General features: G+C 56.6%; 51 protein-coding genes and 1 pseudogene (2 of these 52 only partly in view). 20 read left to right on the plus strand and 32 right to left on the minus strand.

Translation table 11 applies throughout. The features are described from left to right. A protein-coding gene (locus tag QN399_RS08845; protein ID WP_330200840.1) for a DMT family transporter crosses the window boundary here: on the minus strand, positions 1-581 show its 5' portion. It extends 346 nt beyond the left edge of the window; 581 of the gene's 927 nt are visible here — the first part of the coding sequence; its start codon is at positions 579-581; its stop codon lies off the left edge, out of view. A 103-nt stretch (positions 582-684) separates the two neighbouring features. Here QN399_RS08845 and QN399_RS08850 point away from each other — a divergent pair, with 103 nt between their 5' ends. Together QN399_RS08850 and QN399_RS08855 are read left to right on the plus strand one after the other, a co-directional pair. After that, positions 685-1,248, plus strand: coding sequence for an XRE family transcriptional regulator (locus QN399_RS08850; protein WP_322178350.1), 564 nt, complete (start codon positions 685-687; stop codon positions 1,246-1,248). A 198-nt stretch (positions 1,249-1,446) separates the two neighbouring features. Further along, on the plus strand, positions 1,447-2,886 hold the full coding sequence (locus QN399_RS08855; protein WP_322178351.1) for an FAD/NAD(P)-binding protein: 1,440 nt from the start codon (positions 1,447-1,449) through the stop codon (positions 2,884-2,886). 82 nt (positions 2,887-2,968) lie between these two features. On the opposite strand, the gene QN399_RS08860 is transcribed toward QN399_RS08855, so the two are convergent. The 4 genes from QN399_RS08860 to ssuD all read right to left on the minus strand — a co-directional run bounded on the left by QN399_RS08860 (position 2,969) and on the right by ssuD (position 7,231). Further along, positions 2,969-3,412 (minus strand): hypothetical protein, encoded by a 444-nt coding sequence (locus QN399_RS08860; RefSeq protein ID WP_330200841.1) that lies wholly within the window; start codon positions 3,410-3,412, stop codon positions 2,969-2,971. A gap of 262 nt (positions 3,413-3,674) precedes the next feature. Continuing rightward, entirely contained in the window at positions 3,675-4,775 is a 1,101-nt protein-coding gene (locus tag QN399_RS08865) for a sigma-54 dependent transcriptional regulator (RefSeq protein ID WP_322178353.1), read from the minus strand. A 14-nt stretch (positions 4,776-4,789) separates the two neighbouring features. Then, entirely contained in the window at positions 4,790-5,977 is a 1,188-nt protein-coding gene (locus QN399_RS08870) for an acyl-CoA dehydrogenase family protein (RefSeq protein WP_330200857.1), read from the minus strand. A gap of 114 nt (positions 5,978-6,091) precedes the next feature. Beyond that, positions 6,092-7,231 carry an FMNH2-dependent alkanesulfonate monooxygenase gene (gene ssuD / locus QN399_RS08875; RefSeq protein WP_322178354.1) on the minus strand — a complete coding sequence of 380 codons (1,140 nt, stop codon included), beginning with the start codon at positions 7,229-7,231 and terminating at the stop codon, positions 6,092-6,094. A gap of 586 nt (positions 7,232-7,817) precedes the next feature. Here ssuD and ampC point away from each other — a divergent pair. The 8 genes and pseudogenes from ampC (at position 7,818) to QN399_RS08915 (ending at position 15,973) form a co-directional block, all read left to right on the plus strand. Then, positions 7,818-8,999, plus strand: coding sequence for a class C beta-lactamase (ampC, locus tag QN399_RS08880; RefSeq protein WP_330200842.1), 1,182 nt, complete (start codon positions 7,818-7,820; stop codon positions 8,997-8,999). A gap of 117 nt (positions 9,000-9,116) precedes the next feature. Next, on the plus strand, positions 9,117-10,037 hold the full coding sequence (locus tag QN399_RS08885; RefSeq protein ID WP_322178356.1) for a LysR family transcriptional regulator: 921 nt from the start codon (positions 9,117-9,119) through the stop codon (positions 10,035-10,037). A gap of 135 nt (positions 10,038-10,172) precedes the next feature. After that, positions 10,173-11,366: a CaiB/BaiF CoA-transferase family protein gene (locus QN399_RS08890; protein WP_330200843.1), complete on the plus strand. Its 1,194-nt coding sequence runs from the start codon at positions 10,173-10,175 to the stop codon at positions 11,364-11,366. Then, a complete protein-coding gene (locus QN399_RS08895) occupies positions 11,363-12,301 on the plus strand; it encodes a hydroxymethylglutaryl-CoA lyase (protein ID WP_322178358.1) in 939 nt (312 codons plus the stop codon). The genes QN399_RS08890 and QN399_RS08895 overlap by 4 nt, the downstream gene beginning before the upstream one ends. Positions 12,302-12,401: 100 nt before the next feature. After that, a complete protein-coding gene (locus QN399_RS08900) occupies positions 12,402-13,739 on the plus strand; it encodes an MFS transporter (RefSeq protein WP_322178359.1) in 1,338 nt (445 codons plus the stop codon). 123 nt (positions 13,740-13,862) lie between these two features. Further along, positions 13,863-14,249, plus strand: a complete 387-nt coding sequence (locus QN399_RS08905) for a hypothetical protein (RefSeq protein ID WP_322178360.1) — start codon at positions 13,863-13,865, stop codon at positions 14,247-14,249. 53 nt (positions 14,250-14,302) lie between these two features. Continuing rightward, positions 14,303-14,742: pseudogene (locus QN399_RS08910) on the plus strand (hypothetical protein); the annotation flags it as partial. 316 nt (positions 14,743-15,058) lie between these two features. Then, positions 15,059-15,973, plus strand: coding sequence for a hypothetical protein (locus QN399_RS08915; RefSeq protein WP_330200844.1), 915 nt, complete (start codon positions 15,059-15,061; stop codon positions 15,971-15,973). 41 nt (positions 15,974-16,014) lie between these two features. Here QN399_RS08915 and pssA read toward each other — a convergent pair whose 3' ends face one another. Next, positions 16,015-17,358: a CDP-diacylglycerol--serine O-phosphatidyltransferase gene (gene pssA / locus QN399_RS08920; RefSeq protein WP_330200845.1), complete on the minus strand. Its 1,344-nt coding sequence runs from the start codon at positions 17,356-17,358 to the stop codon at positions 16,015-16,017. Positions 17,359-17,939: 581 nt separating this feature from the next. Here pssA and QN399_RS08925 point away from each other — a divergent pair. Then, positions 17,940-19,013, plus strand: coding sequence for a diguanylate cyclase (locus QN399_RS08925; RefSeq protein ID WP_322178363.1), 1,074 nt, complete (start codon positions 17,940-17,942; stop codon positions 19,011-19,013). 97 nt (positions 19,014-19,110) lie between these two features. Here QN399_RS08925 and QN399_RS08930 read toward each other — a convergent pair whose 3' ends face one another. Continuing rightward, the gene (locus tag QN399_RS08930) at positions 19,111-20,181 is read right to left on the minus strand and encodes a glycerophosphodiester phosphodiesterase (protein WP_330200858.1); all 1,071 of its coding nucleotides are present in this window, start codon (positions 20,179-20,181) and stop codon (positions 19,111-19,113) included. A gap of 677 nt (positions 20,182-20,858) precedes the next feature. Beyond that, a complete protein-coding gene (locus QN399_RS08935) occupies positions 20,859-21,422 on the minus strand; it encodes a histidine phosphatase family protein (RefSeq protein WP_330200859.1) in 564 nt (187 codons plus the stop codon). Between the two features lie 168 nt (positions 21,423-21,590). On the opposite strand from QN399_RS08935, the gene QN399_RS08940 reads away from it, so the two are divergent. The 4 genes from QN399_RS08940 (at position 21,591) to QN399_RS08955 (ending at position 25,904) form a co-directional block, all read left to right on the plus strand. Continuing rightward, positions 21,591-22,526: a 2-hydroxyacid dehydrogenase gene (locus QN399_RS08940; RefSeq protein ID WP_330200846.1), complete on the plus strand. Its 936-nt coding sequence runs from the start codon at positions 21,591-21,593 to the stop codon at positions 22,524-22,526. Between the two features lie 56 nt (positions 22,527-22,582). Next, a complete protein-coding gene (locus tag QN399_RS08945) occupies positions 22,583-22,984 on the plus strand; it encodes a DUF488 domain-containing protein (RefSeq protein WP_330200847.1) in 402 nt (133 codons plus the stop codon). Positions 22,985-23,217: 233 nt separating this feature from the next. Next, complete coding sequence (gene ccoN / locus QN399_RS08950; protein ID WP_322178366.1) at positions 23,218-24,654, plus strand: cytochrome-c oxidase, cbb3-type subunit I; 1,437 nt, start codon at positions 23,218-23,220, stop codon at positions 24,652-24,654. 119 nt (positions 24,655-24,773) lie between these two features. Then, the gene (locus QN399_RS08955) at positions 24,774-25,904 is read left to right on the plus strand and encodes an HPP family protein (protein WP_322178367.1); all 1,131 of its coding nucleotides are present in this window, start codon (positions 24,774-24,776) and stop codon (positions 25,902-25,904) included. Here QN399_RS08955 and QN399_RS08960 read toward each other — a convergent pair whose 3' ends face one another. From QN399_RS08960 to QN399_RS08975, 4 genes are all read right to left on the minus strand, one after another. Further along, complete coding sequence (locus tag QN399_RS08960) at positions 25,905-26,768, minus strand: LysR family transcriptional regulator (RefSeq protein ID WP_322178368.1); 864 nt, start codon at positions 26,766-26,768, stop codon at positions 25,905-25,907. A gap of 180 nt (positions 26,769-26,948) precedes the next feature. Next, entirely contained in the window at positions 26,949-28,367 is a 1,419-nt protein-coding gene (locus QN399_RS08965; protein ID WP_322178369.1) for a TIGR00366 family protein, read from the minus strand. 177 nt (positions 28,368-28,544) lie between these two features. Beyond that, on the minus strand, positions 28,545-29,201 hold the full coding sequence (locus QN399_RS08970) for a CoA transferase subunit B (protein ID WP_322178370.1): 657 nt from the start codon (positions 29,199-29,201) through the stop codon (positions 28,545-28,547). Positions 29,202-29,276: 75 nt separating this feature from the next. Then, positions 29,277-29,978 (minus strand): CoA transferase subunit A, encoded by a 702-nt coding sequence (locus tag QN399_RS08975; RefSeq protein ID WP_322178371.1) that lies wholly within the window; start codon positions 29,976-29,978, stop codon positions 29,277-29,279. A gap of 126 nt (positions 29,979-30,104) precedes the next feature. On the opposite strand from QN399_RS08975, the gene QN399_RS08980 reads away from it, so the two are divergent. Together QN399_RS08980 and QN399_RS08985 are read left to right on the plus strand one after the other, a co-directional pair. Beyond that, on the plus strand, positions 30,105-31,016 hold the full coding sequence (locus QN399_RS08980; RefSeq protein WP_322217098.1) for a LysR family transcriptional regulator: 912 nt from the start codon (positions 30,105-30,107) through the stop codon (positions 31,014-31,016). Positions 31,017-31,160: 144 nt separating this feature from the next. Then, positions 31,161-31,427: a hypothetical protein gene (locus QN399_RS08985; RefSeq protein ID WP_322217096.1), complete on the plus strand. Its 267-nt coding sequence runs from the start codon at positions 31,161-31,163 to the stop codon at positions 31,425-31,427. A 7-nt stretch (positions 31,428-31,434) separates the two neighbouring features. Here QN399_RS08985 and ssuE read toward each other — a convergent pair whose 3' ends face one another. Both ssuE and QN399_RS08995 read right to left on the minus strand, forming a co-directional pair. Beyond that, positions 31,435-32,016, minus strand: coding sequence for an NADPH-dependent FMN reductase (gene ssuE / locus QN399_RS08990; RefSeq protein ID WP_219061349.1), 582 nt, complete (start codon positions 32,014-32,016; stop codon positions 31,435-31,437). A gap of 406 nt (positions 32,017-32,422) precedes the next feature. Then, complete coding sequence (locus tag QN399_RS08995) at positions 32,423-33,031, minus strand: NIPSNAP family protein (RefSeq protein ID WP_322178374.1); 609 nt, start codon at positions 33,029-33,031, stop codon at positions 32,423-32,425. 306 nt (positions 33,032-33,337) lie between these two features. Between QN399_RS08995 and QN399_RS09000 the strand changes: the two genes are divergently transcribed. Beyond that, on the plus strand, positions 33,338-34,237 hold the full coding sequence (locus QN399_RS09000; RefSeq protein WP_330200848.1) for a LysR family transcriptional regulator: 900 nt from the start codon (positions 33,338-33,340) through the stop codon (positions 34,235-34,237). A gap of 268 nt (positions 34,238-34,505) precedes the next feature. On the opposite strand, the gene QN399_RS09005 is transcribed toward QN399_RS09000, so the two are convergent. The 16 genes from QN399_RS09005 to QN399_RS09080 all read right to left on the minus strand — a co-directional run bounded on the left by QN399_RS09005 (position 34,506) and on the right by QN399_RS09080 (position 52,263). Continuing rightward, positions 34,506-34,703, minus strand: coding sequence for a transposase (locus QN399_RS09005; RefSeq protein ID WP_322183150.1), 198 nt, complete (start codon positions 34,701-34,703; stop codon positions 34,506-34,508). A 187-nt stretch (positions 34,704-34,890) separates the two neighbouring features. Beyond that, positions 34,891-35,967: a polysaccharide biosynthesis/export family protein gene (locus QN399_RS09010; protein WP_322178376.1), complete on the minus strand. Its 1,077-nt coding sequence runs from the start codon at positions 35,965-35,967 to the stop codon at positions 34,891-34,893. Positions 35,968-36,112: 145 nt separating this feature from the next. Beyond that, positions 36,113-37,522, minus strand: coding sequence for an undecaprenyl-phosphate glucose phosphotransferase (locus QN399_RS09015; protein ID WP_322178377.1), 1,410 nt, complete (start codon positions 37,520-37,522; stop codon positions 36,113-36,115). A 13-nt stretch (positions 37,523-37,535) separates the two neighbouring features. Further along, positions 37,536-38,753: a glycosyltransferase family 4 protein gene (locus QN399_RS09020; RefSeq protein WP_322178378.1), complete on the minus strand. Its 1,218-nt coding sequence runs from the start codon at positions 38,751-38,753 to the stop codon at positions 37,536-37,538. 183 nt (positions 38,754-38,936) lie between these two features. Continuing rightward, complete coding sequence (locus tag QN399_RS09025) at positions 38,937-40,082, minus strand: glycosyltransferase family 1 protein (RefSeq protein WP_322217094.1); 1,146 nt, start codon at positions 40,080-40,082, stop codon at positions 38,937-38,939. Continuing rightward, complete coding sequence (locus QN399_RS09030; protein ID WP_330200849.1) at positions 40,021-41,475, minus strand: hypothetical protein; 1,455 nt, start codon at positions 41,473-41,475, stop codon at positions 40,021-40,023. The genes QN399_RS09025 and QN399_RS09030 overlap by 62 nt, the downstream gene beginning before the upstream one ends. A gap of 46 nt (positions 41,476-41,521) precedes the next feature. Next, positions 41,522-42,778: a glycosyltransferase family 4 protein gene (locus tag QN399_RS09035; RefSeq protein ID WP_322178381.1), complete on the minus strand. Its 1,257-nt coding sequence runs from the start codon at positions 42,776-42,778 to the stop codon at positions 41,522-41,524. After that, the gene (locus tag QN399_RS09040; RefSeq protein WP_330200850.1) at positions 42,775-43,776 is read right to left on the minus strand and encodes a glycosyltransferase; all 1,002 of its coding nucleotides are present in this window, start codon (positions 43,774-43,776) and stop codon (positions 42,775-42,777) included. The genes QN399_RS09035 and QN399_RS09040 overlap by 4 nt, the downstream gene beginning before the upstream one ends. A 50-nt stretch (positions 43,777-43,826) precedes the next feature. Continuing rightward, positions 43,827-44,342, minus strand: coding sequence for a transcription/translation regulatory transformer protein RfaH (gene rfaH, locus QN399_RS09045; RefSeq protein ID WP_330200851.1), 516 nt, complete (start codon positions 44,340-44,342; stop codon positions 43,827-43,829). Positions 44,343-44,394: 52 nt separating this feature from the next. Then, positions 44,395-45,147: a WbqC family protein gene (locus tag QN399_RS09050; protein ID WP_330200852.1), complete on the minus strand. Its 753-nt coding sequence runs from the start codon at positions 45,145-45,147 to the stop codon at positions 44,395-44,397. A gap of 34 nt (positions 45,148-45,181) precedes the next feature. Continuing rightward, entirely contained in the window at positions 45,182-47,398 is a 2,217-nt protein-coding gene (locus QN399_RS09055) for a polysaccharide biosynthesis tyrosine autokinase (protein ID WP_322178385.1), read from the minus strand. Further along, complete coding sequence (locus QN399_RS09060; RefSeq protein WP_322178386.1) at positions 47,399-47,851, minus strand: low molecular weight protein-tyrosine-phosphatase; 453 nt, start codon at positions 47,849-47,851, stop codon at positions 47,399-47,401. It abuts the gene before it with no gap. After that, positions 47,841-48,779 (minus strand): glycosyltransferase family 2 protein, encoded by a 939-nt coding sequence (locus QN399_RS09065; protein ID WP_322178387.1) that lies wholly within the window; start codon positions 48,777-48,779, stop codon positions 47,841-47,843. Before QN399_RS09065 ends, QN399_RS09060 begins: the two co-directional genes overlap by 11 nt. A 3-nt stretch (positions 48,780-48,782) precedes the next feature. Then, complete coding sequence (locus QN399_RS09070) at positions 48,783-50,297, minus strand: oligosaccharide flippase family protein (protein WP_322178388.1); 1,515 nt, start codon at positions 50,295-50,297, stop codon at positions 48,783-48,785. 5 nt (positions 50,298-50,302) lie between these two features. Continuing rightward, on the minus strand, positions 50,303-51,424 hold the full coding sequence (locus QN399_RS09075; protein WP_322178389.1) for a DegT/DnrJ/EryC1/StrS family aminotransferase: 1,122 nt from the start codon (positions 51,422-51,424) through the stop codon (positions 50,303-50,305). A gap of 77 nt (positions 51,425-51,501) precedes the next feature. Continuing rightward, on the minus strand, positions 51,502-52,263 hold the full coding sequence (locus QN399_RS09080; RefSeq protein WP_322183077.1) for a hypothetical protein: 762 nt from the start codon (positions 52,261-52,263) through the stop codon (positions 51,502-51,504). A gap of 1,131 nt (positions 52,264-53,394) precedes the next feature. Between QN399_RS09080 and QN399_RS09085 the strand changes: the two genes are divergently transcribed. Continuing rightward, positions 53,395-54,561 (plus strand): aminotransferase class V-fold PLP-dependent enzyme, encoded by a 1,167-nt coding sequence (locus tag QN399_RS09085; RefSeq protein WP_330200853.1) that lies wholly within the window; start codon positions 53,395-53,397, stop codon positions 54,559-54,561. 57 nt (positions 54,562-54,618) lie between these two features. Beyond that, positions 54,619-56,427 (plus strand): aminopeptidase P family protein, encoded by a 1,809-nt coding sequence (locus QN399_RS09090; RefSeq protein WP_330200854.1) that lies wholly within the window; start codon positions 54,619-54,621, stop codon positions 56,425-56,427. A gap of 247 nt (positions 56,428-56,674) precedes the next feature. Here QN399_RS09090 and QN399_RS09095 read toward each other — a convergent pair whose 3' ends face one another. Both QN399_RS09095 and rhtA read right to left on the minus strand, forming a co-directional pair. Next, complete coding sequence (locus QN399_RS09095; RefSeq protein WP_322183079.1) at positions 56,675-56,953, minus strand: hypothetical protein; 279 nt, start codon at positions 56,951-56,953, stop codon at positions 56,675-56,677. A 186-nt stretch (positions 56,954-57,139) separates the two neighbouring features. Next, a protein-coding gene (gene rhtA, locus QN399_RS09100) for a threonine/homoserine exporter RhtA (protein ID WP_322178393.1) crosses the window boundary here: on the minus strand, positions 57,140-57,671 show its 3' portion. The gene runs 356 nt beyond the window's last position; only the last 532 of its 888 coding nucleotides appear in the window; its start codon lies beyond the right edge, outside the window — the gene reads right to left on this strand; it ends in the stop codon at positions 57,140-57,142.

Here is a 57,671-nt window from a genome sequence, read left to right on the forward strand (position 1 = left end):
ACCGAGGCGGTTGCCAGTTGCACTACCGTTACTCGACGCACGTCGACTTTGCCAGCGTAGGCGCCGATCAGAATAATTTCGCCGGCAATTGCCACAGCGCTGACCACGGTGGCTATTTCACCGGGGCTGAAATTCAGCGAGGCGCCATTGGGCCCGGACAGCAGCATCAACCCGGCGAAGGCCAGGCCAATGCCCAGGCTTGGCATAAGACCCGGACGACGTCCCAGCACCAGCCATTGCAACAACGGTACGAAAGGCACATACAACGCGGTGATAAAGGCAGACTGGCTACTGGGAATGGTTTGCAGGCCGATGGTTTGCAGGCCATAGCCGAGCATGATCGACACACCGATGAACACCCCGGCCTTGAACTCGAGCAGCGTCAGGTCGCGTAGAATTCGCAGGGAAAAGAGGGCAACGATGCTCGCGGCGGCAGCGAACCGCAGCCCGACGAAAAACAACGGTCCACTGGACGTCAGTGCATGCTGCACCAGCAGAAACGTCCCGCCCCAGATCACGGTGATCAGGATCAATACAGCTTCTGCTTTACTGATTCGTGGCGTCAGGCGGGTAGACTTCATGGTGTTCACCGGGCTATTGGGGCTTGCGTGTGACAAAGGTGAGACGCAGAATGCGTCGAAAGTGGGCAGTATACTGCGCAAATCGAATTAGGCGAGCAATATAGTGCACAAAGACATCGCTCAGAGAGCCCCGGTGCTACAACACGTCAGTCAGAATGTGCGCCGTTTGCGCAATGCCGCAGACCTTAGTCAGAGTGCCTTGGCAGAGAAATCCGGGGTGAGCCGCAGAATGCTGGTGGCAATCGAGGCGGGCGAGAAAAACGTTAGCCTGGCAACCCTTGATCGGGTCGCCGATGCGCTGGACGTGGCGTTCAGCGATTTGATCCAGGCCCCGGATGTGCGCGATCCCAGCCGCATCAACGAGGTCGCGTGGGCGGGACTGATCCCTGGCAGCAAAGCAGTGCTCCTGGCAAAGGCCGTGGCCAAGCGCGAAGTCGAGTTGTGGGAGTTTTGCCTGGAACCGGGTGAGGTTTATGCGTCGGAAGCCGACCCTGAAGGCTGGAGTGAGCAGGTCTATGTGTTCGAAGGTTGCTTGAACATCGGTCTGGTCGATACCGTCCACCGCGTTGAACGCGGCGAGTTCTACATGTTCGCCAGCAGTCAGGCCCATACCTATCGAAACGATGGGCCGGTGGCTGTTCGGTTTGTGCGCAACGTGGTGCTGTAAGCCGTTCACGGAAGAGGGGTGATGGCTCGCGAACTGTTTGCCCAACAACAGCGTTTGAACACTGTGTAGGTTTGCTGGACTTTTTCACTGTCAGATTGCAGGCAAGGCCAAGAAAAGCGATCATTTTTGATCAGGCATGCCCTGTGCAAGGTCGGTGGCAGACATTACTTTTTGCTGCGCTTTTTGAAGGATAGGGGAATGACCGAGTCGCATTCAGGGCAGGCGATTTCTGCCGTCCGTACAGCCGATATTTTAATTGTGGGTGGCGGCTTGAGCGGCAGCATGTTGGCTGCGCAATTATTGAGACTGCCGGGTAAACGACGGATTTTGATTATCGAGTCGCGCAGTGAGCTGGGGCGTGGCGAAGCCTACAGCGCGACTGAATTGGGCCACACCCTCAATGGAAATGCTGCACGCATGGGTGTCGATCCAGACAACCCCGATGACCTGACCCAATGGCTGGGCGACTACATTGCGGCTGGCGGCTGGCCGGAGTCTGCCGGGCAACACGTACCCGTGGCAGAGCTGTTCCCGCCACGGGGTATTTTTGGTCTGTATGTGCAGCAACGATTGGCGGATGCGCGGGTGCTCGGCGCTTCATACGGATCTAGCCTGGAACATGTGCGCGGCGAAGCAACTGATCTGGAAAGCAGTGATGCGGGTGTGCGGATCACCCTGAGTGATGGCCGCCAATTACAGGGCACGTTTGCGGTGCTGGCCACCGGCATGTTCCCTGCTGCGCGCACCTCACAACGCGAGTCCAGCGGGCTTAATGCGGCGTCTGTCGATCCGTGGGATGTCGACGCCATGCGCGAGCTCGACCCTTTGGCAAACGTACTGATCATCGGCTCGGGCCTGACCATGGTCGATGCATTGGTGTCCTTGGAGCAGGCCGGGCATCGCGGACCAATCGACGTGTTTTCCCGTCACGGTCTATTGCCCCACGTCCGCCGCCAGCCGCCGGTGTGGGTGGATTTTCTGGCCGAAGATCACAGTATTCGCAGCACGCGTCAGCTGCTGCGCAAGGTCCGCGAGGAATGCGAACACGCCATTGCTGACGGGATTGATTGGCAGGCGCCGCTGGATACGGTTCGTGCGCACATTGGCCGTCTGTGGTCCCAGGCCAGCGATGTGCAGCGTCGGCAATTCGTTCGCCATGTGCGGCCCTGGTGGGAAAGCCATCACCATCGTTCACCACCGCCAAGTGCAGCACTGCTGGCGCGACGTGTGGAAGAGGGACGGCTGACCATTCACGCCGCGTCATTGCAGGGGGTGGAAGTGCTGCCGACAGGGCAGGTACAGATTCGCATCCGTCGTCGCGGAGAGTCTGAGTCGTCGCACGTCATTGGCGATGCCTTGATTAACTCCACGGGCATCGAATACGACTGGCGTCGGGTGGACCGTGCATTGCCCAGGCAGCTTTTGGCGCGGGGCCTTATCCTCCCAGGTCCGCTGGCGCTAGGGATTGCCGCGCAGCCCGATGGTGCGTTGCTTGACGCGCAAGGGAACGTCTCACCGCGGCTGTTCGCCATGGGGCCGCCGTTGCGCGGAATGTGGTGGGAAAGTACTGCAGTAACCGACGTCGCCAGTCAGGCCAAAGCCCTGGCGGAGCGATTGGCTTCTCTGGATAAACACTGACTCATAAAAAACGCCGCTCAGCGGATATGCGCTGAGCGGCGTTCGTTCACGTCACTGGGATTCAATCCAGAGCGAGCAGTCCTTAGCGGATGCTGCTGATGCTGCTGATGCTGCCTTTGTTACCGGTAACCTTGACGTTGACCTTCTTGAACAGAAAGTAGTCTTCAACGCTGACTTCGTAGCGAGGTGCGACGATCAGGTCGGAACCGGAGCTTTTCACCGCTTTGAACGCGGCGGCAGCTTTCACTGCGGAGATCGGGTCAGGCAGGCCGATTGCGGAACCGCCCGCACCACCGTAAGTAACGCCATCGGCGAACTGGGTATCGCCACCCACGTTAAGCCAGCCGAACAGGATCGTGGTGGATGATTCGCCGCTGATTTGTTCCCCTACTTTCACATCGGCTTTCAAGTCAGCGGTGACCGAGCCAGCAATCGGCGCGGTTGGCTGGCTCATGTTATAGCTCACGCAGCCGCTGGTCGTTGCGATCAGGGTGGCGACAGCGGCAGCAAGGTATAACTTCTTCATGTGTGGTGACTCCTGGTGGTTTGTGCTCGGGCATAAATAAGCCGGCGCAACCATAACGGGAGTCGACCCCTGAATCTGTCAGACGCTTCCTGCATAGATGCAGGGTTCGTGACTAGGTTTAGTAGGGGATTTCGTACGGTATTAAATAGTTAATATTTCCCCCCGTAAATGCTGGGTTTGAGCAGTCGAAGATACTGTCGTTTCTGATCGAAGCGTTACGGTCCTACACCTTTTTACTTCGTGCCAGACACCTGATCGGCGTTCAGATTGATAGCTGAAGCACGCGATCTCCTGCCGTCTGTTCAGTGGGACGACGTTTGTTCACTGCCAGCTCGCCAATCTTGATCAGGCGGGTCCGCGTGACGTTGCGGCTCAAACCGAGCAAGTTGGCGGTGTGCACCTGGTTGTAATGGCTGAAGCGATAGGCCGCGCGCAACAGGGCGTCTTCGACTTTTTCGTGCAGGGCACCGGCCTGCTCTTCGAACAGGGTCTGGAACGCTCGCGTCAGCAGCGCCGCGGCGGAGTCGTCAACAGGCGCCGTATCATCCAGGCGCTCGATGCGCATGTTCGACAAGCGCAGATCGTTGTGCTGGATCAACCCGTTGCGGCAGATGAGCAGGGTATGGTGGATGACGTTTTCCAGCTCGCGGATATTACCCGGCCAGCTGTAGCTCCTGAGCTTGTGTTCGGCTTCTGCGCTGATGCTGATCGGGCCATAACCCAAGCGCTTGCTATAGACCTCGATGAAGTGCCGGGTCAATGGCAGGATATCGCCGGGACGCTCGCGCAGCGGGCTCAACTCCAGGCTTACCACGTCCAGCCGGTAATACAGATCCTCGCGAAAATGCCCTGCATTGATGGCTTTCTCCAGCTGCACGTTGGTGGCCGCCAGGACCCGCACATCAATGGGGATGCTTTTACGTGAGCCCAGACGCACCACTTCACGCTCCTGCAACACCCGGAGCAGTTTTACCTGGATGGGCATTGGCAGATCGCCGATCTCATCTAGGAACAGCGTGCCGCCATTGGCCTCTTCAAACCAGCCGGCTTTAGCGCTGAGGGCGCCGGTGAAGGCCCCTTTTTCGTGACCGAACAACTCGGCCTCGACCAGTGATTCGGAAAAGGCTCCGCAGTTGACCGCCACGAAGGGGCGATTGCGTCGGGCGCTGAGGTTATGGATATGGCGCGCGACCAGCTCCTTGCCGGTGCCGGTCTCGCCGATGATCAGCACACTGGCTTCGCTGGGCGCGACCTGCTGCACATGCGCCAACAGGGCTTGGGATTTTGGATCTTCGAAGACCTGAGCGGTGGCCCGGATCGACGTCGCCAAAGCTGGCGATGGGGGTAAGGTCAGAAGCTGCATGGGCATCTCTATCACTATGAGTAGAAGGTCGGAACAGGCAGAGATCGGTTCAATGCCCAGTCACCCAGTTCGTGGAGTTTGTAATCCACAGGATCGTGCAAGGTCTGAGTGCGCAGGTTGCGCCAATGCCGGTCGAGACGCAGGGACGCGTGGGTCGAGCGCGCCCCCGTCACCTCGAACAGCTTGCTACACAGCTCCAGGCCTTGGCGGCTGGCGGCGACTTTTGCGGTGGCGATCGCTGTTGCCAGATAACCACGCTCCTCGTTGCTTAGATCCGGGCCTTTGGCCCAAGCGGCATCGAGCAGTTCGGCGGCCCGTTCTACCAGCAACCGCACGCCTTCCAGCGCTATCCAGAACTCCCCGTAGTGTGCCAACACATAAGGGTCCTGGCGGATGTCCTCGGCCGTGGATTTGAACCAGGTGCGGGTTTCGGTGAGGGTGTATTGCCGCGCTTCATTGAAGGCCCCCTCGGCGATACCGAGAAACATGTGGGTGAACGTCAGTTGCGCGATCAGCGGACGCAAGCAGGCAAAGGGCGTACTCAAAGGACCGGGGTCAAGGAGCAACTCCGACTCGTCGACCCGCACCCGCTCAAAGCTGGCACTGCCGCTGTCGGTCTGACGCTGGCCCATGTTGTTCCAGTCTTTATGCAGGGTGATACCGCTGCGCCCGCTGGGGATGGCGGCGATCAGCAACTTGCCGCCCGCCGTTTCGTCCACGGCCGAAGCGATCAGCATCTGTGAATCGCTGGCCCCGGAGCAGAAGCTTTTTTTGCCGGAGAACTCCCGCCAGCCGTTGAATGTTTTGACGACAGTGCGTGTGTCCAGCGGGTTGAGGGCGTTGCCCCAGAACCAATTCTTGCGCGCGGTCTGCTCGAACCAGGGCTGCCATTGTTCCGGCTTGGCGAACAGGCGCACGGTGGCCAACATCAAATGATGGAAACCGAAGACATGAGCGATGGAACTGTCGACCTTGGCGAACTCGCGAACGATGTCTAAGGTTTCACTCCAGCGCCCACCTAGCCCGCCATATTGACGAGGAATGCTTAGCGCCAGCAGGCCGCTTTCGCGCAGTGCGTCGCGCTCGGCTTTGGGAGTGCCACCACGTTCATCACGCTCTGCGGCGGTTTCGGCAAATTGTGCAGCCAGTTTTTGGGCTGTCTGCAAGGGCGTGGACGGGGCGCTTGGCGGCTTGGCAGTCACACGGGTTTCCTCAAGGGTTAATGCAGGGTCGGACGGAAGTGTCACGCCCCCCCGATCCTGTTCAGGCTGTGTGAGCAGACTTGCCTGCGAAAACGGTATGTCAGGCGCAACCGATCACTTGGCCTGAGGCGGCAAGTCATTGGCGATCATTTCGCCAAATGGCCCGGTCAGGTTGGTGATCCCGCGACCGGCCAGGCTCGCGTAGGGCTCGGGCAGCAGCGGAAACACCAACTCGGCGAAGCGGTAGGCTTCTTCGAGGTGCGGGTAGCCGGAGAAGATGAAGCTCTCGATCCCCAGGTCCGCATATTCTTTGATCCGTGCCGCGACCTCTTGCGGGTTGCCCACCAGCGCGGTGCCAGCCCCCCCACGAACCAGGCCGACACCGGCCCACAGATTTGGTGCGATTTCCAGATTATCGCGACGCCCGTCGTGCAGCGCTGCCATGCGTCGCTGGCCCTCGGAGTCGAAGCGCGAGAACGACTTCTGCGCGGCCGCGATGGTTTCGTCGCTGATGTGCTCGATCAGGGTATCGGCGGCTTTCCAAGCCTCTTCGCTGGTTTCACGCACAATCACATGCAGACGAATACCGAAACGCACGGTGCGTCCTTTGCGTGCGGCACGTTCGCGAACGTCAGCGATCTTCTCGGCGACGGCGGCTGGCGGCTCACCCCAGGTCAGGTACACATCCACCTGCTCGGCGGCCAGTTCGTGAGCAGCCTCGGAAGATCCCCCGAAGTACAGCGGTGGATAGGGTTTCTGAATCGGTGGGTATAGCGCTTTGGCGTTCTGCACGCGCAAATGCTTGCCTTCAAAATCCACGGCTTCGCCTTGCAGCACGCGACGCCAGATGTGCAGAAACTCGTCGGTGACTTCGTAGCGCTCGCTGTGATCGAGATAGATACCGTCGCCACGGTTTTCATCCGGGTCGCCGCCGGTCACCACGTTAATCAACAGTCGGCCACCGGACAGTCGATCCAGGGTTGCCGCCATCCGCGCGGACACGGTCGGCGAGATAATGCCGGGACGGATGGCCACTAGATACTTCAGGCGCTCGGTCAATGGCACCAGCGCCGAGGCGATGACCCAGGAGTCTTCGCAAGAGCGGCCAGTGGGGATCAGCACCCCGTGATAACCCAAGTCATCCGCTGCCTGGGCCACTTGTTTGAGGTAATTCAAGGTGACGGGGCGGGCGCCTTTGGTGGTGCCCAGGTAATGGCCGTCGCCGTGAGTAGGGAGGAACCAGAAAACATCCATGACAAATCCTTCAAACAATGTGCAGCCAATTTTTTATGGACGCCGAACAGCAGTACGGCGCGTTATGCAGTAGGGCAAAAAAGCGGTGTCTCAGTCGGTAATGAAGTTCACGGGCTCAGAGCAAGAGCTGTATCAACGAGCCCCCCGTATTCACACCTTGGGCAGCGCTGGCTAGCGTCAGTCACCTGTTCACCGGCAACGCTTTTGTTGAATGACTGTTGCCGGGTAAACAGTTGCTGGGCCAACACTGCATTGAGTCAGTGCTAGTTATAAAGCTTATGAGTTATTCCTCAAAAGAACCTAATTCCATATTTTTATAACTTTAATATATATGTATGAGTCCTATGCTCGGGGCGCTGCAGGCTTGCAGTGCTACGCGAGGCTGCGAGGCCCGACACACTCAAGGCGCCATCATGGGCGCGCACGTAGACGCATCAATGGCGAGCAGTGATGGCATGGGGCATGGTTCGTGTTTAATCGCCGAAAAAGGTACTTCAGTACCGAGAGTCGCCAAGCAGCGGTTCTGGAAAAACTAAATCATGTGATAGTTTTCGCCGTCCAATAGAAACCCCCAAAGGACGACCGGATGCACTCGAATGGAAAATTCTGCGCACCGTTTCTCTTTCTTGTCTGTGCGGCTTTGTTCGGCACCTCCGCAGCTGCGGATACGGAAAAGTCGGATATTGACAACCTCGTGCAAGACGCCGCCCAGGCGATCATGCAGCAGTACAAGATTCCCGGCCTGGCTATTGCAGTTACCGCTAATGGTAAACAAAGCTTCTACAACTACGGGGTGGCCTCCAGGGAAACCGGGCGAAAGGTCACCCGCAATACGCTGTTCGAGATCGGATCGATCAGCAAAACGTTCACGGCGACCCTGGCCACTTACGCTCAGGTCAACGGTCGGCTTGCACTCAGTGACAACCCCGGCAAATATCTGCCGCAGCTCCAGGGCAGCCAGTTGGACAAGGTGACGCTGATCAACTTGGGGACTCATACGGCGGGAGGGTTTCCCCTTCAGATTCCTGATGACGTCCAGAACAACGAGCAGTTGATGGACTACTTCAGGTCTTGGCAGCCCCTTTTCGCCCCTGGCACCTACAGGACTTACGCCAATCCCAGTATCGGCTTGCTTGGGATGATCGCTGCCAAGAGCATGAACATTCCTTTCGATAAGGCTCTTGAGGCCCAGCTTTTCCCGAAACTCGGCATGCACGGCAGCTTCATCAATGTGCCTTCAAGCAATATGCCGCTCTATGCACAGGGCTATAACAAACAGGACGCTCCAGTCAGGCTTAGCCCAGGAGTGCTTGCAGCCGAAGCCTACGGAGTGAAAACCAGCGTCCAGGACTTGATTCGCTTCGTCGAGGTTAACCTGAACCTTACCCAGACAGATGCCACGCTTAAGCGCGCAATCGCCGATACCCATATAGGTTACTTCCAGCTTGGTCCGATGACCCAGGACCTTATATGGGAACAATATGGGTACCCGGTTAGCCTCGATACGCTACTGGAAGGCAACTCTGACAAGATGGCTTATGAGCGTCAGGCGGCCACCGAGCTGACCCCGCCCCAGCCCCCGCAACAGGCGGTCTGGGTGAACAAGACGGGCTCAACCCGCGGGTTTGGAGCCTACGCTGCCTTCATCCCTGAGAAGAAGCTCGGCATTGTGATCCTGGCCAACAAGAATTATCCCAACGAGCCTCGGGTTCGTTTGGCGTATCAAATCCTGAGCAAATTGGATTGCTGCTCGCGAGCAGAGCACTGAGGCATCTACCTGGGCCTACCACGAACGTTTTTCGTGCAGGCGAGTGTGGGGTTTTAAACCTCAGCAGCTGATTTACGGATATCCTCGGCCTCATCGCGAAGCCGAGAGCCGCACCCCATGCGCCACAAAAACCTCACCCGTCGTCTTGACTTGATTACCCTGCAATTGTTTGTCGCCGTGCACGAAGAAGGCACGTTGACTCGGGCGGCTGCGCGGGAGGCGATTGCGGTGTCGGCAGCCAGTAAGCGTTTGATGGAGTTGGAGAATGCACTGGGCATTGGCCTGTTCATGCGTAACGCTAAAGGCATGGCATTGACCGCAGCGGGGGAAACGCTGTTGCACCATGCGCGGCGGATGCTGTTCGATGTGGAAAAAATCGGCCTGGAACTAGGCGAACATATTCAGGGCGTACGCGGTTATGTGCGGATGCTGGCGAACCTGTCGGCGATCATCCAGTTTCTGCCGGAAGACCTGCACGACTTCGTCTCCAGCCATGAGCAAGTGAAAATCGACCTCGAAGAACGCCCCAGCAATGGCGTGGTGCAGGGCATCATTGATGGCGTGGCGGACATCGGCATTTGTTCGATGGACACCGACACCCAAAGCCTGTTCAGCGTGCCTTATCGCCAGGATACGCTGGCGGTCGTGATGCGCAGCGACCATCCCTTGGCCGATCGTGATCACGTGGCCTTTGCCGATACCCTGGACTATGACTATGTCGGTCTGCATGCGGCCAGTTCGATCAACATGCGCACCCACGCAGCGGCTCGTGCCTGCGGGCGGATCGTGCGCCTGCGGATTCATGTCCCAGGTTTTGATGCGGTGTGCCGGATGGTGCAGGCCAATATGGGCATCGGCATCCTGCCGCAAAAGGCGTATGAACTGTTCGGTCGCTCGCTCGGGTTGACGGCGGTGGCGTTGAGCGATGATTGGTCCGAACGCACCTTGTTGCTGGTAGCCCGCGACCAGGCATCGTTGTCACCGGTCAGCTGTTTGTTGTTCGAACACTTGCGCCGCCTGGAAAATCCCGCGAACTAGACACACCACCTCAAGCGTTCGCGTTTCGCGAACGACGCTTGCCAACAGAAGGTTGGATTCTTCAGTGCCTGGTTCTCTAGCCTTGGCTCACGTTACAAGGCTTACATTCCAATAAAAAAATATGAGGCACTGAAGATGACGGCTCCCCTGAGTGGAATCCGCGTTATCGAGATTGGAACACTGATCGCGGCACCCTTCGCGGCGCGTCTGATGGCGGAGTTCGGCGCTGAAGTGATCAAGATCGAATCGATGGGGCAGGGCGATCCTCTTCGTAAATGGCGAAAACTCCACGAGGGCACCTCCCTGTGGTGGTACCTCCAATCACGCAACAAAAAATCCCTTGCACTGAATCTCAAATCTCCCGAAGGCATCGCCATCGTCAAGCAGCTCGCTGAAAGCACCGACGTGCTGATCGAGAACTTGCGCCCCGGCGCCCTGGAAAAACTGGGTCTGGGCTGGGACGTTTTGCATGCGCTGAACCCCAAGCTGACCCTGGTGCGCATCTCAGGCTACGGCCAGACCGGTCCCTATCGTGACCGTCCCGGTTTTGGCGCCATCGGCGAAGCCATGGGAGGTATTCGTTACACCACCGGCACGCCTGGTTCACCGCCAGCGCGGGTCGGCGTCAGCCTGGGTGATTCGCTGGCATCGATGCACGCGGTGATGGGCGCACTGATGTCGTTGCTGCGGGTGAAGACCGGGCAGGGCGAAGGTCAGATTGTCGATGTGTCGCTGGTCGAAAGCGTGTTCAACGTCATGGAAAGTCTGGTACCGGAATACGCCATGCAAGGCCATATACGTGAGCGCAGCGGCGGCGCCTTGCCAGGCATCGCACCTTCCAACACCTACCCGACTGCCGACGGCGCCTACGTGGTGATTGCGGGCAATAGCGACCCGATTTACAAGCGACTGATGCAGGTCATCGGCCGCCCCGACTTGGGCGAAAACCCCGAATTGACGCATAACGATGGTCGGGCGCTGCAGAGCTCGATGCTCGATGAAGCGATCAGCACCTGGACCTTGAGCCAGCCCATCGACACCGTGTTGCAGGCCCTGGAAACGGCTGAGGTGCCGGCCGGGCGCATCTACTCAGTGGCTGACATCGTTGCCGATCCGCACTATCAGGCACGCGACATGATTCTCGACGCCGAGTTGCCGGGCGGGGCTGCGGTGAAGATGCCGGGCATCGTGCCCAAACTTTCCGAGACACCGGGCTCAATCAATTGGCAGGGGCCAAGCCTGGGCCAGCACACTTCCAGCGTACTCAGCGAACTGGGCATGACCGAGCAGGATATCGCCCGACTCAAACACGATGGAGTGGTCCAATGATTACTGACTATTCCGACAGCCTGATCGTCCAGGAGGTCGCGCCGCGAGACGGCCTGCAAATCGAGCCCAAGTGGGTAGAAACTGCCGACAAGATCGCCTTGATCGATCAATTGTCACTGGCCGGGTTTTCCCGTATCGAAGCAGGCTCCTTCGTCTCCCCCAAAGCCATCCCAGCGTTACGCGACGGTGAAGCGGTGTTTCTGGGCATCCAGCGTCAGCCTGGCGTGACCTACGTTGCGCTGGTGCCCAACCTCAAAGGTGCGCAGCGCGCCCTCAGCGCGGGTGCCGATGAGCTGAACCTGGTGATGTCCGCCAGCCAGACCCATAACCTGGCAAACATGCGCATGCGCTGCGAGCAATCGCTTACGGCATTTGCCGATGTGGTGGCACTGGCTCGCGGCACGTCGCTGGGCCTGAATGCCTCCATTGCCACCGCCTTCGGTTGCCCCTTCGAAGGCGTGACCAGCGAAGACCGGGTGATGCAGATCGTCGATGCTTATCTGGAGTTGGGCATGCAGGGCATCACCCTGGCCGACACAACAGGCATGGCCAATCCACGTCAGGTCTATCGTCTGGTACAACGCGTATTGACGCAGGTTCCGGCGTCAATGCTGACGCTGCACTTCCACAACACCCGAGGTCTGGGCCTGAGCAATGTGTTGGCTGCATACGAGGCTGGCGCACGGCGCTTCGATGCCTCCCTTGGGGGGCTGGGAGGTTGTCCGTTCGCCCCTGGCGCCTCCGGCAACATCTGCACCGAAGACCTGGTGAACCTGTGCGAGGAAATGGGTATTCACACCGGTACCGATCTGCCTCATTTGCTGGAGATGTCTCGCCGTCTGCCTGCGCTGTTGGGTCATGAAATGCCCGGTCAGGTAGCCAAGGCCGGTCGCAACTGCGACCTGCATTCCGCGCCGGAGAATATGCCCGTTTGATCCTGTTTCACCCCTTAGCGTGACCAAGGGGGCACACGCCCCCGGACCAGACAACAAAAACAATCGGACACCCACGGGAAGTCCGTCTGGAGAAAATGAAATGACAATCTCTGTTCTGAACGCGGACAGCAGTCCTGCCGAGATCGTGAGCGCGGAAAAGGCCCTGATCAGTAAAGTCGCCTGGCGCCTGATGCCATTGATCATGGTCTGCTACCTGTTCGCCTTCTTCGACCGCATCAACATCAGCTTCGCCAAATTCCAGCTACAGACTGACCTGAGCCTGAGCGACACCGCTTATGGTCTCGGCGCGGGGCTGTTCGTGGTCGGTTACGTGCTGTTCGAAGTGCCCAGCAACATGATGCTGTACAAGGTCGGCGCACGGCGCTGGATCGCCCGGATCATGATGTCCTGGGGTGTGGCGACGGCGCTGATGGTCTTCGTCAATACTGAATGGCAGTTCTACGGTTTGCGCTTCATCATTGGCGCGATGGAAGCGGGCTTCGCGCCGGGCGTGCTGTATTACCTGACGTTGTGGTTCCCACAGCACTATCGCGGGCGGATCACCTCGATGCTGTTCCTGGCCTCGGCCTTCGCCGGTCTGATTGGCGCGCCGCTCTCGGGCCTGGTCCTCGGTCATCTTGATGGCGTGATGAACATGCGCGGCTGGCACTGGCTGTTCCTGCTGGGCGGTTTACCCTGTGTGCTGCTGGGCCTGTTGGTGTTGGTTGTCCTCAAGGACAAGATCGCCGATGCGCATTGGCTGACGGGCCAGGAAAAGACCTATTTGGCCAGCCGCGTCGCCCACCACGAACCCCACAAAGGCGGCGGCTCCTTGCTGGCGGCATTGAAGCTGCCAGGCTTCTTGATGCTCGGGCTGATTTACTTCTTGATTCAAGTGGCGTCCTATGGCCTCAACTTCTGGGCCCCGCAGTTGATTCGCAGCGCTGGCACTGAAAGCCCGGTGATCATCGGTTTGCTTACGGCTATCCCGTATATCTGTGGCGCCATCAGCATGGTGGTAGTTGGGCGGATGTCCGATGCCAGCGGCGAACGGCGCAAATACGTGGCCGGTTTGGTGGTGCTGGGAGCGATCGGTTTCTTTAGCGCCGGGATATTCGCCGAGCACACGTTGTTTCTTATCATCTCCCTGAGTTTGCTGGGTGCAGGCATCGTCGCCTCAATCCCTGCCTTCTGGGCCCTGCCACCAAAACTGCTGGCCGGTGCTGGCGCAGGTGCAGCCGGCGGTATTGCGGTAATCAATACCCTCGGGCAGTTCGGCGGTATCGTCAGCCCGATCATGGTCGGCCGAATCAAAGACCTGACCGGCAGCACCACCCCAGCGCTGTACGTGATCGGCATCGCCAGCCTGATTGCCGCCGGGCTGCTGCTTTGGGCTTTGCCGGCCAAACTGCGGACGCTTGACAAGACCGATCAGTGATTGCCAATCGACCAAGGCTCCTGCCTTGGTCGGCCTCATCGCAGCCTTCACTCGTCGCCTCCCCGAAACTTTGTCTCGACGCTCCTGCCATTTCTATAACACGACAGCGCAGGGAGTCAGGTGATGGCACGAGCAATCTGGAAGGGTGCGATCGGTTTCGGGCTGGTGCATATCCCGGTCGCGTTGAAGCGCAGTATGGAACCGGTCGGTTACAAGCGGATCAACAAGGTCACCGGCAAGGAAATGACCCCGGAAAATATCGTCAAGGACATGAGCGTCGATTGGCAGCCCGATGAGTACCGTGACACCTTCGAAGAAAAGATCATGCAACTGGTCGAGACCAAGGGCCGCGAAGGAAAAATCGAGGATGTCGAAACCAGTGTCGGCGAACTGGAGCGCAAAAGCGCCGATGTCATTGACCTCACCGAGTTGCTCAAGCGCAGCCTGAGCAGCAAAAGCCCGGCCAAAGGACGGGCACCTGCCCGAAAGAAAACCAGCAAAGCCTCTTGAGGTCTCTTTAAGCAAATCTCCACCTGCTCCGATCCAGCGCAAGGTAATCGATCATGGCCAAGCCATTGAGTGAGTACGCTCGCAAACGCAATTTCGACATCACTTCCGAGCCGTCGGAGCTTGCTGATCGAAAGCAGACCTCGCGCGGGGCCAAGTCATTGAGTTTTGTGGTGCAAAAGCACGAAGCGCGCGACCTGCAGAGGAGTACGACCTCGTCGAGGCGCTACCGAAGAGCGTGATCAGTGGCGCGACTGTGGGTGAGACACGCACTGTGGATACAACCAAAAAAGCCAAAACGTCCTTCCACGTTCCTGACACGCTGGCGCCTCAGTTGGCAACGCTGGTCGATAGACCGCCGAGTGGCGAATGGCTGTATGAAATCAAATTCGACGGCTACCGGATCCTGACCCATTTCAGCGCTGGACAGGTGCGCCTGCTCCGCCGCAACGGCAACGACTGGACTGAGCGATTACCACTGCAAGCCAAGGCTCTGGCAGCCCTTACGTGTCCAAACGCAGCCCGGACTGGATCAAACTCAAGTGTCGTTTACGTCAGGCGGCATTTATCGCCCTGCGTAGCGACAAGCCAGCGGGTGACGTGGTCCGCGAGCATCTTCTCTCTGCACGGACTCGAAGCTTACGATGCCTTGAAGAGTTAGCTTCTGTCTTGAACGGTCAGGAAATGCCTTGCTGGCTGGTAGGCACATTGGTATGTCTTGCCAGCCAGCGGTTTCTGTTCGGATCGCTGCTATTCGCTGCAGGCCATTTGCCATACCATCGGTCCATTCAATGGAAAGAGAGGGTACGTACGTGAGCAGTTTCCTGGACAAAATCAAGAACAAGATCAATGAGGCCTCTCCTGATCTGCTCGCTCGCACATCCGAGTTGATGGAGAAAGGCAAGAAGGTCGCTGTTGAAATGGCTGACAAGGCCGCTCCCGTGATCAAGCAGGCGTCTGCGAAAGCCAGCGCTTATGCCCAAGAAAAATCTCCGATCATTAAGGCGCAGGCGATCAAAGCGCTCGAAGAAGCCAAGGTTCAGCGTGCGGTTCTGCAAGAGAAAGCCCGAAACGACAAGGTGGCCCACGCCGAGTACGTAAGGACCATGTACTTGATGACCCTTACCCCGCGGTCGCTGGCGTTCATCGACGAGAAATTCAACCATTACGGTCGCTCGCTGAACTTCATGTGCATCACGGGTGAAGTACTGGCGTCTGACAAGCGTTCTGAGGTGAGGATGTCTGCCAGCCATTCGCTCAGTAGCACAGGTGGCGGGTTTCTTTGGCAAGGCACCGGCTCGGTGAGCATGAATGTGTCCAGCCACTCCTTCGTCAACGCCACAACCAACACGGCCCATGAGTTCTGGATCCGACTGCCGGACGGGGTCGAAAAGCCGATCTATCTGTTTGACAGCAACATCCCCATGCGCAAGGGACAGGTTGTTTCGCTGATCTTCTGCAACGCTGACGACAGCCCCAACGGGATGCTGGTGGCACTGGTCAACCATAATGCCAAAGCGATGTGGAAGGTCCTGGGTCCGGCCGAGATCAATCAGCGTTATAAGCTCTACACCAAAGAGCCAGGCTTGTTTAATGGTCGGGAAGTTCGCGAGACGACCGCGCGACTGCTCAACGAACTGGATATCCGCTTGAGCCAGTTGGGTGAGTGGGCCAGTCGCTTCGAAGCGCCCTCGAGTGAAGCCGATTCGACCCTGCTCGGTCACTGAGCCCTGTCGTGGGCGCGCTACGCGATCATCGAACGTTGCAATTAGAGGATGCGGTACAACAAACGCTCTATGCGAACCCGGCTGACCCGACGCAGAAACGTGCGCACGGCGACCGGGTATTCGCTCAGCGTGTCCAGTTCGTCGTACTTGCCGACCCGCAAGGTATTACGCATCAGTTGAGTGACTTCCACATCACGGCGTGCAGTCCACTCGGACTTTGGATCGTCGATCAGCAGAGCATTTTCCAGGTCCAGCTGGAAGGCTCGCGGATTGAGGTTGTTGCCCGTCAGTAAGGTGTAGCGCTGGTCGGCCCAGAGTCCTTTCAGGTGGAATGTGTTGTCGCCGTCTTTCCACAGGTGCAGATTCAACTGGTCCTTGGCGATGGCCTGCTGATGCTTTTGTGCGAAGCGGCGCAAGCTGATTTCGTAGAGATAAGGCAGTGCGGCAATGACTTTAAAGGGCTCGTCGGCCGGGATGAAAAAGTCATTGGCGGTCTTGTCGCCGATGATGATATCGATGGTCACGCCGCGCTTGAGGGCGCGATTGATTTCCCGCGTCACGGTCACCGGCAGATTGAAATACGGCGTGCACAGCGTCAGTTGTGTCTGACTGGCCGCGATCAACTCGCAAATAGTGCGACTCAGCGGGTTCTTGTTGCCCACACCCAGCAGGGGAATGACACGCAGGCCACCGGTTTCATCGCTGCCGTCCGATGTGTCGTATGACGTGCGTTTGAGATGGCTCCTGAAGGCTCGGATTTCACCCCGCAAACTGCGAGAGGTGGGAGGCGCGGGCAGGTCCAGGCGGTGCACGGCTTTGGATGTGAGTACATCGTTGCGCACCAAGTGTTGCATCGAGTCGGCCAGTGCCTTGTTCTGCAACAGGTGATAGCGATCAAGGCGGTACTTGTCGAACTTGTGCAGGTAGACGTTATTGATGCTGGCGCCACTGTAGATCACGCAGTCATCGATCACGATTCCCTTGAGGTGCAGCACCCCGAACAGTTCGCGGGTCTGCACAGGCACGCCATACACCGGCACTTCAACGTCATGCTCCAGGTTCTGCGCCTGATACCACGTGGAGTTACCGGGCTGCTTGCCGGCACCGATCAACCCTCGTTGTGCGCGAAACCAATCCACCAACACCACGACATCCAGTGTCGGCCGCGCTGCTTTGGCGGCGTACAAGGCGTCGAGGATTTCCTGACCGGCTTCATCCTGTTGCAGGTACAGGGTAACCACATAGATTCGCTGAGTCGCAGCAGCGATTTTCTCCAGCAGGCAGCGTCGGTAGTCGGTGGCGTGGGGCAACATCGTGATTGCATCGGCTGCCAAGGCAAAACCACGAAGCGTGGGCAGGATGGAACGTCTGAAAGTGGAGCGCATAAGCCTCTCGAAGCGTTAGCCAGATAGCACGGGAGCTTACACCAGAGTGTCAGTGAGAGGGTTTGCTCTTTGCCTCGCTGCACAAAGTTGACCGGTATGGCAGTTGAAACACGCCAAAGACCATGAGTTGGGCGCGGCCCAGACCGAACAGCTTCATCATCTCTTGGTGCAGCACGTCGTTGAAACTGAACAATGACAGGGTTTGTTTTTTTATAATCGCGCGGGGGCATGGTGCCTGACCTTTTTGGCGAGCACGCCGGAAAACGCTAATAGTGCTGATCGCGAATACTTCTACTATCACCAACCATATGAAAATATGGGGCCGCACGTTCAGCTGGATGTTTAATCCCGTCCCGATGCGTTCTGTATCCGGACAAGAGGGTGATGGCTATTTGATAGCTCTCTGATAAGCTTCAGATCGTGAGCCAGGAGGTTAGCTGAATGACGCTACTCGTCGGTTCGCACCCTCAACAGAAGTGGATTCCATGGATGTGTGATTGCCTGTGGATCGATTGCCCGAACAGCCATCCTGTCTCATTCCCCGCCCTTATCGAGCGGTAGGGCAGAGGAGCCTCGACCCCATGCAAGACCCCGGAGGAAAAGGACTTTCACTCACGAAGCGGCTGTACAAGTCGCGCACGCTGGGAATGATCCTCGGGTTTTTCTGCGTTGCCGCCGTCGTCTACCCACTGCACAAGTCTGGCTGGGTATGGGGGCTGATGGTCCTTACCGGATTTGTCTGGCCGCATCTGGCCTTTCAATGGGCTCGCGTATCGACGGTTCCATTCCAGGCTGAGCAGCGCAATCTACTGATTGATTCATGTCTAGGCGGCCTCTGGGTGGGGGCCATGCAATTCAACCTGCTGCCCAGCGTCATCGCTCTTTCAATGATGTCCATGAACAATATGGCCATCGCGGGGCCGCGTTTTCTGCTGGGAGGCTGGCTGGCACAAGCGTTGGGTATTGCGGTCTCCCTGCTGATTTTTTCCCCGGTATTTACGCCCGAAACCACAGTTTTCCAGATGTATGCCTGTGTACCTTTGCTCGCTATCTACCCGTTGGCGCTTGGCTGGGTTGCGTACAAACAGACTCATCTGCTGAAAAACCACAAGCGCGAATTGCTGACCCTCAGTCGTACCGACAGCTTGTCGGGCCTGTTGAACCATGGCTCGTGGAAGGATCATCTGGACCTTGAGTTCCAGTCCTGCAGCAATACGCAGCAGAGTGGCACCATCGCCCTGATCGACATCGATCACTTCAAAGTGATCAACGATACCTATGGCCATGTGGTGGGGGACCATGTGCTCCGGCAATTGAGCACGGTACTCAAACAAAACCTGAGGGCCTCGGATCTGGCAGGGCGGTATGGCGGCGATGAGTTTTGCGTGATCTTGCCTGATACCCCGATCGTGGTCGCGGCCGAGATTATGGACCGCCTGCGCGATACCTTCGGCTCCATCCGTTACGAACGGGAACCGGCGATGAGGGTCAGCCTTAGCATTGGACTGGCCGCCTACAGCCCTGCCCATCTGGATGCGACCAGTTGGCTAAGTGACTCCGACAAGGCGCTGTATGGGGCTAAAAGCACGGGGCGTGACCGGGTCGGTTGTTTGATTGACGGGGCATTTCATCAGGTCGTGCGTGATCCCGCTTGAGTGCGGGGTCGCAGTAAACATGCTGTTCAGCAAGGACTCGTTAGCGCTTGCCTTGAGCCGATAACGGAGCCTTGCCTTCAGCACGGGTGAAATGCGCTCAATACCCGCTTCGACGAAGAAGGGTGTCGAGGCTTTCTGAAGACGGACGGCCATAGAACGTCAGCAGTTGTGCCGCGCGGTTGGTGAAGAAACCGTCGACTCCGCGGGCGCTGAGTGCTTTGAAATCCACCTCGTCATCGACGGTGTAGGGATGGATTATCAGGCCTTTGTCATGGGCCATACGGTTCATCCATGGCTTGACCAAGTCCACATAACTTTGATCGCCACCGTCTTTGAGCGCTGATGAAGGCCCAATGCCGATTGCTCCGTGAGCTTTGGCCCACTCAATCCACCCGGCGAACTCCGCTTCGGACTTCAGGTCCTGTCCGGCATAAAAGCTGGCCTTGTCTTTGGCGCCAGAGGTCTTGAACGTGGCGTCCGAACTGGCCTGGATATAGCCATCCCCTAACCACAACAACAGCACTTTTGGCACCTGTGGCATGCTTTTTTGCAGCAGTTCGAGGCTTGGTTTTTCGAAGGTCTGCAAGACCACGCGACCAGGCATGTGCGCGACATTCACCCGGCCCTGGGCGGCTTCGGGTCGTTGATCGAGCCAGCCGCGTTTGGCTAGGACATTTTTAAGGTCTTCTTCTATGCCGGGAAACTGGGCGGGAACCTTGGTCTCGATATACAGCCCCGGTTTGTTCTCACCGCCCTCGGCGATATCGATGACTTCGTCCAGGGTCAGAATTTTTAAACCGACATAACTGCTGCGGGCTCTGGCGGGGAAGGCGGTATTGAACCAGGAACCAGCGTCCAGCTGTTTGAGCTCCGCCAGCGTGAAGCTGCTCACAGGTTGCGTGATCCGGTCCGGGTAGACCTGCGCGATGTTGGTAGTGCGTCGGAGGGTATCGTCATGCAGGGCGATCAGAACTCCGTCCTTGGTGCGCTGAATATCCATTTCCAGATAATCAGCCCCCAGCTCTCGAGCCAGCATATAAGCGGGAATGGTTTCCTCTGGCGCATCAAACGACGCGCCCCGGTGCGCAATGACGGCAGGCCAGGGCACCCCGATTTTGGCGGCGAGTGTCTTGCTCGGCGGTTCAATCGCGAGCGTGGACTCACTCATCAGCAGCGCGCTCGCCAACAGTGTCACGAGCCCGACCGCTCGTGGAATACCTTTCAACATGTTTGATTTTCCTTTTCTGCACGGATCATTCACGCCCGTCTTGATCGCCATGCAGGCCCCGATAAATCGAGGCCTCCCAAGTCTCAAGCATTAACAGCAACCATCAGCGAGAGCAATCAAGCTGTCGTTGCTGCACTGTAGCAAGTCGTCGATGACGAAATGGTGAGTGAGCCGTCGGTCACTTTTGCAACGATTCGGCCCGTTTCAGGTATTCCAGGAACCGACTGGTCACGGTTAAAATGGCGCCAATTTTTAGTGAGGAATCATCCAGGCATGGAGATGACGGTAAAGACTTTTTTGGAACTCAACATAGCGAAGCGAGAGCCTGGCGTATTCTTTTCGAGCTGTATCCGTAGCTTCACTGATACCGAACTGCTCTACGAAATAGACGTTGATCAGAACTTGGAGACAGTGGATGTCGGGCTGTACTCGATGCATGACAAGTACGTGTGGTCACAGAAGCGTGTTTATTTCATCTATGACGAAGACGGCAAACAGTTCCTTCGCTCAGTCCCCCGGAACCAGATCTGACACTCATCGAATCATCTGGTTTTTTTGACCTGACATCATGTGCATAAGGGCGTCTCGGGTGCCTTTTTGCGCCCGCTCTAGAATCCTCACAAAAGCCCTTCCTGCATCCGTAACCGCCACCGCCCGTTGAACCGCAACTCAGTCGCGGATAATGGCTCGATGTCTATCGAGTTGAAGGCTGCCGTTGGGCACTGCAGGGCATGCAGGATGGCGGCGCGGATGACGAAGGGGTGGGTGATCGCGACGAAGTGTCCCTGCGTGCGCAGGGTGTCGAGCCATGCGCCGACGCGGGCGCAGACCTCGGCCACCGATTCGCCGCCGTGCGCAGTTGAAGCGCTGTCTGCACTCCAGGCCTGGAGTGCTTCGGGCTCATGCGCCTGGAGGTCTTTGATGCGTTTGCCTTGCCAGAGTCCAAAATCGCAATCGCGCAACTCAGGGACGATATCCATCTGCGACCCGAACAGGTGAGCGGTTTGCCGGGCGCGGATCTCGGGTGCGCTGAGTAAATGCACGGAGGGCTTGAAGCGGTCGGCCAGCGAATGCCCTGCAGCCTGCCAATCCAGTTCGACAGGCTCGTCCAGCGGAAAACGCGCGAGCTTCTGTGCGAGTGTCCGGGCATGGCAGATCAAGGTCAAACGAGTCGCCATTATGGGGATCCATACGGGGTTTACGGGTGGGCAAGTTTACATGCCTCATGCCCTTGTATCATTTCGCGGGAGCGACCGCCGTTTGCCACGTGACGGGCAGGCCTGATAGACGGCATAGTCCTCAGACTGATTGAGTGTGGTCTGACAGTGGACTTGGGGATGGAGGAACGTATGACGACTGTTCTAGTGCTGGTTGAAACCATTAACGACTATTTGCCGATACTCGAAAACAGTGGTTTTAACCTGATTCTCGCGCCGAGTCCGGCCGAGCGGGCAAAAGCCATCGAGACGCATGGTGCGCAGATCAATGCCGTATTAACCCGCGGTCCGCTGGGTTTTTATGCCGATGAGATCGCCGCGCTACCTCATCTGGAAATCATCTGCGTGATCGGCGCCGGCTATGAGCATGTCGACCTTGAGGCCGCCAAGGCTCGGAATATTACGGTGACAAACGGGGCCGGGGTCAATGCACCCTCGGTCGCCGACCACGCCTTGGCGCTGTTGCTGTCGCTGGTGCGTGATATCCCGCGTGCCGATGCATCGGTACGGCGCGGCGAGTGGCGTAAAGTCATGCGTCCTTCGCTGGCTGGCAAACGCCTCGGTATTCTTGGGCTGGGCGCGGTGGGCATGGCGATCGCCAAACGTGCCGTTCTGGGTTTTGATATGTCCGTGAGTTATCACAATCGCCAGCCCCGCAGTGATGTGCCTTACGCTTATTGCGCAAGCCCGGTCGAACTGGCGAGCGCCTCGGACTTCTTTATCGTCGCGACACCGGGTGGGGCAGAAACTCTGCAGTTGGTCGACAAACACGTACTGGATGCCCTGGGCCCTCACGGTTTTATCGTCAACATCGCGCGTGCCAGCGTCATCTCGACGGCGGACCTGATCGATGCGCTTGAACATGATCGTATCGCTGGCGCCGCACTGGATGTCTTCGATAATGAACCGCAGGTACCGGACGCGCTCAAGGCGTTGAGCAACGTGGTGCTCACCCCTCATGTCGCAGGACTCTCTCCGGAAGCTTCGCAGGGTACTGTTCAGTTGGTGGCGGACAATCTGCTGGCGTACTTTTCCGGGCAACCGGTGCTGACCCCAGTGCGCAGTTGAATCGAGCGTTAACGTTGTGACCCTGTTACGTAGCCCGTCGGTAAAAGGAGAAGGCCATGATTCAATGCAAGCGCGCTTATGACCCGGCGTCCCCCGCAGATGGTTATCGGGTATTGGTCGACCGACTTTGGCCAAGAAACATGCGCAAAAATCGCTTGGTCCTCAACGAATGGCTGCCTGACACGGGCCCGACCACCCCGTTAAGAAAGGCGTTCAAAAGCGGCGCGATGAGCTTCGCGGATTTTTGTACGGGGTATCGCCAAGAACTGACGGCTCATCCGGAACATTGGTGGCGACTTCTCGAACCTGCCCGCCAAGGCACGCTGACACTCATCTATTCGGCGAAGGACACGGAACATAACAATGCAATCGTGCTGAGGGAGTGGCTTGAAGAAGAACTGGATAAGCAAGGGCCGCAAAGTTCTCCCGTCTGTTATGCCTGCTCACACCTCAAGTGAGTAACAGGTGTAATGCAAGTCACTTCAATAAAAGTGAAGTTAAACATCATTAATTTGACATTGCCCAGCGTGCCGCTGATCTGCACACTGCGGGCGCTCACGGTTTACTGTCTCCATCCCCGCTGTCTCGAGTGCTTGCTTCATTGAGTTCTGACGCTTGGATTCAAGGCACACATGTGTCTTTTTTTCGGCGATCAGTGTGAGTCACTCAGTGTGCTTGTAATGGAATAATTATGGCCCGTGTAACCGCTCCCGATATCAACGCTTCCTATAATTACGACGTTGTTCGCCGCTTCACGTTAATGACCCTGTTCTGGGGGATCCTTGGCATGGGGATGGGCGTGATTCTGGCCGCACAGTTAGTCTGGCCGGAGCTGAACTTGAATATGCCATGGACCACGTTTGGCCGCTTGCGGCCTGTCCATACTAATCTGGTGATTTTTGCATTTGGTGGCGGTGCATTATTTGCAACGTCATTGTATGTGGTTCAGCGCACCAGTCGGGTTCGGTTGATATCCGACAGGTTGGCCAACTTTGTATTCTGGGGCTGGCAAGCCATTATCGTTGCCCTGCTGATCACGTACCCCTTGGGCTATACCACGTCCAAGGAATACGCCGAAATGGAATGGCCAATTGCGATAGCGGTGGCCGTCGTCTGGGTGGCGTATGCCTATTTATTTTTCGGCACTATCGCCCGCCGCACCGTTAAACATATTTATGTCGGTAACTGGTTTTACGGTGCCTTCATCGTGGTGACAGGCATGGTGCATGTGATCAATCACCTTTCGGTTCCGGTCAGTTTGCTAAAATCCTATTCGGTCTATTCCGGCGCGACCGATGCAATGGTCCAGTGGTGGTATGGCCATAGCGTTGTGGGCTTTATTTTGTCTGTCGGCTTTTTGGGCATGATGTATTACTTCGTGCCGAAACAGGCCGCGCGGCCGATTTACTCCTATCGGTTATCCATCGTGCACTTCTGGTCAATCATCACTCTGTACATCTGGGCGGGTCCGCACCATTTGCACTACACCGCACTGCCCGACTGGGCTCAGTCGCTGGGCATGGCGATGTCGATGATTCTGCTGGCGCCAAGCTGGGGCGGCATGATCAACGGCATGATGACCCTGTCGGGGGCGTGGCATAAGTTGCGTACTGACCCGATTTTGCGATTCCTTGTCGTGTCCCTGGCGTTCTACGGCATGTCGACCTTTGAAGGGCCGATGATGGCGATCAAAACCGTCAATGCGCTTTCCCATTACACCGACTGGACCATTGGCCACGTACACGCTGGCGCGCTCGGCTGGGTTGCCATGATCAGCATCGGGACGCTGTACCACATGATCCCCAAACTGTATGGCCGCGAACACATGCATAGCGTGGGGCTGATCAACGTGCACTTCTGGCTGGCGACCATAGGTACCGTTTTGTACATCGCGTCGATGTGGGTCAATGGCATCACTCAGGGGTTGATGTGGCGTGCGATCAACGATGACGGGACATTGACTTACTCCTTCGTCGAAACGCTACAAGCCAGTCACCCAGGCTACGTTGTGCGACTTATCGGCGGCTCGACCTTCGCTGGCGGGATGCTGCTGATGGCCTACAACACCTGGCGCACTGTGCGAGCAGGCGAGCGCAACGTCCAATCACCGATTGTGGCCGTGGCTTGATTGACGACAAGAGATGTGAAGCGCTTCCCTGTCCTGGGATGAATTTTTTTTAGTATCGTCGCCCTGATACGAGGCTCATCCATTTGTTTGGGTGCGCCTTTTTAATTCTGGTTTTGATTATGCAGCGTTATCGCTTTATGGGTTGGCTTGCTCGTTTTACGCCGGCGACATTAAACACACGTCCCAAAGAATGGTTGAGAGCGAGTGTCGGAAGTTTTCTCGGGTTGCTGGTCAGCACGCTGATCTGTCGCGCAGTCTTTGGCAGTTCAGTCGAATTGCATTTGATGGGGCCGGTGGCGGCGTCGGCCGTTATCCTGTTTGCCGTGTCTTCGGGGGCACTGGCGCAACCCTGGCCGGTCATTGGCGGCTATCTGACCTCAACAGCGGTGGCGTTGATTGTCACCCATTATGTCGGCTATTCGCTGGAAAGCGCCGCCTTGGCCGTTGGCCTGTCGTTGGGCGCGATGTGTGTGTTGCGTTGCTTGCACCCCCCTGGGGCGGCCTTGGCCCTATGCCTGGTATTGGCGGATACCGAACTCTCGGGGATGGGCCTTCAGGTGTTCTACCCGGTCATGCTCAATGCGATTTGCCTGTTGGTTGCGGCCTTGCTCTACAACAACATCACCGGAGTACGTTATCCCAAACTGCACGTTGTGACGGCTGTACGCGCTACCGACGATCCAGCCCCAGAGGAGCGCGTCGGCATCACCTCTGCAGACCTGGATCTGGCGTTGGCCGACATCGGTGAGTTTGTCGATGTGACACGTGAAGAGCTCGAAGACATCGTGCGTGCCACTGAAAAATATGCGTTACGGCGCAGCATGGGGGATATCACGGCGTCTCAGATCATGTCGCGCGATTTACAGTGTGCCACCCCGGACACGCCGGTCGAGCAGGCGCTGAATATGCTGACCTCGCAACACCTCAAGACGTTACCTGTTCTGGATAAGGAGCGGCGCCTTGTCGGCATTGTCAGCTTGATTGATTTGCTTGGGCATTCGCGCAATACCAGACGATTGGGGGTATTGGGCCGATTGGGCCTGCGCCGCGGAAGGGTGCTGGAGCACGTGATGACCCGCCCAGTCACGTGTGTGAGCGGTAATGCACATGTCGTCGAACTGATTCCGCTGTTATCAGGATCGGGGCTGCACTGCCTGCCCGTCATCGAGAAGGGAGAGCTGGTCGGCATCGTGACCCAGACCGATCTGATTGCAGCGCTTCATCGGGATTTGATCATGCACCTTGGATGACTAGATGATTGGGTCCCAGCGTTGCGACCAATCACTGTCTGCTTTGACGATGTTTCGTAACAGCTCGAAAGCCGACTGCAATACCGCCGAGTCACGATCACGCGAATAGACCAGATAGGTGGGGTAGGTGAACTCTGGCGCCTTTGGCACGCGCTCGAATACGCCGCTGTCCAGATAACTCTGGACCACCCGGGTACGGAAGTAACCGGCACCGCCATTTTCAAGAATGTAGTGCAGCGCCAATGGCCCCAGGTTGAAGCCGATCGCCGCTTTGGCCTGGTCTGGAAGCGCCGCATCGTGTTGCTTGCGGAAGTCATCGCCCCAGTCGACATACACGTAGGGCTCCGGGTTGGATGTCAGGCGCACCTGAATCAGTTTCTCTTCCAGCAGTTGCTCGACTTGCAGGCCCGGCCAGTAGGTTGGCTGATAGACCAGCGCGGCATCCAGTACACCCAGTTCAAGTTGTTGCAACAGTTGCTTGCCGTCCCCTATCTCTGCGCGCAAGGCGTGGGTCGGGATTTTTTCACGTAGCTGTTGCACCCAGCTCAGCATCAGCGGGTTGCACAAACTGACTTCACCCCCGATGTGCAGCACATTGCGGTAGCCTTCAGGCAGAGGAAGGTCCCGACGCGCCGCTTCCCAGGTCTGCACCAGTTGATTGGCATACGCGACGAACGCTTCGCCATCAGCCGTCAATTTAGCGCCGGCCCGGTTGCGGATGAACAGCGTGCAGTTGAGATGACTCTCAAGTTTCTGCACGCGGGCCGTAATGGCCGTCTGCGTAACATGAAGTCGTTCGGCGGCAGCGACAAGGCTGCCATACCGCGCGATCTCTACAAAGGTTCGAGCCAGGTCGATGTCCATGTGGGTTCACTTCAAATCAGAGGGCCTGATTGTAGAGACATCCGCCAGGTGTAGGGAGTCATCAATAAAAATGCCAGAGCACGCTGGAAACCTTGGCTAACTCAATCGGAAGGATTATCTCGATGGTGGAGGAACCGCTAAGAAGGCCACCTCTTGCATCGGCAAGAAGTGGCCAATGGTTTATGGCATGACCGGCGGTAGATACGTCAGCGTGGTGCCCAACGCCCACAGCATGAACAGCACCAGAGGCGCATGGACCAGCAACTGTACAAATGAGAAGCCAATCAGGTCACGCGCCTTCAGGCCGAGAACGCCCAGCAGCGGCAGCATGTAGAACGGGTTGATCAGGTTCGGCAGGGCTTCGGCTGCGTTGTAGATCTGCACCGCCCAGCCCAGGTGATATTTCAGGTCATTGGCAACTTGCATCACGTAAGGCGCTTCGATGATCCACTTGCCGCCACCCGATGGAATAAAGAAGCCCAGCACCGCCGAGTACACACCCATCAGCAACGCGTAAGTATCGTGCGAGGCGATCTGGGTGAAGAAGGTCGAAATGTGATGGGCCAGGGTCTGCGCATCGCTGCCTTTAACCGTGGTCATCAGCGCCGCAATCGAACCGTAGAGCGGGAACTGGATCAATACGCCGGTGGTGGTTGGCACCGCGCGAGACACCGCATCCAGGAAGCTGCGCGGGCGCCAGTGCAGTAGGGCACCGGTCATGATGAACAGGAAGTTATAAGTGTTCAGCCCGGAGATGGCGGTGATCGCCGGTTTGGTCGAAAACTCATGGAACAACCAGCCGGCAGCCAGCAGCACTAACAGGATGATCAGTATCGGGCTGTACTCAAGCCACTCGCCAGGACGTGAGCGCTTGGGCATTGCCGGCAGGCTGAAACTCGGGTCGACACCGCAGGCCGCTGCATCCTTGGCGCTGGAAGGGCCGGGCGCGGTGGCGTAGGCGATGACCAGAGAGACCACGATCAGGATCGCCAACATCACGCCTGACTGCCAAAGGAAGATGGTTTGGGTGAAGGGGATCATGCCGGTAATCGCCAGAATCGACGGTGGCAGGCTGGCCGGGTTGGCTTGCAGTTGCGCGGCCGAAGACGAAAGGCCTAACGCCCACACCGCACCCAGGCCCAGGTAAGCAGCCGCGCCGGCGGCACGGTAGTCCATGCGCAAATCGGTGCGCCGCGCCAGCGCGCGAACCAGCAGACCGCCAAATACCAGCGACAAGCCCCAGTTAAGCAAAGAGGCGACCATGGAGATCAACGCTACCCAGGCCACCGCCGAGCGCCCGTTCTTCGGGATACGCGCCAAGCGGTCGATCAAGCGTACCGCAGGTGGTGAGCTGGCGACCACGTAACCACCGATCACCACGAAAGCCATCTGCATGGTGAATGGAATCAGACTCCAGAAACCGTCGCCAAACGCGGTGGCGGCCTCAGTCGGTTTGGCGCCCATGGCCATGGTCGCAACGGCCACGATAACCACGGCCAACACGGCAAATACCCAGGAGTCAGGGAACCAGCGTTCGGCCCAATTGGCGCAACGCAGGGCAAAGCGGGCATAGCGGCTGTCTTCGATATGGGCGGCCATGGGTCCTACCTTTTTTTGAATTTATTATTGAGGGGCTAAGGGTGTAGCCCGTTTTTGTTAGAGCACGCGCAAAGCGGTGAAGCTACAAAACAACAAACCCCTTCAAGTACTGAAGGGGCAGAATGGCACAGCGTGGAGGCGTCGTTTGGTGACCTCTTGGCTATCACCACAAAAGGATCAGAAACTCATTTCCACGACATCGTCCGGCACGATCAGTTTGCCAGCGGTCTTGGCGATGATTTCTTCGATGCTGACCCCCGGCGCGCGTTCGCGCAGGATGAATGCGCCGTCGGCGATTTCCAGGTAAGCGAGGTCGGTCAGCACTTTGCGGATGCAACCGGCGCCGGTCAGCGGCAGGCTGCAACGCGCCAGCAGTTTGGATTCACCGTCTTTGGAGGCGTGGGTCATGGTGACGATGATGTTGTCGGCACCGGCCACCAAGTCCATCGCGCCACCCATGCCTTTGACCAGCTTGCCGGGGATCATCCAGGAGGCAATGTTGCCCTCGACGTCAACTTCGAAAGCACCCAGCACGGTGAGGTCCACATGACCGCCACGGATCATGGCGAAGGATTCAGCCGAGGAGAAAATCGATGCGCCTTTGCGGGCGGTCACTGTTTGTTTGCCTGCGTTGATCATGTCGGCATCGATGGTTTCTTCGGTCGGAAACTCACCCATGCCGAGCAGGCCGTTTTCCGACTGCAGCATCACGTCGATATCGGTGGGCACGTAGTTGGCGACCAGGGTCGGAATGCCAATGCCGAGATTGACGTAAAAACCATCTTTCAGTTCGCGTGCGACGCGCTGTGCCATTTGTTCGCGGGAAAGTGCCATGGTCAGGTTCTCTTATTGTTCGGAACGAGAGTGTTCTGGGCGAGAAGACTCTTTGAGTGCAGCGAAAGAACGGCCTCAGGCCTTCTTGACGGTGCGCTGTTCGATGCGTTTCTCGAAGGTGCCCAGGATCACGCGATCAACATAGATACCCGGGGTGTGAATCTCGCTGGGCAGCAGTTCGCCTGGCTCGACGATTTCTTCGACTTCGACCACGGTGACTCTGCCAGCGGTGGCGACGACCGGGTTAAAGTTCTGCGCCGTGTTGCGGTACACCACGTTGCCGAAATGGTCGGCTTTCCAGCCTTTGACGATAGCAAAATCGCCGGTGATCGCTTCTTCAAGGATCACGTGACGTCCATTGAACTCGCGGGTTTCCTTGCCTTCAGCGACGGGAGTCCCGTAGCCGGTGGCGGTGTAAAACGCGGGGATGCCGGCGCCGCCTGCGCGAAGTTTTTCGGCCAGAGTGCCTTGCGGGGTCAGTTCGACTTCCAGCTCGCCGCTGAGCAGCTGGCGTTCGAACAGCGCGTTCTCGCCAACATAAGACGCTACCATTTTGCGGATCTGGTGGTCTTCGAGCAGCACACCGAGACCAAAGCCGTCGACGCCGCAATTGTTGGAAACAACCGTAAGGCCTTTGACGCCACGGCGCTTTATTTCCGCGATCAGGTTTTCAGGGATGCCACACAGACCGAAACCACCGGACAAGACCGTCATGTTATCGGTTAGCCCATCCAGCGCTTCTTCGTACGTTGCCACTCGTTTGTCGAGCCCAGCCATAATGATCCGCCTTTTGTAGTTGTTGACCGACAAGCAGGCTGTCGGAGAGCGTTCAGTGCATCTTCCCTTGCCTGTAATGATTTGTTAATTTTGTTTTTCTGATGGATTGATAAGAAAACTAAATAGATGAACGTCAAACAGCTCAGGGCTTTTCTCGCCGTGTCGCAATGCCTGAGCTTCGCCCAGGCGGGGGAGCGCCTGCATCTTTCCCAGCCAGCGTTGAGCCTGACCATCAAAAGTCTGGAAGAGGACCTTGGCGGGCCGCTGTTCAGTCGCACGACGCGCAGCGTCAGCCTCACACCGGAGGGCGAAACCCTGTTACCGCTGGCGCGTCAGTTGTTGGCGGATTGGGACAACACCGAAGAGTTGCTGCGCCAGCGCTTCACCTTGCAGTTGGGCAAAGTATCGATCGCGGCGATGCCGTCATTCGCCGGTAACTGGCTGCCGAGCGCACTCAAGGTGTTTCGTGATCGCTACCCACGGGTCAACGTCGCGGTGCATGACGTGATCAATGAGCAAGTGCTTGAGATGGTTCGTCATCGTCGGGTGGAGTTGGGTATCGGTTTTGAGCCGGAATCGAGCAATTCGCTGCTGTTTACCCCGTTTTATATGGACCGTTTCGTGGCCGTGGTGCCTATGGATTCGCCGTTGGCCGAACGCGAGGAAGTGACCTGGAGTGAGCTGTTGCAGGAAGACTTCATCGCACTGCAGCGGCCATCCGCCGTGCGTTTGTTGCTGGAGCAAGCCCTGCAGGCGCAGCATGGCAAGCTGTCGGTCGCGTTTGAAAGTCATCAGTTGGCGACTATTGGCCGTATGGTCGCTAATGGGCTCGGGGTCAGCGCGGTACCGTCGTTGTGCGTGCAGCAAATGCGCGAGCTGGGCGCGCATTGCATCGCGCTGATCGAGCCGCGTATTGAACGGCGCATCGGCTTGATGATGCTGGCTGATCACACATTGTCGACGGCGGCCCAGGCCTTGCGAGAGGTGTTGATTGGGTGTGCGCAGGAGCAAGTCTCGGGAATGCCCCGACTTCACTAGAGGAATGTTTGGGTGGGCGGGCTTTCTGAGGACGAGTGGAGAACACAGGAGAATCGATAGCGACTATCGAGCGTGATGATTTCTACTCGGCCTAGGTGGCGAGTAGCCTTGACTCATTCCGAAAAGAGCCCTGTGAACACGCCCATGAATCGCCTATTGACCCTTGCCCTGTTGCTCACCGCTGCCGTTCTCTCAGGATGTGCCAGCCACGCTCCTGAGCTGCGTCCCTACACCGCCGAAGAGACTCGCGAACTGGCGCTTGAAGACTTGAACCGTCGCGGGTTGTCGTTTGATGAATACCAGACCAAAAAAGCCCAATTGACCCACTCGCAACAGATCGTCCATGAATTCGACAACCGCGGCGAGATGAATGCAGCGCAGGGTGTCGCTCACCCTGATCGTCAGGGTTGACGGGGGTTCACAGCGCCAGCTTCAAATGGCCGCCGGCCAGCGAGTGCCGGGCCTGGACCCTTCGCAGTAATCCATGATGGAAATGTTCCAATCCTTCATGCAGACGCTCGGTGAGGATATCGTCGAGTTCGCCACCCTGTTCGTTGTTGCTGTAGCTGATCTGGGTATCGATGGCGAAGATGCCGTGTAGTACTTCCTGGCACTTGAGCGCCGAGAGCACCGGTTTCAGGGCGTAGTCCACCGCTAGCATGTGCGCGATGCTGCCACCGGTGGCCAGAGGCAGAACAACCTTGCCGTGCAACGAACGCTCGGGCAGCAGATCGAGCAGGGTTTTCAGTGCGCCGGAAAATGACGCCTTGTACACAGGTGTACCGATTAACAGGCCATCGGCCTGTTTGACCGCTTCGATAAAGTCGATGACCTGCGGGCTGTCGAAGTGCGCGTAGAGCAGGTCTTCCGCCGCAAAGTCTCGAATTTTCAGGGCCTGGACGTTCACATCGTGGGCTTGCAGCCAATGACGCGCGTGTTCCAAGACCACGCCGGAGCGGGATTTTAGGGCAGGGCTGCCTGAGAGAGAAACTACCAACATGTTGTATTTCCTTGGGTCAATGTCACCCGCCATGGTGATGGCTTCGGTCTGTTACCCAGTACAAAGCAGCATGCATGCCAGCATCGAATAATTATCTAACGTTTTGAAAATAAATGATTTTATAGAAATATATGACGCGCCCGTGTGTCGTTATGACTGCACAATAGGCACGTAACTGTTGGTTCGCTGTTTCTGTGGCAACAGTTTAAGCGTCCAGCCAATACACCTTCACCTAGCTGGGGATATGGGACTTGGGACATCGACCGCGTCCAATATTCGACGTAGCCGACTTATAACGGATAGGCCACCTTCCAGCCTGAGGACAGGGCAGATGTGAACTATTGGAAGATATGATCCGACGAGCTGCCTTAGCTGATGCAGCTAATCGGACGCCTTGCACACGCCTTCAGCGCAGAGGCGAGTAAGGTTCTGGTATGCATATCATTGTTGTCGCTCTGGCAATTTGCTGAGGTGCACCCTTGGGCGGCCAAAGGCCTTCAGCATAATGACGCGCTCTTAGCACACCGCGCTCTTCCAAACTGGAAAACCCCCAGATGTGGGTGATGCGCGGCGGCCCATCAAGCGCGTACATATTCAGCACTAGATGAGAGGTATATTCATTTGTCGGCGCAAGAGCATCCTCCCAACTGGCTAGCGTAGGTGTGAGACCTCCCGGCTTAAGAAAATACGTCCTGAATTCATAAAAATTTCCAAACGCCGCGGGGGAAATATCCGCCAAGAACGGAAACCGCATATAGCTTTCCGTGTTCAATCGGATGGCGGGATCAGTGATCCCGAAAGGCGCTTTCACCATCAGCGCTCGGCGACGTTCGTCTTCAAGAGCATCCGCAGTGTCAAACCCGCGCAGGAGTTTAACTTGGAAAAGGTCGCCAATCTCTGAGCGCCAGACACCGAGTAATTGGCCAGGCCCTTGCGCCATCCACGCGCACGCGGCAGTCGCGACGGCGCCCTCTGTGAGCGGTGGACAACTTAGTGTTGTGAGTTCATAAAACATGCGATATCTCGACTATTCAAATCAACAAGACCCCGCCTAGGGTTCATCGTGGGCACGACGACAGAGGAGGGGCGTTTGACACTCATGTCGCATTAGCCAGGGCAGATGGCAATCGTTTGGATGAGTCATCGGCAAGTAAGCCGAATGAAGACTCCCACCACTCAATGGCCAGCGCGCTGATGACGTTCGAACGATGGGTACCTTCACTGGATTTTTGCCAATCCAGTGACACACGATGAGGATAATTGCCGTTAGATACTCGATAAATGGGTGTACATTTGTTTTTTTAACAACGGGTGGTTGTTAATGCTTGATCGACTGACAAGCATGACGGTGTTTGTCCAAACGGTTCGCTATGGGTCCTTCGCTGCCGCAGCGGAAAAGCTCAATATGTCGCCACAGATGGTGGCTAAACATATCGAGGCGCTTGAACAACGGGTGGAAACTCGGTTATTAAATCGGACGACCCGGAAGCAAAGCTTGACGGTATTTGGCCGGCTTTATCTGGACCAATGCCATTCGGTCCTTTCCGAAGTGGAAGCCGCCGACATGCTGGCGCAGTCTTCGCATGCCAGGCCGCAAGGTCGTTTGCGCGTCAATGCCCCTGTTACTTTTGGACGCCACGGGTTGATGCCGGTGGTCACGCAGTTTCTTAATCGCTATCCCGATGTTGACGTTGAGCTGACATTATCAGATCGCCTAATCGATCCGGTCGAAGAAGGCTATGAAGCTGTCGTGCGTCTCGGTCCGCTGCAAAAAAATCTCGCGCTTATTGCACGGCCGTTGCGTACCTATCGTCTTGTAGCGTGTGCATCTCCGGCGTACCTGCTTGCGCACGGTACGCCACAACTGCCGTCGGATCTCATCGACCACGAGTGCCTGGGCTTCGCCCCTTGGGTATCCGACCTCAGTCGGAATTGGCATTTTCAGCAGGATGGACAGATTACGGAGGTGCCGGTGCGCGGCCGCTTGCAGATCAATGACTGGGAAGCACTGCACGTAGCCGCGTGCGACGGCTTTGGCATCTTGATCGGTTACGAGCGTGCCCTTGCGGCCGACCTCGCATCGGGCCACTTAGTTCGAATACTCCCCACTTACGAGGGGCCTGCCCGCCCCATCCACCTGCTTTACGCAGCGGACCATCGGATGACATCAAAATTGCGCTGTTTTGTCGAATATATGATGGAAACTTTAGGTCAGCGTTAAACGTCGGCTCAATGGGTCTTGCAAGTGAAGGCTTCACACACACACACGCACACGCATTGTTAGTATGCGCACGGGCATCAAGCCTTGAGCAGAGAAACCGGTCGCCACTTATTGCGCCAGCAATTGGTCGATTCCACTTGCCCGCTGGGCGACTATCCAGGCATGCAGCATATATATCACCGGTACGGCTTTTCTTGTCGTATTCGGCGCCGTAAATCCGGTTCCAGGTCTCGGACTTCACTTTCGATTTCGTACAGCCACTGATGGATTACAGCGCTTGAAGCTCTGCTTCAAGTGCTGTGGTCTCGGTATCGATCAGGTCATCAAGCAAACTGGCCTGCTGCGGATTCAGCTGCTGCGCTTGGCAAACGTCATGCGCTTGGGCTGCGCGACCTCTCTGTGACCTGCACCCCGAACAGTAATCTTCAACAACCGACAATTTCGCCTGTTCTGTGTACTTTTTCATGACCCCCTCAATGTTGATGTCCAATATTCAGGGGGTCAGATCAAAATACGCGGACACCATCGTCCTTATCGACCGGGTTCGGAAGGTGTGTTCGCTGCCCCCTTACGCAACAGTCGTCAGCCGCCAAATCGCAGGCAAAAAAAACCCCGCATTCGGCGAAGGCGGGGAGGGTTGTAGTGCGGTTCAGTTATTTGAAGGCGGTGCCAGTAGCGACTACGCTGGCCGATGGCAGCAAGTTGCTGATGAAGCGGTTCCAACGGGTGATATTGGCCGGACCGACGAACACCACATCCTGTGCCTCAAGTTCAAATTGACGTGCCAGCACATAGGAGGTCGGTTTTGTTGCGTTGAGGTGGTAGACCGTTGCGCCCTGGCCATCGTTATCCGCAGCGCGAATCACGTAGACCGCATTGCCGTCGGCAGAGTCCGGGCTGAGGCCACCGGAATTGCCAAGGGCTTCCATCAGCGTCACGCTGGTTGTGCCGAAAGAGATCACTTGCGGGCGCATGACTTCACCCAGCACATAGATCTTGTTCTGCGAGTTGCTGTTCAAGTGCAGGTAGTCGCCATTCTTGAGGAGGATTTTGCTCAGTTGCGAACCTTTGCGGTTGAGTGCGTCGATATCGAGCACGTACTCCTTACCGTCACGACTGAGGGTCAACCCCGCCAGGTTGGCGTCGGTCAGGTCCACCCCGGCAGCGCTGATGGCCTGCACCAGACTCAGCGGGATGTTGGTGATCGGTTGCGTTCCAGGATTCTTGAACGCACCTGACAGCACGATGCGCTGGCTGTTGTAACGATAGACTTTGACGTCGACTTTGACCTCGGTGTATTGCGGCAGCAAGCCCATCCTCAACTGTTCGCGTATCTGTGCGACGGTCTTGCCCGCGGCCTGGATCTTGCCGACATAGGGAAAGAACACCGTTCCGTCGCTCAGCACTTCCCGACTGTTGGCATCGAGCTGGTCCAGGGAACCCGGGGCTGTCAACTCGGGGTGTTCGAAGACGGTCACCAATAAAGTGTCACCTGCACCGACCACGTATTCGGGAGTACGGTAGTTCACCAGCTCCGGCGGCAGCACTGAGGTTTTGGTTGAGATATGTTGTTGCTGCACGCTCTTGGGCGTAATGGCCACGAGGTGGACTTTAGGTTCGTCCGGTCCATTGTCTTCGACTTCATCTGGCGTCATATGCTGCCCGGGAGCAAATGCGCAGCCTTGCAAAATCAGGCTGGAAAGCAGCACAACAGCTAGGGTTCGCTTCATATATTTTATCCTTCCGAAAGGTGCACGGTGCACCACAGTGATTTCATTGCTTCCCTTACCAACACCGGTACCGCGTTATTGCAGTCGTGCACGCCCCGGTTCGCCTCCTCAACGAGCCTGGTTATACAAAAGATAGATGATTTATTTAAAATGCGTTTTTGTTGAGAAAGCCTTTGAACAGGGTCAACAGAATGATTTTTATGTCCAGCCAGATTGACCAGTGTTCGATGTATTCAAGGTCGAATTCGACGCGTTTCTGCATCTTGTCCAGCGTGTCCGTTTCGCCACGCCAGCCATTGATCTGCGCCCAGCCGGTGATTCCCGGTTTGACCTTGTGCCGCAGCATGTAACCGCTGACTTGCTTGCGGTATTGCTCGTTGTGCGCCACCGCATGAGGCCGTGGGCCGACGATGGACATGTCACCGCGCAACACGTTGAAAAATTGCGGCAGCTCGTCAAGTGAGGTGCGACGCAGGAAAGCGCCGAGGGGTGTGATTCGTGCGTCATTGCGCGTGGCCTGACGGACGTTATCGCCGTTTTCCTGCACGCTCATGCTGCGAAACTTCCAGACCATGATTGGCCGTCCATCCAGTCCATAACGACGCTGTCGAAACAGTACGGGGCCGGGGGATGTGAGCTTGATTGCGATTGCAATCAATACCAGGGGTAAGGCGATCATCAACAGAATCAGGCTGGACAGCACGATGTCTTCCACGCGTTTGACCACGCGCGAGGCGCCGTCCATGGGGGAATCGAAAATGCTGATACTGGCCAGGCCGTTGATGCTCTCACTGCGTGCGTGCAGCAGCTCGAACATGAACATATCCGGAATCAGGTACACCGATGCGGTGGTGTCGCTCAAGCCTTTGACCAACTCGCACAGGTGTGGCTGACCGAGTGCAAGGGTGATGTAAATCTTGTCAACGCGACCTTCACGAGCATCGTTGATCAACTGCTCCAGATTGCCCAGTACCGGCACTCTTCGGCCAACGACGGTGAGGTCCATCTGCTGAGGCTCCTCATCGTAGAAACCGAGCAGATCCATGCCCATCCAGGGGGCGCTGGAAATCGAGGTGGCCAAGCGTTCACCACATTGCCCCGTACCGACAATAGCCACGCGGCGAGTGTTAAAGCCTCGCCGCCGCAAGTTGTGCAACAGGCTGCGGATCAATAGTCGATAACTGCACAGCGTCACCAGCACCAGCGCGAACCAGGCCATTTGGCCGTTGTCCGGCACACTGACGTGGTTAAACAGCAGGTAGTTCACCGTCAGCAGGATGACGAACGTCGTCGACCAATAACTGAAGATTTTGGTCAGTTCACGCAGAATGCGTTCTCCGCGCCAAGAGCCATAGAGCTGGTGATACTCGCCGATCCAGTGGAAGACCAGCACCGAAAGCATGATCAGGATCCACGGCTCGGCGCCCATGGGTGAGCCTTCGACCCGGTTCAGCCAATAGCCGCAGAGCACGATGACGGTTAGATCAAGCAAGCGGTGGGCGACGGATAGCAGGGATTGGTTAGCATGCAAAATGCCACGAAATTGTGTGCTCATGACCTGTGCTCGTTCAGAGTGATTTGATCGGAACTACACGTGCGTGGTGATCGGCGACGGCCACTGGCGGAGTAGATACCGCTGCGCTCGCTGGCCGAGGATGGCGCGAGGTGTGCGCGGCGCTCAAGCGTGCTTCGACGAAGTTTTTGATCTCTTGCTCGAAGCGCTCGCAGGAAAAACGCTCGGCGTTGGTGCGACAGGACTGGGCGCTGATCCGGGGCTTGGCGTTTTCGAATTCGCCGATGGCCGCCACCAGTGCGGATACCGTCTGCTGGTGATAGAACACGCCGGTCGGCATGGGATGGTCGAGACCACAGATGGTTTCAAGCACGCCACCCTTGGCATAGGCGATCACCGGGGTGCCACAGGCTTGCGCTTCTACCGGGCTGATGCCGAAGTCTTCCTCGGCGGCAAAGACAAAGGCCTTGGCGTTGCGCATGTGTTCGAGCAACACGGCAAACGGTTGATAACCCAGCAGGGTCACGTTCGGCGCGTGGATGGCGCGTGCTTTTGCCATTTCTGGACCATCGCCGATCACGATCAGACGTTTGTCCGGCATTGCCGCGAAAGCTTCGATGATCATCGGCATGCGCTTGTAAGGCACCATGCGCGAGGCCGTCAGGTAGTACTCCTGTTTGGTTTCTTGCAGGGTGAACCCCAAGGTGTCCACCGGTGGGTAGATCACTGTCGATTCGCGGCGATAGGCTTTGGAGATGCGCCGACCAATGAAATACGAGTTGGCGATAAAGTCATCGACCCCGGCGGCGGTGCGTTGATCCCACATGCGTATGTAATGCAGAACTATCCGCGCAAGCTTGCCTTTGAAGCCTTTGTTCAGGCCGGCTTCGTGTAGGTACTGGTGTTGCAAGTCCCAGGCGTAGCGGATCGGCGAATGGACATAGCTGATGTGCAACTGATCGGGGCCGCTCAGCACCCCTTTGGCCACGGCATGGCTACTGGAAATGATCAGGTCATAACCGGACAGATCCAGTTGCTCGATGGCCAGCGGCATCAAGGGCAAGTATTTCTGATAATGGGTTTTGGCTTTTGGCAGATTCTGGATGAACGTAGTCTGAGCCTTCTTGCCACCCAAATGGGCGCGATCCTGATCGCTGAGAAAATCGATCACCGAGAACAGATCAGCCTCCGGCCAGGCCTTTATCAGCGCAGCGAGCACGCGCTCGGCGCCAGCGTAGGTCACCAGCCAGTCATGGACGATAGCAATTTTCATTGGATTTTCTCATGTGTGCACACGCCCGGGTTCAGGCTCGGGCAGGCTGCGTCTTGGTGTGACGATTGTTAAGGCGCGTACCGAGTTTGATAAAAGGCAGTTCGACACAGCATCAACACTGATGGGCGCAACAGATTCCGCGAATGACTGATCGCACCCAGCCATAGCAGCAATAGGAATGCTTCAAGACTTGCTGGAAGACGATTTCGCAGGAATGCTCTCGTTAACAGCCTGCTTCGTCGCCGTGTGCCGGGGCAGTTCTGGGGCGCTGGGTTGCGTGAGCACGGCATCGATGCGTTGGGAAACGCGGCGGGCCGAGTCCTCCCAGGAAAACCGTGTCACGTTGTTCAAGCCGCGACGGCGCAGAGATTGACGTAATGAAATATCGGTAAGAATGCGCTCCATGGCCGAGGCAATATGGCCGACGTCCAGGGGGTCGAAGTACAGCGCGCTGGCTTGCAGCACCTCGGGAATCGATGCGGCATTGGCTGCCAGTACCGGGCAACCACAGGCCTGTGCTTCCAGCGGCGGGATGCCGAAGCCCTCATACAGTGAGGGGAATACGAAAGCTGTTGCGCCCTGATATTGTGCTATCAGCTCGGTGTCGCTGAGCCTGCCGAGAAAGTGGATGCGGGGATCGCTGCTGGCCAGACGTTGCAGGCTAGGGTCAGAGAAGATTTCGCTCGCGGCACCGACAATGTGCAATTGCAGATCCTCTTGAGTACGCAATGTCAGGAATGCTTCGATCATGCGACTGAAGTTTTTGTGCGCACTGGGTGAAGACACCGCCAGCAGGTAGTTCTGCTTGTTGGTGAGTGGCGGCCCCGGTTGAAAGTCGTCGCTGACCGCATTGGGTACTACGAAAATCTTGCTCTCGGGGTAATTATAGAACTGTGAAATTTCCCCTTTCGAAAAATTGCTCACGGTCAACAGCGCTTTGATCCGCATCAGCAGGATGGGGGTCATCACCCGATACAGGGTACGAAATGCGCGGGTGTAGCTTTCCGGGTGACGTACGTAAGTGATGTCGTGGTGGGTGGCAATCTGGTTGCCATACATCAGCGGCGCAGTGCTGCACAGTGACACTAGCAATGGGTTGCCCTGGCGACGCAGATACAGCGGCAGGTCCAGTTGTTCCCAGAGGTGACCGCTATTGCGGCCAATGCATTGCACCTCTAGCGCCTTGGCGCTTTCGTGCATTTTAATGCCATGAGGGGCAACAAAGACCACGTCGTCTCGCATCTGCTTGAGCGCCAGACAGGTCTGCTCAGCGAACCGTTGCACACCGCGCAGTTCCTGAGTGAGAAAACGAGCATTGATCACAATCATCGGAGGCGACCTGAGGGGAAGGTTGAAGGGTAAAAATAGGGTCAGTTGCCGGCCATGGCTGTAAGGGCGCGCAATTTACCGGGCTAAAGAGCGGAGGTTTGATGCCCAGGCTGATGATTTTAGGAAAACCGGTTATAGGGAGCAGTGCCGAGCAGCGACTGTCGTCGCATTGCCAGGCAATACCGCTGTCGAAACGGCCCTTTTCGGGCTCGCCGGTGTCAATGATCTGTACATTGCCACGCTGCGCGCTGCTGGCATCTATGTGTATCTGCTGCGGGTTCTCGCCTGCGCTCCAGGCCACCAGTATCTGTTCCGGGCCTTTGGAGAAACGCAGGAGGTAAGTCGAGCCTTCCACTCGGCTTTTTTCCGGCTCATAACTGTATTCGCGTAACGTTGGACTGATTGCCTTGAGGGTCAGGTAGGCCGGCTTGATCGTCATGTCTTGCTCCAGCAGGCCGAAATTCTGTTTCAGATCGCTGCGGTCTTCGCCGTCATTGAGGAGGTCATACCACCACATGCCCTTGATATCCGGCACGGTACGCACCAGAAAGAAGCTGCGGGCGAGGTACGCAGCTTGGGTTTTTTCATCCACGCCGCACTTACCTTCGTTGCTGGGCCAGCCCATTTCAGTCAGGTACAAAGGCACTGGTTTGCCCGCAATCGACCTAAAATTTGCATCCACCTCGCGCAGCCAGGCAATCCAGTGTTCCGGGGTATGGCGCTCGACATTCCGGCAATACACAGACGGATGCAGTGACAGGCCATCCACTTTGGACAGCACATCCGCTTCGAGTAAACGATCAGCGAATCCCAAGTCGATTCCTCTGCTGGTGATAGCGCCCGCCAGGATTTTTACAGGATGGTTTTGCTCTCGAATACGCTGCACAGTTTCATTAATCAAGGCGATGTAATCGGCTGAGGAACCCGCATCGGCTGGGTTCTCTGAGTCCCACTCATTCCATATTTCGAAAAAATCGACGCGGCCCCTCAACTTCCTAGTGACGAAACTTGCATAGTTGCCGAAGGCTGCCCTGACTTGCGGCTCGCGGGGTTTTGCATTGTTGGCGTAAAACGGGTTGCCATAACCCAGTACCAACAGCGGTCCTAATCGATGTTCGTGCGCTTTGCTCAACCAGTCTTTCCAGGCCGGGTCGATATGTAACTGGCCACGCCGGGGTTCAACCGTCGACCAATAGGCTTCGTCACGTACCGAGTCGATCCCAGCGTCGCTGATCAATTTCATGGCGCTGGCCGATGAGTCGTTTTTATTGAGCAGGTGAGTACCAACGCCAACGATGAACGATTCATCACCCATGGCTGCGATGCTGAGAAACAGGCTCGTGAGAAATAACGTCAGTTGCTGGCGTGACGTGGTTAGATTAGGAGTGAGCATGTTTCGTCTCAGTGAAGAAACAACGGTCCGGAGCGGTTGCTCAGGGTCACGGGCCGGGCAATACCGAATGGGACAGGGGTTGATCTTCATGCCGTACGATTTTGTCCAGAAGGGTCTGGGCGAAAATACTTTGATAGCTGTCGAGCATCAGGTCCAAGTTGAGTAGCGAAGCGACGCTCGTACGTGCCTGGCCGCTAAGCCGGCTGAGCAGCTTCGGCTGCTGATGCAAGCGCAGCATGGCCAAACCTAGTGAGTCCGGGTCATCGGGGTTACATAGCAGGCCGTTGAGCCGATCCTGAATGAGCTCGGGCAACCCACCCATACGGCTGGCGATAACCGGCAGTGAATGGGCGCACGCTTCAACGGCGACCATGCCGAAGGGCTCGTTCCAGATGGATGGCACTACAGCCACATCAATCTGGCTGTAGAACTCCGACGGCACTTGGTAACCGACAAAACTGATGTTTGGCGAGGTCACCAACGCCTTGAGCCGCGCTTCATCATTGCGCTGGCCGCGTCCGGCAATCTGTAATGTGGCGTCGAACGGCAGGCGTTGGAATTGGTCGATCAGCCAGTGCACGCCCTTCGCCTCGGACAGCGTGCCCATGTAGCCAAAACGCAGCGGTTCCTTAGTGTTCAGGGCATTGGCGTGCCGAGGCTTTACCGTTGGCGCGGGGAATGGGCTGCTGTTGTGCACGACATAGGCCTTGGCACCCTGGAAATAGCCTTGGCCTTGCAAGGTGTCGAGCATGAAACGACTTACTCCAACCACGGTATCGACCTGGGCCGAGCGCGAGTCATAGCCCTTGCGAAACACTTTGCAGCTGAAGCACTGGCGCTCACAGTTTTTGCCGTTTTTGAACATCGTGCTACTGGGGCAGAGCAGGTACATGTCATGCAATACCTGGACAATAGGTAAGTCAGCTGCGCGGATCTCGTCCCAGGCTGAAACCGACCAACCACTCAGATTGTGGCAGACCACCACATCTGGCTGCTCTGCGCGGATGACATCACGTACATACTCGCGCATGTCGCTGTTATAGCGGTCGCGCATATGCCAGCGTAGTCGACTCAACTGCCCGGGGCGCTGCTCGGTATGGTGCCAATAGAGGTTGCGCAGGCCCGCGCGATAAACCTTGATCTGGTTTAGCGAGTCTTCCCTCAGCCCCGGCTCTGGTGCAGTGGCTAATACCACCACCTTGCAGCCACGTGCTTGCAGGCCTTCCGCAGTGCGCTGCAGGATGATCTCTGCGCCGCCGCCGATATGTGGAGGATAAAGACTGTTGATGAACAGTACTTTCATAGTGGATACGACTGATGTAGCCCTAGCACGCCGGACTCACCGTCGTGAATGGCCTTTTCGATCAGGCTCAAGCGTTGTTCTGCGCCACGTCGTTTGGCGATCACCCGCAGCAGGCGAAAGAACACCCAGCGGTTGAGACTGTACAGCCATGACGATGATGCCCAGATGTTCTTGTCGAACCATGCCTGATTACGCGCGCCGTAATAGGCGCGCAGGTCTGAACCACCCAGCAGGAAGCTTTCATAGATGTTGTTGGTTTTGGCCTTGATGTTCCACGACTCTTCCAGGTCGTCGAGGAGCGCGTCGGGAACCAGGAATATCCGGCCGCCGCCAGCGGTGATACGCCAGGTGTATTCACTGTCATCCGCATACAGCAACAACGCGTCCAGCGGCAGCCCTATTTTTTTATACAGGCTGCGGTGGGCGAGCAAGCCGCCATAGGTCGCGAACGGTAATTGCACCATGGGCATTTGCGACTGCTTGGCCCGAGGATGGCCCCAAGGCAAGCGCCGCCAAATCTTGTAGGGCAACTGGGCGATATGGAAACCGAAGAAGCTCGAGCGTCGCTGAATGGCGAAGCGCTTGGGGACACCAGCGGCGAAGTCTGCCTGATGGGTCGGGCGGAATCCCAATACGGCGGCTTTCTCACGGCCATCAATGCGCTCGCGTTGATACAGGCATTGGTGCAAGGTCGCGATGGCATTGACGGTCGGTGCGTTATCGTCATCCATCAGCCAGATGTAATCGGCACCGGCATCCAGCGCAGCCTTGATACCCACGGAGTAGCCTTTGGCCGAACCGGTGTTGTGCTGCAGGTAAATGATTTGAACCTGGCCGGGCCAGGCCCGAGTCAGGGATTCGAGTGGCGCCACCGACGCATTGCTGACGATGATTACCCGTTCGATCTGGGGGCTGGCCAAGGAGCGACCGACCAGCGTTTGTAGGTAAGACAAGCGATCACCATAGGTGAGTGTCACCAGCGTTGTTTTAGGGGTCATGGTGAGTTCCAGGCGATTAGAAAAAATCGAAGATCTGCGCAAGCGACCTTTCAGACTCGCACTTCCATCCGCGCCAGGCTGCTGATGGGCAGCGTGACCTTTTGTTCACGTTGCAGCAGATTGAGCAGGATCACGGCACGCTCTTCGCCGTCCGCAGTGAGGAAAATCGCTTCAATGTCGCAGAACCCGACGGACTTAATGAGTACGTGCTCGCCCTCTTGAAACTCCGGCTGCGGGGCAGGGGACAACAGTCGTTGGCGAATCTGCTCAATCAGTTCGTCCTGCACCGGCACAGGATGCCCACCGAAGGTGACGATGCGCGCTACCCCGCGCGTTGAGCGGATCGGGTACCAGTTGTCATGCACCTGATCCATGCGGATAAACAGGTAGCCGGGGAATAACTCTTCCTCGCTGACGGCCCGTGGATTGCGCTTCTTCGGCGCCGCTGCTTTGAGTGGGCGATAGCATTCGAACTGCTGACGTTGCAGGTGCTCTTCAGCGCGAGCTTCCTGACGCGGCTTGGTCTGGATTAGATACCAGCGAGCGGGGCTTTCCGTGTAAGACATATGTTTACTCCACTGCAATCCGGGTTTGACTGGGTAGTACAACATCAGGTGTTCAGGCGGTGGCGGCCAAGGCCTTATGTCCATGAGGCGCGGTGCTGTTACTGAGCGAGTAGCACGACAGCAGTTGTTGAACTTGCTCGACACAGTTGAACATCAGTACATCAATGATCGACAGATTGGCTACGAAGGGATCTCTGTATTGCCGATAGCCGATGGGGTCGATTTTGAAGAACTGCAGCGACAGGTCATGTCGCGCAAAATACTCAGGGTCATACAACTCAGCCCCGCCAATGGGATTGAGATAACGCTCGCAAGCAAGATTGCGCACGATTCGTACCACCCGATCCTGTTTGTCGATGGGGGGGCCGATGTCCAAATCAGAGCTACGAAAAATCGGCGTATCAATGTGCAGATAGGCGCACATTTCCCTGATCGAATGTTCGATGTAAAGCGCCAGGTTCTGTTGAGGGAAGTTTATCAATCGCTCCAGTAAGGGCATGACTTGAGCAAAGTACGGAGCCTTGCGATAACTTTGGGTGATCAGGCTTATCAGGCGTTGAGCCTCGTCGGCGAAGTTGTCGCACAGTTCACGCTGGTTGATCGGCAGATCGAATCGATCCCGTTTCAGCGGAAAGGTAATCAGTTTGGCTTCGCCGTTGTAAAGGATGCGGTTGCGGTTGACCCAACCCGACCTGATGTACTGCAAGTCATCGCCAAGGACGAAGACATCGCTTGATGCAATCAGTTGGAAGTAACCCAGGTAGGGAAACAGGTACGGCTGCATCATTGCGAGCGTCTTGGCCATGTTCATCTCCTTGATGTCAGTGATATCCGTGCGTTCACTTTCGAGCGGGACTGTAGTCATATCCATAGGCTGAGCAGTCATAGGCATTGTTCGATGCCTTGCGCAAAACGCCATTGAAAATGGCGCCTTTGATGACCACACCGTTTTGGCCCAGACGGCGTTTGCAGGCTTCGATTTCCTTGACGGTGCTCAGGCCGAAACGGGTGACCAGTAAACAGGTGCCCGCCTGGCGTCCGACCAAGGTGGCGTCGGTCACAGCGAGGATCGGTGGCGTATCGATAATTACCAAGTCATAGAGCGGCGACAAGTCGCTGAGTAGCTTGTTGAAGTTGTCGTGCATCAACAACTCCGACGGGTTGGGTGCAGCAAAACCACAGGAGATAAAGTCCAGATTAGGCACTTCGGTGGCGTTGATCACTTCCCGGCTTGTCAGGCGAGCGGCGAGCGTATCGGACAGACCGTGTTTAGGGTGCAGGCCGAATACCTTGTGCAAATAGCCCTTGCGCATATCAGCGTCGATCAGCAGTACACGCTTACCCGTCTGGGCAATGATCACCGCCAGGTTGCTGGACACGAACGACTTGCCCGAACCGGGTGACGGGCTGGAAATCATCAATACATTGTTACGTGCTTCGAGCATCGCGAAGTGCAGGCTGGTGCGCAGACTGCGCAGCGACTCCACGGCCAACTCGGAGGGTTCGGAGACGCTCAGCAACTTCGATTCCTTGCCCGCGGAACGGCTCTGGTTATGTTTTTCCAGGCGCTCTTGTTTTCGCGAGTACGGCAGCGAGGCATAAACTGGCATGCCCAGGTTTTCGATGATTTCCGGGTTGTCCACGCCGCGATAGAACGCTTGGCGCAGGAATACCACGATGACTGCCACCAATGCGCCAATCAAGGTTGCGATAACCACGATCAGTTTGCGCATGGGCCTGACTGGCTCTTCGACATTGACGTCAGCGTTGTCGATGATGCGTACGTTACCGATGCTGCCGGCGCGAAGGATGTCCTGTTCCTGGCTCTTGTTCAGCAGCAAGGTGTAGGTCTGAGTGGTGACTTGCATGTCGCGCGTCAAGCGCAGCAACTCTTGCTGGGTGACAGGCAACGCCTGGATTTTTTTCAACAGGCCTTGTTTCTGTGCTTCAAGTTGACCCATCTGAGTCATCAGCGCGCGGTAGGTAGGGTGTTCGCGGGTGTACAGCCGTTCAACCTCGACCCTTTTGAGTTTCAGTTCGGAGAGCATGGAGTCGAGGTTGACTACTTGGTCGAGCACTGATTTGGTTTCGATGCTCAGGTCCACCGATTTTGCGCTGGCCTGGAAAGCGTTCAGGGCTTGCTCTGATTGCTCAAGCTGCTTACGTACCAGCGGCAGTTGCGAGCGCAGAAACTCCAGGCGCTGTGCGGCTTCGGCAGAGCTGCGTTCAACGTTCTGGCGCACGTACAGGTGGCTGACTTCATCGAGGATAATCTTGGCCTGTATGGGGTTGGTGTCCTGAATGGACAGGTAAATGATCCCTGAATCCTTGCCGGCTTCATTGATGGTCAGGCGGCCCTGATATTCCAGTGCGCTGGTCAGCGTGCGCTCTTTGGTCAGCTTGAACTCAGTGCCGGGGCGAGCCTTAAGCGTGGCCACCTGGATTTTTACGCCATTGCCTTCGACGGTCTGATTGGTCTGGCCCTTGAGCAGCAGCTTGCTTTTTTTGTCATACAGCGAGAACGCGTCTGCTCCGTCGGCCACCAGTGTCATCGGTTCGCCGAGCAGTGCGTCAGGAACTTCCAGCTGGAAGACGCTGATTTGTTCGCCCCCCCACGCGTAGTTCTTCAGGCCGAACAAGGGTTCAGCGAAGCTGCCTTCGGTTAGCGGTTTGTAAGTTCGGGCCATGTATGCGCCGAACACAGGGAAGTACCGTGGCTTCTGGATAATGTTGAGCTTGAGGTCTTCGACCACACGGCCGAGCACGGCCCGCGACTTGATCAGCTCGATCTCGGTAGTGGCCTGAGACACAGACATAGGCTTGCCGCTGACTTCGGTAGTCGCTTCAATGCCGATTTTTTTAGGCTCGATTTGAATCATCGCAGCGGCTTGATAGGCCGGTGTCGCGAGCAGGGCGTAGGCCACGCCGATCAGGCAAAAAAAGCTGATGATCGAGGCGATCAGACCCTTGTGATCAAATAATGTGCGCAAGATAGTTGCCAAATCGATCCGGGTGTCCTGGTAATAGTCCAGGGAAGAGCGGTTCATAGCGGTCATTTATCTTGTTACTCCTGACTGTAGGTAAGGGAGCCAGTCATCGACACAACGCGAAAGGTGCTCGAAGGTCTGTTCGAAGGCTAGTTTCGGGCGCCGGTAGGGGTCGGCTATTTCCAGCTCGTGTTGCCATTTGCCAATCAAAAACACTTTGCCGCGCGCTTCTGGAGCCAGTTTCAAAATACTTTGCATCTGCGCCTGTTCCATGAGCAGGATCAGCTCGGCCTGGCGCAACATCTGTCGGTCGACCTGACGCGCCTCATGGCGGTGAGCAGGCACTTGATGCGTCTTCAGGACTTCGCGGGCCAGAGGGTCCATCGGCGCGCAAAGCATTGCGTGAATCCCTGCCGATGAAATCTGCACACCGGATGCCTGCACGCGTTGGCGGAACATCGCCTCAGCCATCGGGCTGCGGCAGATATTGCCGACGCAGATCACTAACAGGTTATTGAACATGACCTTTGCTGCCCGACAGCATCAGCCACAGACGTTTGTTTAGATTGACGCTGACGTTACGTGCCACCAGCAGCAACGCGTGTAGTTTGTTCAGCGGCCTTATGGCCGACAGCGACAAACCAAACACCTGAATCAGAAAGTATTCATACAATTCCTGATTGCCAATACGGTTGTAGTAGTTGGCCAGGCTGGTGCATGTCTGCAGGCTCATGTGCAATTTCCGTTTGTGCGATCGCATGGAGAAAACTCCACCCGGATGCAGGCGGTACATGGCAGGCTTGATCTCGGCGAGGAATTTACCTTTGCCAAATGCGCCGAGCAGCGACCACCAACACAGGTCGTTGAGTGGCGCGAGGAGCAACTCTGGCGGCAGCTTGAAAAAGACATTACGAAAGCACACGGTCAGCGTTGAAATCGGTCGGGCCTTTTGCAGTTCGATGGCGCTGGCGTCGCGACGTAATTCGCCCTGTAACTGGATGCCTCGCTCACCATCGTGGTCGAAGGACATGGCGTCGTGATAGGTCAGTGCGTAATCCGGATGACTCTCGAGGAAGTCCACTTGGATTTGAAGTTTGCGTGGGTCGGTCCAGTAGTCGTCGGCCTCGCAATAAGCGATGTAGCGTCCACGCGCTTCCTTGAACAGTGCCGGTACGCAGGGATTGCCTTGCTGGTACTGATTAACGTCTTGATAAAACGGCCTGATGATTCCTGGATAACGTTCGGCATACTCGGCGATGACGCGCGCAGTGCCATCGGTGGACGCATCGTCGTTGATCAGGATTTCGAAAGGAAAATTCGTTTGTTGTGCCAGAAAGCTTTCTAGCGTCTGGGCGATAAACGCCTCCTGGTTATAGGCGGGGCAGACGATGCTCAACAGCGGCTCGGGAGCGCGCGGCTCAGTGGTGGCATTTTGCGAGGTGGCATCCATGGCTCAAGTACTCGGTTTGCTGAACAAAATGAAAATCTTCACGGCCAGAGGCTTATAGCTTGCTGCCACCAGCGTCAGGGTTACCAGACCACACACCGCCAAGCCCATGAACGTCGTGATGCGGTCATCACCTGCAATCATGCGAAACAGCGGTTCGCTGATAACAATCCCGATCGCGGTCATCAGGCTGATACGCAAAATATCGTGTAGCCATCGGCCATTAATGCCTGGTGCCAATCGGTTGTGCACGATCGGTGGCCAGATCAGGAAAGACACTAGGCGCAGAGCGAACCAGGCCACTGCTGCGCCGTAGGCGCCTTGATAATGGATGGCCAGAAGCATCACCGGCACGGTCACTACGGCTGACACCACGCTGTACCAAACATGCAACTCGATCTTTCCATGGGCGTATTGTAGGTAAAACTGGAAGGCACTGGCGGCCATGATCGCGCTGCCCAATGAGTACCAGAGGAGTATCGAATGGCTCCATTGGGCAGCAACGTGGTCACCGGTCCAAGCGTAAATCAGCGGTTCGGCGTGCACCCCGATCACCGCAGCCAGTGGAAACAGAACGGTGCACACGAATCGGTTGGCGGATAGAAACAGAGCATGCATATCGTCCTGACGGCCTTCTGCCATCAGTACAGTCAAGCGGGGTAATAGCGTTTGCGCCAGTGGGTTGGCCAACATCAGGATGCCGGTGCTGATAAGTGCTACCAGCGAGAAATAACCGTACTCTTTGAGCAGCAGCATTTCCGAGAGCAACACCTTGTCTATCTGAGTCAAGACGATCCACAACACGGTTGTCAGGGACATGCTGGCCGCAAACGGAATGATCGGCTTGACCAGTGCCCAGTTGAAACCGCTCAACAGATGCGGGGTTGGCATTTGCTGGTAGGCCCGGGCCGCGAAGATCAAGGTTTCGATCAATCCCACCAGCACCTGGAATTCGAAAAAGTCCCGAGGGTCGTTCGAAATGGAACTGACCAGTAGCAACCCGCCGAAATAGCGCAGGGTGGCAATGATCACATTGGCGATGTTTAGCCACGCGTGTTGTTCCAAACCTTGTATGCCGCTTTTGTAGAGCGTCGAATACAGGCGCAAGGCGATGATCAGCCCCATCATGCTGATACAGCTGATAAGGGTTTGGTGATCCAAGACCTGAGCGTTGAGCCATTTCACTGCAATCCATGGGCTGGCCGCGTAAATCACCACGCAGCACAGTACTGCCAGTGGCACGAAGATAATCTCGAACGAGCGCAGCAAATGCCCCGCGTTTCGTTCTTCAGTCGGCAAACTCTGCTGGTGCGCAACAGCACGAACCAGGCTGGGTGACATCCCTGCATCAAGTAGCTGTAGCCATGCCTGCATGACGGAAAAGAAACCGATCAGGCCATACGCTTCGGCCCCTAGATGGCCGAGGTAGAACGGCATTATCAGAATGCCAACCAGCAGCGCGTAGGCCTGTCCGGCATAGCTCAAGGTGGTGTTTCTGATGACGGAAAGTTTTCTCGGCATGGCGTTTAGATAACCTGAGCGAAGGCCGTATCTTTAAAGCTGATCGGGCCAAGACTGCATTCAGTGATAAGGGTGTCGATGATCTTGTCTTGGTCATCGTGTGCCAGCCCCGGATAGATCGGCAGGCAAAGTACGCGCTGGCTCAAGGCTCGCGAAGCGCTCTGGGCGGCTTGGGGCTGCAGGTATTCGAGGGTGTCCAGAGACGGGTAGAAATAACGCCGAGGGTTGATGCCTTTATTGTTAAGGGCTGTCCGCACCCGTAATAGTTGTTGTTCACTGTGTAGGCCGATGGGGAAGTAGCTGTTGTTAAGCTCGCTATTGGGTGTGGCTTGTTGAAAATCCACGTAATCGCCCAGCCGAGACTGATAACGATGAGCGATTTCAGCACGCTGTTCGAAGATGCTGTCGATGTCGTCGAGAATGCACAGCCCCATGGCCGCCGAAAACTCGTTGAGTTTGGCGTTAATCCCTAGGCCGTCGATTTTGTCGGTGTCGGCGATGCCGAAGTTGCACAGCAGGTACACACGCCGGGCCAGCTCGTCATCGTTGGTGATGATCGCTCCACCCTCAATGGTATGGAATAACTTGGTCGCATGAAAACTGAGTGTGCTGATGTCGCCCCACGTGAGCACCGACTGACCGGCATGACGAACCCCGAATGCATGGGCACCGTCGTAGACGGTTTTTAGTTGGTGTTTACGCGCAATTTGCTCGATGCGTTCGACCGCACAAGGGTTGCCAAACACATGCGTACCCACGATCGCCGTGGTATCGGAAACGATCCTGCTTTCGATGTGGTCGGGGGAGATGTTCCAGGTGCGCGAGTCAATGTCGGCGAAGATCGGCCGAATACCTTCCCACTGTAACGAACTGCTGGTCGCTACAAAGCTGAACGGTGTAGTCACAGCGCTGCCGCTCAGACCCAGTGCGCGATAAGCGACCTGCAGGGCCAGCGTGCCATTATTGGTCAGCAGCACATGTTTAACGCCCAAAAAAGCCTTGAGGCGCTCCTGCAACTCGCACACCAAGGGACCATGATTGGTTAGCCAGCCCCGTGCGTAGATGCCTTCTACATAGGTTTTGAACTTGTTGATGTCTCCGAGGTAGGTCTTGGTCACGTTGATCATCGAAGCCTCCATGTCTGACGCTGAATAGTGATAGCGAGCATTGAAGTACTGAACTAACCGAGCGTTGATGTGGGCGGCTAACTGCCTGTTTTTCGGCTGACCAACCGGGCTCGACGTTGGTTGATTTTAAGAATGATTCGTGTGGCAAGGCTGCCCGCATGAGGATCGCCATAATGAAAGATGGCGGTCGCACGTTTCAGGTCGGGGCCGACAGTACGGTTTGCATGCAGCGAGCGATAACCCCAGAAGAAATAGATGCTGCCCGGCTCCAACTGCAATGTGGTGGGCTTGAACCAGCCGCGTTGCATTGCCAGGCACATCAACGTGCGACTGAAACGATTTTGCAGCAGCGCTTTTTCAATAACATTGAGGACCACGCTCGAGCGCACGGTTCGTAAGTTAGGAAACAGAACTAAATCTCCGCGCTCTTCACCGTCTTGCGGAATAAAGATGGGAACCAGTGCGGTCACTAGACTGGCGTCGTAATGAAAGCAATTGGACTCCCGTTGTCCCTCGTTCCCTTGTACACAGCGAAGGACCGGAAAAATCTGGTCACTGATGGCCTGTTTGTTTGCGGCTTCGCGATACAACCTGGCCAGCAATGCCTTGAACCGGGGGTCGGCCCAGATATTCACCAGCAGGCTGCCAGCTAATGCCTGTTCGCCGTGATAGGCAAAATACTCGCCGGGATGGAGGTTCGCGTGGTGGTCGGTGTAGGTGCGCAGCTGTTGTAGATCGGCTTCGCTGACGACACCTCTCAGTTGGGCAAAGCCATTGGTATCAATCTCATTGGCCAGCTTTTTTACGTGCGGCTCATCAATGTCAAAAGATAAAGGCATCGCTTCAGGCTCTTTATAGGTAAGTAAGTGAGCGGGACGGCCATCCGGTGCAGCTGCCATTGCTGAGGGGCATGCATTACAAACAAACACCTTCACATCACATCGTTTAAACACGCTACCGCCCGAATCTGCTGATCCCGCCGCGGCCTGGTGACTGAATAACAATGTTTAAACGTTCGTTTAAACGTTCACGCTGTAACTTAGACGAGCGGTCGAAGTAAACCCTCAGGCAATGCTACCGCCCGACCGAGCACGCTCAGTAAAAAAACAAGTGTTCAATTAGTTAACGGACTCCCACAGGCGCAAGAAACTGCACCGTGCCTAAAACTAATTTTGTGTGGGCAGAACTGTAGAACGTGTTGGCTTGACGCGTTGCGCGCTCTGCTCTTTGACAGGGCTGCATTGGCAACGAATCGTCTGACAGACATATATATCGACGGCGGCGTCCTTTCTGTCAAATTATTTCGTCAAGAAACTGTTAAATTTTTGATAAACGGTTTTGTTGTGATTATAAGCTATTGATTTTATTAAGAGTCAAAAAACAATCGCCTGCACCGCTTAGGTGCTGCGACGTTTTTTAGACGCATAAGAAAGGCGGGAATAATGCAATTAATCACGGTGAAGTCTGGGCAAGTAATCACCGGTCCGCTGTGAGTGTAGTTGGCTTTTATTAAAGGACACAAACTGCTCGAATGAGTGCATTGGCACTGTTGTAACTATGGTGTTGAGTGGTTTTTGCTGGGCGCGGTTTTTGAAAGTTGAGCGGGTCGATTCCTGGTCTCCGCAGAGGGGGTTCACTTTTTATCAGTTGAATGTGGCGGTTTAGGACTCAACTGCCAGCAGACGTAGAAATAACCCTTATGTCTAGTAGGGCTATTTGATAAAAGACGAGTATCGTCCATGACGCTGATCACCTTGAGCCGACAGGCAAGGATGAGCCCGGATCAGTGGGGTAAGCGTGCTTGGGTTAGGGTGATATTTTTTATATGCATTTCAGGAATATATAAATAATAATTAATAATTTTTTGATCTATTTAAAATCAGGCACTATCAAGCTTTCGACGCTTCGACGCTTCGACATCACGCAAACATTCCAGCGTTCTGGGTTGTGCGCCTCAGAGTTATCTGTCTATGAAAAGCCTTCCGCTGTATTTCGATTACGCCGCTACCACACCTGTGGATGAGCGTGTCATTAAGGTCATGGTCGAGTGTCTGGGCCGATCCGGGAATTTTGGTAATCCTGCATCCAGCTCCCATCTATATGGTCAGCAGGCCCGGCAAGCTGTCGAACAGGCCCGTCAACAGATTGCCGATCTTGTCGGCGCAAAGGCCACGCAAATAGTCTGGACGTCCGGTGCGACCGAGTCGAACAACCTGGCGCTCAAGGGCGTTGCACAGGCTCGAGTGCAGCGGGGTGGGCATATCATCACCAGCCAGCTTGAGCACAAGGCGATTCTCGATACGGCGCAGCAATTGCAGGCGGCTGGCTACGAGGTGACTTACTTGGCGCCGGATGCTCAGGGTTTGATCGCTCCTGCAGTTGTCAGCGCCGCGCTTCGAGAGGACACCTTTCTGGTGTCCCTGATGTTGGTCAATAACGAGTTGGGCACGCTCAACGATATTGCAGCCATAGGCCAACTCGTCCGTGAGCACGGCGCGCTGTTCCATGTCGATGCCGCTCAAGGTGCTGGCAAAGTAAGCATTGATCTGGCCGCGCTGGCGGTTGATCTGATGTCGTTCTCCGCACACAAAGTCTACGGTCCAAAAGGTATTGGTGCGCTCTATGTCGGGCCGCGTGCCGACCAGCGCTTGCAGGCTCAGATCCATGGTGGCGGACACGAAGGGGGGCTGCGTTCGGGCACGCTGGCCACCCATCAAATTGCGGGCATGGGTGCTGCTTTCGCTTTGGCTGCCGAAGTGTTTGAGCATGAGACTGCTCAGATCGAGCGTCTGCAATTGCGCTTGCGGCAGCAACTGGCCGAGATTCCGGGCTTGCGCGTCAATGGCTGCCCTACCCAGCGGGTCGCGCACACCCTGAGCCTGACCTTTGGCAAAGGCGATCTGAATCTGGATGCACTGAGCAGTGACTTGGCCTTTTCGTCCACGTCAGCCTGTAACTCGGCAAAAAATGCACCGTCGCATGTGCTTCTTGCCCTTGGTCACGATGTGCAGTCTGCGCGTCAGACCATTCGCTTGAGCCTCGGGCGCTTCACCACGGAGGACGATGTTGACCGTGCCGTCCGGTTGATCAAGGCCTCATTGACCGAGCCTGCCTTCTGGGCAGTTGCTCAGCCGTGAGTGCTGCTCCATTATCTGAGCCGGAACATGCCAATTGCCGGTTCAGCGGGAGAGTCAATGAGTACGCAGTCGAAAACCAACGGAGTGGTCGCCGAACGTTTGGCGCAAGTGCGCGCCCTGATGAGCCGGGAGCGTATCGATGCTTACCTGGTGCCGTCGGCGGATCCACACCTTTCTGAATACCTGCCGGGCTATTGGCAGGGCCGGCAGTGGCTTTCGGGTTTCCATGGCTCGGTCGGTACCCTGATCATCACCCAGAGTTTTGCGGGTTTGTGGGCCGACAGCCGTTATTGGGAGCAAGCCACTAAAGAGCTGGCGGGCAGTGGCATCGAGTTGGTGAAATTGATGTCGGGCCAGCCTGGGCCGCTGGATTGGCTGGCTGAAAAGGCCACGAGCAAAAGTGTTGTCGCCGTGGACGGTGCCGTGCTGGCGGTTGCTTCGGCGCGTACGCTCGCGGCCAGGTTATATGAGCGTGGCGCTAGTTTGCGGACGGATTTTGATCTGCTCACAGAACTATGGCTCGACCGTCCTGGGTTGCCGACCAATGCCATTTATCAGCATTTACCACCTCAGGCGAGCGTGAGTCGAGGCGACAAACTGGCCAAATTACGTCAGGCGTTGCAAGAGCGCGGTGCGGATTGGCATTTCATAGCGACCCTAGATGACATCGCCTGGCTGTTCAATCTGCGCGGTGCCGATGTTTCCTATAATCCTGTGTTCATCTCCTTTGCCTTGATTGGTCCTCAACGGATCAGTCTGTTTGTCGACTCCGTCAAAGTTGATGCTGAGCTGCGCCAGGCACTGGAGGGGGAGGGCATCACACTCGTCGAATACACCAACGTTGCCTCGGCGTTGCGTGATGTACCGGCCGATGCACGGCTACTGATTGACCCGACGCGTGTCACCTGTGGCTTGCTGGATCACCTTAAAGCCGAGGTGAGACTGGTTGAAGGGCTCAACCCGACAACGTTGTTCAAGTCGCAAAAAAGCGATGCCGATGTTCAACACATCCGTCAGGCCATGGAACAGGATGGTGCTGCACTTTGTGAGTTCTTTGCCTGGCAGGAAACGACGCAGGGAAAGGAGCCGGTCAGTGAGTTGTCCGTTGATCTTCATTTAGGTCAGGCTCGCGCCCGTCGTCCGGGCTATGTCTCACCAAGCTTCGCCACCATTGCGGGTTTCAATGCCAATGGGGCCATGCCGCATTATCGTGCCACCGAGCGCGAGCATGCGCAGATTGAAGGTGATGGCCTGCTGCTGATCGATTCGGGCGGTCAATACCTGGGTGGCACTACGGACATCACGCGGATGGTGCCCATCGGAACACCCAGCACCGAGCAAAAACGTGATTGCACGCGTGTACTCAAGGGCGTGATCGCGCTGTCTCGGGCACATTTCCCGCGCGGGATCGCTTCACCGTTGCTGGATGCTATCGCTCGAGCGCCGATCTGGGCTGAGGGCATCGATTATGGTCACGGCACCGGGCATGGTGTCGGGTATTTCCTCAATGTGCACGAGGGACCGCAAGTTATCGCCTATCAAGCCGTTGCAGCACCGCAAACGGCGATGCTGCCGGGCATGATCACCTCTATTGAACCGGGCACGTACCGTCCTGGTCGCTGGGGGGTGCGCATCGAAAACCTGGTGCTCGCGGTTGATGCCGGGAAAACCGAATTTGGTGAGTTTCTCAAATTCGAAACCCTGACCCTGTGCCCTATTGATACCCGTTGTCTTGAGGTTTCCTTGCTGGCCCAAGACGAGCGTGACTGGCTAAATGCCTACCATGCTCAGGTCAACAAGCGTCTCAGCCCATTGCTGCAAGGGCCAGCTCTGGAGTGGTTGCGTACACGCACCGTCGCGGTCTAACCCGTCGATTGCGCTGCCGGCTCATACCTGCGGCGCAGCGGCGAAGGCTTCGACCCTATAGTCGACCGTGCGAGTTCGGTTGTGGCTGAAAGCCCGGCGCGGGCCGCGCTGTCGCAATGCATCGGTGCATAGGTGGTTGCGAGAATGCTGTCTACTCCCCGGATTCAACAGCAAGTTCTCGATGTCAGTCACGATTGGCTGGTCCGGCAAATCGATGCGCAAGGGGTGAGCGAATAAGCGAATAGAGCTACTTGCAGATGATGATCATGCTGCGGCTGGTATAGCCCGCTGGGTTGAGACCAAAAGGGTAATCACCTGGATCTTCCACAGCGTCGCCGGATTTGGCGATGAGTTTATAGCCTTTCGCGTCGCATGAGCTGGCCGCCAGTTCATAGCATTTGTCCCAGGAAGAGGTGAGTCCGGAGCAGTTGATATGAAGTCCGCGTTTGCCGATCTTCACCGGTTTGTAGGTCGCTGCACAGCCAACGAGCGCCAGTAATGCCAAGACGATCACTATGTGTTTCATTTCTTTCCTTACCTGGCGAATGCATGAATGCCAGCGCTTTGCTCTAAATTCACGTGTGTGCATGACCGGTGCCGGTGACGTCCAGGTCTGGATGAAGCTCCAAGGGTAATAGCGGTTACGGAGCTCAACATGGCTCAACCTCGTTACAAATGCTAGAGACGTTTTATATCTGCCCCGAAAGCGGGGTCAGTCAGCGGGTACCAACGCTGGTCGTTTTGGGCGCATGGTCAGTGTCGCACCCACCGAAGCCAGAATGATTGAGCCAATGGCTAGCCACTGCGTCAGCGTAAGGCTTTCATGCAGGAAAAGTAGTCCGGACAGTGCCCCAAACGCGGGTTCGATACTCATTAATGTGCTGAAGGTTCGGGCGGGCAAGCGCGTCAACGCCATCATCTCCAGGCTGTAGGGCAAGGCGGTCGACAGAATTGCCACGCCTAACGCGGTCGTGAGCAACGCCGGGTTGAGCAATGCCGAGCCTGCGTGCACGATCCCGATAGGCGCAATGAATATCGCCGCAATCAATACGCCTAGCGCTGCGGTCTGAATGCCGTTGTCCGCACCAGCTTTTTGGCCGGACACGATATACATCGCCCAGCAGACCCCTGCGCCGAGTGCGTAGCCTATCCCGGTCAGGTCGATATTCGCGCCGCTCTCCCCGGTCGGTATGAGCAGCAGCAAGCCTGTGACAGCCAGGATTATCCAGACAAAGTCAATTGCC

The organism is Pseudomonas sp. 10C3 (assembly GCF_036346185.1).
In the GTDB taxonomy this organism is placed as follows: Bacteria; Pseudomonadota; Gammaproteobacteria; order Pseudomonadales; family Pseudomonadaceae; genus Aquipseudomonas.

Bases quoted from the DNA above. Each gene is read 5' to 3' on its own strand.
- QN399_RS09025 (WP_322217094.1), bottom strand. From the start codon at position 40,082: ATGATTGTGATCAATGCTCGTTTTCTCACTCAGGAACTGCGCGGTGTG.
- QN399_RS08955 (WP_322178367.1), top strand. From the start codon at position 24,774: ATGCAGCGTTATCGCTTTATGGGTTGGCTTGCTCGTTTTACGCCGGCG.
- QN399_RS09090 (WP_330200854.1), top strand. From the start codon at position 54,619: ATGAGTACGCAGTCGAAAACCAACGGAGTGGTCGCCGAACGTTTGGCG.
- QN399_RS09070 (WP_322178388.1), bottom strand. From the start codon at position 50,297: ATGCCGAGAAAACTTTCCGTCATCAGAAACACCACCTTGAGCTATGCC.
- QN399_RS08960 (WP_322178368.1), bottom strand. From the start codon at position 26,768: ATGGACATCGACCTGGCTCGAACCTTTGTAGAGATCGCGCGGTATGGC.
- QN399_RS08885 (WP_322178356.1), top strand. From the start codon at position 9,117: ATGCGCCACAAAAACCTCACCCGTCGTCTTGACTTGATTACCCTGCAA.
- QN399_RS08980 (WP_322217098.1), top strand. From the start codon at position 30,105: ATGAACGTCAAACAGCTCAGGGCTTTTCTCGCCGTGTCGCAATGCCTG.
- QN399_RS09060 (WP_322178386.1), bottom strand. From the start codon at position 47,851: ATGTTCAATAACCTGTTAGTGATCTGCGTCGGCAATATCTGCCGCAGC.
- QN399_RS09050 (WP_330200852.1), bottom strand. From the start codon at position 45,147: ATGGCCAAGACGCTCGCAATGATGCAGCCGTACCTGTTTCCCTACCTG.
- QN399_RS09065 (WP_322178387.1), bottom strand. From the start codon at position 48,779: ATGGATGCCACCTCGCAAAATGCCACCACTGAGCCGCGCGCTCCCGAG.
- QN399_RS09055 (WP_322178385.1), bottom strand. From the start codon at position 47,398: ATGACCGCTATGAACCGCTCTTCCCTGGACTATTACCAGGACACCCGG.
- ccoN (WP_322178366.1), top strand. From the start codon at position 23,218: ATGGCCCGTGTAACCGCTCCCGATATCAACGCTTCCTATAATTACGAC.
- QN399_RS08965 (WP_322178369.1), bottom strand. From the start codon at position 28,367: ATGGCCGCCCATATCGAAGACAGCCGCTATGCCCGCTTTGCCCTGCGT.
- QN399_RS08865 (WP_322178353.1), bottom strand. From the start codon at position 4,775: ATGCAGCTTCTGACCTTACCCCCATCGCCAGCTTTGGCGACGTCGATC.
- QN399_RS09020 (WP_322178378.1), bottom strand. From the start codon at position 38,753: ATGAAAATTGCTATCGTCCATGACTGGCTGGTGACCTACGCTGGCGCC.
- rfaH (WP_330200851.1), bottom strand. From the start codon at position 44,342: ATGTCTTACACGGAAAGCCCCGCTCGCTGGTATCTAATCCAGACCAAG.
- QN399_RS08890 (WP_330200843.1), top strand. From the start codon at position 10,173: ATGACGGCTCCCCTGAGTGGAATCCGCGTTATCGAGATTGGAACACTG.
- ampC (WP_330200842.1), top strand. From the start codon at position 7,818: ATGCACTCGAATGGAAAATTCTGCGCACCGTTTCTCTTTCTTGTCTGT.
- QN399_RS08900 (WP_322178359.1), top strand. From the start codon at position 12,402: ATGACAATCTCTGTTCTGAACGCGGACAGCAGTCCTGCCGAGATCGTG.
- QN399_RS08945 (WP_330200847.1), top strand. From the start codon at position 22,583: ATGATTCAATGCAAGCGCGCTTATGACCCGGCGTCCCCCGCAGATGGT.
- QN399_RS08995 (WP_322178374.1), bottom strand. From the start codon at position 33,031: ATGTTTTATGAACTCACAACACTAAGTTGTCCACCGCTCACAGAGGGC.
- QN399_RS09080 (WP_322183077.1), bottom strand. From the start codon at position 52,263: ATGCCTTTATCTTTTGACATTGATGAGCCGCACGTAAAAAAGCTGGCC.
- QN399_RS09015 (WP_322178377.1), bottom strand. From the start codon at position 37,522: ATGAGCACACAATTTCGTGGCATTTTGCATGCTAACCAATCCCTGCTA.
- QN399_RS08905 (WP_322178360.1), top strand. From the start codon at position 13,863: ATGGCACGAGCAATCTGGAAGGGTGCGATCGGTTTCGGGCTGGTGCAT.
- QN399_RS09085 (WP_330200853.1), top strand. From the start codon at position 53,395: ATGAAAAGCCTTCCGCTGTATTTCGATTACGCCGCTACCACACCTGTG.
- QN399_RS08895 (WP_322178358.1), top strand. From the start codon at position 11,363: ATGATTACTGACTATTCCGACAGCCTGATCGTCCAGGAGGTCGCGCCG.
- QN399_RS08855 (WP_322178351.1), top strand. From the start codon at position 1,447: ATGACCGAGTCGCATTCAGGGCAGGCGATTTCTGCCGTCCGTACAGCC.
- QN399_RS08970 (WP_322178370.1), bottom strand. From the start codon at position 29,201: ATGGCACTTTCCCGCGAACAAATGGCACAGCGCGTCGCACGCGAACTG.
- QN399_RS09005 (WP_322183150.1), bottom strand. From the start codon at position 34,703: ATGAAAAAGTACACAGAACAGGCGAAATTGTCGGTTGTTGAAGATTAC.
- QN399_RS08930 (WP_330200858.1), bottom strand. From the start codon at position 20,181: ATGAGTGAGTCCACGCTCGCGATTGAACCGCCGAGCAAGACACTCGCC.
- QN399_RS09040 (WP_330200850.1), bottom strand. From the start codon at position 43,776: ATGACCCCTAAAACAACGCTGGTGACACTCACCTATGGTGATCGCTTG.
- QN399_RS08940 (WP_330200846.1), top strand. From the start codon at position 21,591: ATGACGACTGTTCTAGTGCTGGTTGAAACCATTAACGACTATTTGCCG.
- QN399_RS08985 (WP_322217096.1), top strand. From the start codon at position 31,161: ATGAATCGCCTATTGACCCTTGCCCTGTTGCTCACCGCTGCCGTTCTC.
- ssuE (WP_219061349.1), bottom strand. From the start codon at position 32,016: ATGTTGGTAGTTTCTCTCTCAGGCAGCCCTGCCCTAAAATCCCGCTCC.
- QN399_RS09035 (WP_322178381.1), bottom strand. From the start codon at position 42,778: ATGAAAGTACTGTTCATCAACAGTCTTTATCCTCCACATATCGGCGGC.
- QN399_RS08860 (WP_330200841.1), bottom strand. From the start codon at position 3,412: ATGAAGAAGTTATACCTTGCTGCCGCTGTCGCCACCCTGATCGCAACG.
- ssuD (WP_322178354.1), bottom strand. From the start codon at position 7,231: ATGGATGTTTTCTGGTTCCTCCCTACTCACGGCGACGGCCATTACCTG.
- QN399_RS09000 (WP_330200848.1), top strand. From the start codon at position 33,338: ATGCTTGATCGACTGACAAGCATGACGGTGTTTGTCCAAACGGTTCGC.
- QN399_RS09030 (WP_330200849.1), bottom strand. From the start codon at position 41,475: ATGCTCACTCCTAATCTAACCACGTCACGCCAGCAACTGACGTTATTT.
- QN399_RS09010 (WP_322178376.1), bottom strand. From the start codon at position 35,967: ATGAAGCGAACCCTAGCTGTTGTGCTGCTTTCCAGCCTGATTTTGCAA.
- QN399_RS09095 (WP_322183079.1), bottom strand. From the start codon at position 56,953: ATGAAACACATAGTGATCGTCTTGGCATTACTGGCGCTCGTTGGCTGT.
- pssA (WP_330200845.1), bottom strand. From the start codon at position 17,358: ATGCGCTCCACTTTCAGACGTTCCATCCTGCCCACGCTTCGTGGTTTT.
- QN399_RS08925 (WP_322178363.1), top strand. From the start codon at position 17,940: ATGCAAGACCCCGGAGGAAAAGGACTTTCACTCACGAAGCGGCTGTAC.
- QN399_RS09075 (WP_322178389.1), bottom strand. From the start codon at position 51,424: ATGATCAACGTGACCAAGACCTACCTCGGAGACATCAACAAGTTCAAA.
- QN399_RS08975 (WP_322178371.1), bottom strand. From the start codon at position 29,978: ATGGCTGGGCTCGACAAACGAGTGGCAACGTACGAAGAAGCGCTGGAT.